The 55,305-nt window shown below is 60.5% G+C and carries 56 protein-coding genes and 1 other RNA gene (1 of these 57 only partly in view); 20 read left to right on the plus strand and 37 right to left on the minus strand.

Annotated features, from left to right (window positions below):
* The 3 genes from APH41_RS01160 to APH41_RS01170 form a co-directional block, all read right to left on the minus strand.
* A partial coding sequence (locus tag APH41_RS01160) for an SdiA-regulated domain-containing protein (RefSeq protein WP_177333540.1) occupies nt 1-337 on the minus strand: 337 nt, incomplete at its 3' end.
* Between the two features lie 247 nt (nt 338-584).
* A complete protein-coding gene (locus APH41_RS01165; RefSeq protein WP_034128983.1) occupies nt 585-1,250 on the minus strand; it encodes a fumarylacetoacetate hydrolase family protein in 666 nt (221 codons plus the stop codon).
* A 22-nt stretch (nt 1,251-1,272) separates the two neighbouring features.
* Nucleotides 1,273-2,667: an FAD-binding oxidoreductase gene (locus APH41_RS01170; RefSeq protein ID WP_005792341.1), complete on the minus strand. Its 1,395-nt coding sequence runs from the start codon at nt 2,665-2,667 to the stop codon at nt 1,273-1,275.
* A gap of 205 nt (nt 2,668-2,872) precedes the next feature.
* On the opposite strand from APH41_RS01170, the gene serA reads away from it, so the two are divergent.
* Nucleotides 2,873-4,102 carry a phosphoglycerate dehydrogenase gene (gene serA / locus APH41_RS01175; RefSeq protein ID WP_003195214.1) on the plus strand — a complete coding sequence of 410 codons (1,230 nt, stop codon included), beginning with the start codon at nt 2,873-2,875 and terminating at the stop codon, nt 4,100-4,102.
* A gap of 67 nt (nt 4,103-4,169) precedes the next feature.
* On the opposite strand, the gene APH41_RS01180 is transcribed toward serA, so the two are convergent.
* A complete protein-coding gene (locus tag APH41_RS01180) occupies nt 4,170-4,610 on the minus strand; it encodes a DUF4399 domain-containing protein (protein WP_054917047.1) in 441 nt (146 codons plus the stop codon).
* 134 nt (nt 4,611-4,744) lie between these two features.
* Here APH41_RS01180 and APH41_RS01185 point away from each other — a divergent pair, with 134 nt between their 5' ends.
* Entirely contained in the window at nt 4,745-5,218 is a 474-nt protein-coding gene (locus APH41_RS01185) for a transporter substrate-binding domain-containing protein (protein ID WP_054917049.1), read from the plus strand.
* Between the two features lie 48 nt (nt 5,219-5,266).
* Here the strand turns inward: APH41_RS01185 and APH41_RS01190 are convergent, their stop codons facing one another.
* Nucleotides 5,267-5,749, minus strand: a complete 483-nt coding sequence (locus APH41_RS01190) for a DUF523 domain-containing protein (RefSeq protein ID WP_054917050.1) — start codon at nt 5,747-5,749, stop codon at nt 5,267-5,269.
* 2 nt (nt 5,750-5,751) lie between these two features.
* Nucleotides 5,752-6,384 carry a 2OG-Fe(II) oxygenase gene (locus APH41_RS01195; RefSeq protein WP_054895976.1) on the minus strand — a complete coding sequence of 211 codons (633 nt, stop codon included), beginning with the start codon at nt 6,382-6,384 and terminating at the stop codon, nt 5,752-5,754.
* 131 nt (nt 6,385-6,515) lie between these two features.
* Here APH41_RS01195 and APH41_RS01200 point away from each other — a divergent pair, with 131 nt between their 5' ends.
* On the plus strand, nt 6,516-7,268 hold the full coding sequence (locus APH41_RS01200; protein ID WP_003195224.1) for a DUF2059 domain-containing protein: 753 nt from the start codon (nt 6,516-6,518) through the stop codon (nt 7,266-7,268).
* A gap of 86 nt (nt 7,269-7,354) precedes the next feature.
* Here APH41_RS01200 and APH41_RS01205 read toward each other — a convergent pair whose 3' ends face one another.
* Nucleotides 7,355-8,296, minus strand: a complete 942-nt coding sequence (locus APH41_RS01205; RefSeq protein WP_054896031.1) for an alpha/beta hydrolase — start codon at nt 8,294-8,296, stop codon at nt 7,355-7,357.
* 98 nt (nt 8,297-8,394) lie between these two features.
* Here APH41_RS01205 and APH41_RS01210 point away from each other — a divergent pair, with 98 nt between their 5' ends.
* A complete protein-coding gene (locus tag APH41_RS01210) occupies nt 8,395-8,970 on the plus strand; it encodes a DUF6436 domain-containing protein (RefSeq protein ID WP_054917051.1) in 576 nt (191 codons plus the stop codon).
* Nucleotides 8,971-8,996: 26 nt separating this feature from the next.
* Complete coding sequence (locus tag APH41_RS01215; protein ID WP_054917053.1) at nt 8,997-11,351, plus strand: penicillin acylase family protein; 2,355 nt, start codon at nt 8,997-8,999, stop codon at nt 11,349-11,351.
* A gap of 109 nt (nt 11,352-11,460) precedes the next feature.
* Here the strand turns inward: APH41_RS01215 and APH41_RS01220 are convergent, their stop codons facing one another.
* Nucleotides 11,461-12,369, minus strand: a complete 909-nt coding sequence (locus APH41_RS01220; protein WP_034128990.1) for an AraC family transcriptional regulator — start codon at nt 12,367-12,369, stop codon at nt 11,461-11,463.
* Nucleotides 12,370-12,468: 99 nt separating this feature from the next.
* Here APH41_RS01220 and APH41_RS01225 point away from each other — a divergent pair, with 99 nt between their 5' ends.
* Nucleotides 12,469-12,822, plus strand: coding sequence for a carboxymuconolactone decarboxylase family protein (locus tag APH41_RS01225; RefSeq protein ID WP_034128991.1), 354 nt, complete (start codon nt 12,469-12,471; stop codon nt 12,820-12,822).
* On the opposite strand, the gene APH41_RS01230 is transcribed toward APH41_RS01225, so the two are convergent.
* Entirely contained in the window at nt 12,800-13,765 is a 966-nt protein-coding gene (locus APH41_RS01230) for a GlxA family transcriptional regulator (RefSeq protein WP_034128992.1), read from the minus strand. The genes APH41_RS01225 and APH41_RS01230 overlap by 23 nt on opposite strands.
* Nucleotides 13,766-14,013: 248 nt before the next feature.
* On the opposite strand from APH41_RS01230, the gene APH41_RS01240 reads away from it, so the two are divergent.
* Nucleotides 14,014-14,655, plus strand: coding sequence for an HD domain-containing protein (locus APH41_RS01240; protein ID WP_054917059.1), 642 nt, complete (start codon nt 14,014-14,016; stop codon nt 14,653-14,655).
* Between the two features lie 128 nt (nt 14,656-14,783).
* Here the strand turns inward: APH41_RS01240 and APH41_RS01245 are convergent, their stop codons facing one another.
* The 7 genes from APH41_RS01245 to APH41_RS01275 all read right to left on the minus strand — a co-directional run bounded on the left by APH41_RS01245 (nt 14,784) and on the right by APH41_RS01275 (nt 23,184).
* On the minus strand, nt 14,784-15,668 hold the full coding sequence (locus APH41_RS01245; protein ID WP_003195236.1) for an ABC transporter permease subunit: 885 nt from the start codon (nt 15,666-15,668) through the stop codon (nt 14,784-14,786).
* Nucleotides 15,665-16,585 carry an ABC transporter permease subunit gene (locus tag APH41_RS01250; RefSeq protein ID WP_003195238.1) on the minus strand — a complete coding sequence of 307 codons (921 nt, stop codon included), beginning with the start codon at nt 16,583-16,585 and terminating at the stop codon, nt 15,665-15,667. Before APH41_RS01250 ends, APH41_RS01245 begins: the two co-directional genes overlap by 4 nt.
* Complete coding sequence (locus APH41_RS01255) at nt 16,582-17,724, minus strand: ABC transporter ATP-binding protein (RefSeq protein ID WP_003195240.1); 1,143 nt, start codon at nt 17,722-17,724, stop codon at nt 16,582-16,584. The genes APH41_RS01250 and APH41_RS01255 overlap by 4 nt, the downstream gene beginning before the upstream one ends.
* Nucleotides 17,725-17,790: 66 nt before the next feature.
* The gene (locus APH41_RS01260; RefSeq protein ID WP_054917088.1) at nt 17,791-18,885 is read right to left on the minus strand and encodes a polyamine ABC transporter substrate-binding protein; all 1,095 of its coding nucleotides are present in this window, start codon (nt 18,883-18,885) and stop codon (nt 17,791-17,793) included.
* A gap of 240 nt (nt 18,886-19,125) precedes the next feature.
* Nucleotides 19,126-20,220 carry a polyamine ABC transporter substrate-binding protein gene (locus APH41_RS01265; RefSeq protein WP_054917089.1) on the minus strand — a complete coding sequence of 365 codons (1,095 nt, stop codon included), beginning with the start codon at nt 20,218-20,220 and terminating at the stop codon, nt 19,126-19,128.
* A 183-nt stretch (nt 20,221-20,403) separates the two neighbouring features.
* Nucleotides 20,404-21,768, minus strand: a complete 1,365-nt coding sequence (locus tag APH41_RS01270) for an aspartate aminotransferase family protein (protein WP_054917061.1) — start codon at nt 21,766-21,768, stop codon at nt 20,404-20,406.
* 57 nt (nt 21,769-21,825) lie between these two features.
* On the minus strand, nt 21,826-23,184 hold the full coding sequence (locus tag APH41_RS01275; protein WP_003195249.1) for a glutamine synthetase family protein: 1,359 nt from the start codon (nt 23,182-23,184) through the stop codon (nt 21,826-21,828).
* 597 nt (nt 23,185-23,781) lie between these two features.
* Between APH41_RS01275 and APH41_RS01280 the strand changes: the two genes are divergently transcribed.
* Both APH41_RS01280 and APH41_RS01285 read left to right on the plus strand, forming a co-directional pair.
* On the plus strand, nt 23,782-25,158 hold the full coding sequence (locus tag APH41_RS01280) for a glutamine synthetase family protein (protein WP_003195252.1): 1,377 nt from the start codon (nt 23,782-23,784) through the stop codon (nt 25,156-25,158).
* Nucleotides 25,159-25,387: 229 nt separating this feature from the next.
* Complete coding sequence (locus tag APH41_RS01285) at nt 25,388-26,017, plus strand: TetR/AcrR family transcriptional regulator (RefSeq protein WP_054917063.1); 630 nt, start codon at nt 25,388-25,390, stop codon at nt 26,015-26,017.
* A gap of 122 nt (nt 26,018-26,139) precedes the next feature.
* On the opposite strand, the gene APH41_RS01290 is transcribed toward APH41_RS01285, so the two are convergent.
* From APH41_RS01290 to APH41_RS01325, 8 genes are all read right to left on the minus strand, one after another.
* Complete coding sequence (locus APH41_RS01290; protein WP_003176783.1) at nt 26,140-26,355, minus strand: molybdopterin-binding protein; 216 nt, start codon at nt 26,353-26,355, stop codon at nt 26,140-26,142.
* Between the two features lie 19 nt (nt 26,356-26,374).
* Nucleotides 26,375-27,181 (minus strand): aliphatic sulfonates ABC transporter ATP-binding protein, encoded by an 807-nt coding sequence (ssuB, locus tag APH41_RS01295; protein WP_032902254.1) that lies wholly within the window; start codon nt 27,179-27,181, stop codon nt 26,375-26,377.
* Nucleotides 27,178-27,963, minus strand: a complete 786-nt coding sequence (gene ssuC / locus APH41_RS01300; RefSeq protein WP_003195258.1) for an aliphatic sulfonate ABC transporter permease SsuC — start codon at nt 27,961-27,963, stop codon at nt 27,178-27,180. Before ssuC ends, ssuB begins: the two co-directional genes overlap by 4 nt.
* 9 nt (nt 27,964-27,972) lie before the next feature.
* Nucleotides 27,973-29,121, minus strand: a complete 1,149-nt coding sequence (ssuD, locus tag APH41_RS01305) for an FMNH2-dependent alkanesulfonate monooxygenase (protein ID WP_054917065.1) — start codon at nt 29,119-29,121, stop codon at nt 27,973-27,975.
* Between the two features lie 26 nt (nt 29,122-29,147).
* A complete protein-coding gene (locus APH41_RS01310) occupies nt 29,148-30,116 on the minus strand; it encodes a sulfonate ABC transporter substrate-binding protein (protein ID WP_054917067.1) in 969 nt (322 codons plus the stop codon).
* A gap of 97 nt (nt 30,117-30,213) precedes the next feature.
* Nucleotides 30,214-30,807, minus strand: a complete 594-nt coding sequence (ssuE, locus tag APH41_RS01315) for an NADPH-dependent FMN reductase (protein WP_014720392.1) — start codon at nt 30,805-30,807, stop codon at nt 30,214-30,216.
* A 328-nt stretch (nt 30,808-31,135) separates the two neighbouring features.
* Complete coding sequence (locus APH41_RS01320) at nt 31,136-31,774, minus strand: peroxiredoxin (protein ID WP_054917069.1); 639 nt, start codon at nt 31,772-31,774, stop codon at nt 31,136-31,138.
* A gap of 274 nt (nt 31,775-32,048) precedes the next feature.
* A complete protein-coding gene (locus APH41_RS01325) occupies nt 32,049-33,392 on the minus strand; it encodes an OprD family porin (protein WP_034128998.1) in 1,344 nt (447 codons plus the stop codon).
* Between the two features lie 370 nt (nt 33,393-33,762).
* Here APH41_RS01325 and tauA point away from each other — a divergent pair, with 370 nt between their 5' ends.
* Nucleotides 33,763-34,749 (plus strand): taurine ABC transporter substrate-binding protein, encoded by a 987-nt coding sequence (gene tauA, locus APH41_RS01330; protein WP_054917071.1) that lies wholly within the window; start codon nt 33,763-33,765, stop codon nt 34,747-34,749.
* 113 nt (nt 34,750-34,862) lie between these two features.
* On the opposite strand, the gene argA is transcribed toward tauA, so the two are convergent.
* The gene (argA, locus tag APH41_RS01335; protein ID WP_003195273.1) at nt 34,863-36,161 is read right to left on the minus strand and encodes an amino-acid N-acetyltransferase; all 1,299 of its coding nucleotides are present in this window, start codon (nt 36,159-36,161) and stop codon (nt 34,863-34,865) included.
* 133 nt (nt 36,162-36,294) lie between these two features.
* Nucleotides 36,295-37,443: an acetylornithine deacetylase gene (gene argE, locus APH41_RS01340; RefSeq protein WP_054917073.1), complete on the minus strand. Its 1,149-nt coding sequence runs from the start codon at nt 37,441-37,443 to the stop codon at nt 36,295-36,297.
* 158 nt (nt 37,444-37,601) lie between these two features.
* On the opposite strand from argE, the gene APH41_RS01345 reads away from it, so the two are divergent.
* A complete protein-coding gene (locus APH41_RS01345) occupies nt 37,602-38,969 on the plus strand; it encodes an inorganic triphosphatase (protein WP_020301821.1) in 1,368 nt (455 codons plus the stop codon).
* A gap of 127 nt (nt 38,970-39,096) precedes the next feature.
* On the opposite strand, the gene APH41_RS01350 is transcribed toward APH41_RS01345, so the two are convergent.
* Complete coding sequence (locus tag APH41_RS01350) at nt 39,097-39,567, minus strand: Lrp/AsnC family transcriptional regulator (protein WP_054896032.1); 471 nt, start codon at nt 39,565-39,567, stop codon at nt 39,097-39,099.
* A gap of 127 nt (nt 39,568-39,694) precedes the next feature.
* Between APH41_RS01350 and APH41_RS01355 the strand changes: the two genes are divergently transcribed.
* The 4 genes from APH41_RS01355 to APH41_RS01370 all read left to right on the plus strand — a co-directional run bounded on the left by APH41_RS01355 (nt 39,695) and on the right by APH41_RS01370 (nt 43,510).
* Entirely contained in the window at nt 39,695-40,033 is a 339-nt protein-coding gene (locus tag APH41_RS01355) for a hypothetical protein (protein ID WP_014720398.1), read from the plus strand.
* 79 nt (nt 40,034-40,112) lie between these two features.
* The gene (locus tag APH41_RS01360; protein ID WP_054917074.1) at nt 40,113-41,810 is read left to right on the plus strand and encodes a GspE/PulE family protein; all 1,698 of its coding nucleotides are present in this window, start codon (nt 40,113-40,115) and stop codon (nt 41,808-41,810) included.
* Between the two features lie 78 nt (nt 41,811-41,888).
* Nucleotides 41,889-42,203: a DUF2388 domain-containing protein gene (locus APH41_RS01365; protein ID WP_003176799.1), complete on the plus strand. Its 315-nt coding sequence runs from the start codon at nt 41,889-41,891 to the stop codon at nt 42,201-42,203.
* 164 nt (nt 42,204-42,367) lie between these two features.
* A complete protein-coding gene (locus tag APH41_RS01370) occupies nt 42,368-43,510 on the plus strand; it encodes a DegT/DnrJ/EryC1/StrS aminotransferase family protein (RefSeq protein WP_034129003.1) in 1,143 nt (380 codons plus the stop codon).
* A 144-nt stretch (nt 43,511-43,654) separates the two neighbouring features.
* Here the strand turns inward: APH41_RS01370 and gcvH are convergent, their stop codons facing one another.
* From gcvH to APH41_RS01415, 9 genes are all read right to left on the minus strand, one after another.
* Nucleotides 43,655-44,038 (minus strand): glycine cleavage system protein GcvH, encoded by a 384-nt coding sequence (gcvH, locus tag APH41_RS01375; protein WP_054895989.1) that lies wholly within the window; start codon nt 44,036-44,038, stop codon nt 43,655-43,657.
* A 52-nt stretch (nt 44,039-44,090) separates the two neighbouring features.
* Nucleotides 44,091-45,173 carry a glycine cleavage system aminomethyltransferase GcvT gene (gene gcvT, locus APH41_RS01380; RefSeq protein WP_034129004.1) on the minus strand — a complete coding sequence of 361 codons (1,083 nt, stop codon included), beginning with the start codon at nt 45,171-45,173 and terminating at the stop codon, nt 44,091-44,093.
* A gap of 156 nt (nt 45,174-45,329) precedes the next feature.
* Entirely contained in the window at nt 45,330-46,946 is a 1,617-nt protein-coding gene (locus APH41_RS01385) for an iron ABC transporter permease (RefSeq protein WP_020301817.1), read from the minus strand.
* Between the two features lie 202 nt (nt 46,947-47,148).
* Nucleotides 47,149-48,153 carry an extracellular solute-binding protein gene (locus APH41_RS01390; RefSeq protein WP_014720404.1) on the minus strand — a complete coding sequence of 335 codons (1,005 nt, stop codon included), beginning with the start codon at nt 48,151-48,153 and terminating at the stop codon, nt 47,149-47,151.
* 162 nt (nt 48,154-48,315) lie between these two features.
* Nucleotides 48,316-49,533, minus strand: a complete 1,218-nt coding sequence (locus tag APH41_RS01395; protein WP_177333541.1) for a 2-octaprenyl-3-methyl-6-methoxy-1,4-benzoquinol hydroxylase — start codon at nt 49,531-49,533, stop codon at nt 48,316-48,318.
* Nucleotides 49,534-49,541: 8 nt separating this feature from the next.
* Nucleotides 49,542-50,027 carry a DUF4442 domain-containing protein gene (locus APH41_RS01400; RefSeq protein ID WP_054917078.1) on the minus strand — a complete coding sequence of 162 codons (486 nt, stop codon included), beginning with the start codon at nt 50,025-50,027 and terminating at the stop codon, nt 49,542-49,544.
* On the minus strand, nt 50,020-51,207 hold the full coding sequence (ubiH, locus tag APH41_RS01405; RefSeq protein WP_054895992.1) for a 2-octaprenyl-6-methoxyphenyl hydroxylase: 1,188 nt from the start codon (nt 51,205-51,207) through the stop codon (nt 50,020-50,022). Before ubiH ends, APH41_RS01400 begins: the two co-directional genes overlap by 8 nt.
* Entirely contained in the window at nt 51,204-52,526 is a 1,323-nt protein-coding gene (gene pepP, locus APH41_RS01410) for a Xaa-Pro aminopeptidase (RefSeq protein ID WP_034129009.1), read from the minus strand. Before pepP ends, ubiH begins: the two co-directional genes overlap by 4 nt.
* Nucleotides 52,527-52,547: 21 nt before the next feature.
* Nucleotides 52,548-53,105 (minus strand): YecA family protein, encoded by a 558-nt coding sequence (locus APH41_RS01415; protein ID WP_054917081.1) that lies wholly within the window; start codon nt 53,103-53,105, stop codon nt 52,548-52,550.
* Nucleotides 53,106-53,243: 138 nt separating this feature from the next.
* On the opposite strand from APH41_RS01415, the gene APH41_RS01420 reads away from it, so the two are divergent.
* The 4 genes from APH41_RS01420 (at nt 53,244) to APH41_RS01430 (ending at nt 54,666) form a co-directional block, all read left to right on the plus strand.
* The gene (locus APH41_RS01420; RefSeq protein WP_003177365.1) at nt 53,244-53,453 is read left to right on the plus strand and encodes a TIGR02449 family protein; all 210 of its coding nucleotides are present in this window, start codon (nt 53,244-53,246) and stop codon (nt 53,451-53,453) included.
* Nucleotides 53,450-53,767, plus strand: coding sequence for a cell division protein ZapA (locus tag APH41_RS01425; protein WP_054895993.1), 318 nt, complete (start codon nt 53,450-53,452; stop codon nt 53,765-53,767). Before APH41_RS01420 ends, APH41_RS01425 begins: the two co-directional genes overlap by 4 nt.
* Nucleotides 53,768-53,797: 30 nt before the next feature.
* A non-coding RNA gene (gene ssrS, locus APH41_RS27755) (6S RNA) lies at nt 53,798-53,976 on the plus strand.
* Nucleotides 53,977-54,033: 57 nt separating this feature from the next.
* Nucleotides 54,034-54,666, plus strand: a complete 633-nt coding sequence (locus APH41_RS01430) for a 5-formyltetrahydrofolate cyclo-ligase (RefSeq protein ID WP_054917082.1) — start codon at nt 54,034-54,036, stop codon at nt 54,664-54,666.
* A 9-nt stretch (nt 54,667-54,675) separates the two neighbouring features.
* On the opposite strand, the gene APH41_RS28970 is transcribed toward APH41_RS01430, so the two are convergent.
* Nucleotides 54,676-54,825 carry a hypothetical protein gene (locus tag APH41_RS28970; protein ID WP_010207387.1) on the minus strand — a complete coding sequence of 50 codons (150 nt, stop codon included), beginning with the start codon at nt 54,823-54,825 and terminating at the stop codon, nt 54,676-54,678.
* Between the two features lie 195 nt (nt 54,826-55,020).
* Here APH41_RS28970 and APH41_RS01435 point away from each other — a divergent pair, with 195 nt between their 5' ends.
* Nucleotides 55,021-55,305, plus strand: the 5' portion of a protein-coding gene (locus APH41_RS01435) for an EVE domain-containing protein (RefSeq protein WP_054917084.1). It continues 165 nt past the right edge of the window; only the first 285 of its 450 coding nucleotides appear in the window; it begins with the start codon at nt 55,021-55,023; its stop codon lies beyond the right edge, outside the window.

Raw genomic sequence — 55,305 nt, forward strand, 5'->3', positions numbered from 1 at the left:
CTTGCAGGCTCAACTCGACCAGGAAGGGGTTCTTGCCCATCACCGAAAACAGGGTTTTGGTCTGAGGATTGTAGGACAGGTCCGAAGCCTCATCCTTCTCCATACCGGGCAGCAACTTGGCGTCGATCACCGCGTGATAGTCGGGCAGCCACACACTCTCCCGGCGCTCAGCCGAACTCTCGAAACGCTCCAGCACCCACAGCAGACCGCGATCGTCCCAGTGCATGGCCCAGGCCACGCCATACAAAATGGCACCGGCCAAGAACACCCAGGAATACCAGCGCATGGACAAGCGGGAGCGGAGCGAGGTTTTCGAAGTGGGCAGAGGCACGACCATTGAGCGCTTTTCCGGAAAGTCAGCTTTAGGGGATAGCACAGGATTCAAGGACCCGCGCGCAAGAGCAGGGAATTATCCGGATGGCGTGTGAAAAAAATGCAAAACGCCGGATCCTGCAGATGTACACAAACAACTGTGGGAGCGGGCTTGCCCGCGATTGAGGGTGTTCAGTCAACTATTCAGTGACTGTCACACTGCCATCGCGGGTAAGCCCGCTCCCACAGTTTAATTGCAGTTTGGCAGTGATTTAGCGCACAACGCTTTCGAAGCGATTGACACCCGCCAGCTCCAACACCACTTCATCCCCCACATTCAACGGGCCAACGCCCGCCGGGGTGCCGGTCAGGATCACGTCGCCCGCCTGCAGGGAGAAGCAACCCGCCATGTACTGAATCATCGGCACAATCGGGTTGAGCATCTGCGCGCTGTTGCCGTCCTGGCGCACTTCGCCGTTGATGCTCAGGCGAATGCCGATATCGGTCACGTCTGCAAAGGTACTGCTGACCACGAAGGGGGCAATCACCGCCGCGCCATCGAACGACTTGGCGATTTCCCACGGCAAGCCCTTGGCTTTGAGCTCGGCCTGCTTGTCGCGCAGGGTCAGGTCCAGGGCCGGAGCGAAGCCGGAGATGGCGTCCAGCACTTCTTCCCGGCTCGGTTTGGCGGACAAAGGCTTGCCGATCAATACGGCGATTTCCGCTTCGTAGTGCACCGAACCACGCTCGGTCGGAATGGCAAAACCGCCTTCCAACGGCACCACGCAGCTGCCCGGCTTGATGAACAGCAGTGGCTCGGTAGGCACCGGGTTGTCCAGTTCCTTGGCGTGTTCGGCGTAGTTACGCCCGATGCACACCACTTTACCCACCGGGAAGTGGATGTTGGTGCCGTCGACATACTTGTGCTGGTAGCTCATGGAACGACTCCTTCAGGTGCGATTAAACAGCGAAGATCTTGCCGGGGTTCATGATCCCGTTAGGGTCGAACACGGCTTTGACGGCCTTCATGTATTCGATTTCAACCGGTGAACGGCTGTAGGTCAGGTAATCGCGCTTGGTCATGCCCACGCCGTGCTCGGCGGAGATCGAGCCGTTGTACTTGGCGACGGTCTCGAATACCCACTTGTTAACGGTGGCGCACTTGGCAAAGAACTCGTCTTTGCTCAGGTTTTCCGGCTTGAGGATGTTCAGGTGCAGGTTGCCGTCACCGATATGGCCGAACCAGACGATTTCGAAGTCCGGGTAGTGTTCACCGACGATCGCGTCAATTTCGCTCAGGAACGCCGGCACTTTCGACACGGTCACCGAGATGTCGTTCTTGTACGGCGTCCAGTGGGAAATGGTTTCGGAGATGTACTCGCGCAGTTTCCACAGGTTGTGCAGTTGGGTTTCGCTCTGGCTCATCACGCCATCCAGCACCCAGCCCTGCTCCACGCAATGTTCGAAAGTTTCCAGAGCGTGGTTGGCGACTTCTTCGGTGGTGGCTTCAAATTCCAGCAACGCGTAGAACGGGCACTCGGTTTCGAACGGCGCCGGCACGTCGCCACGGCCAAGGACTTTGGCCAGGGCCTTGTCGGAGAAGAATTCGAAGGCGGTCAGGTCCAGCTTGCTCTGGAAAGCGTGCAGCACCGGCATGATCGAGTCGAAATCAGTCGTGCCGAGCACCATTGCCGTGAGGTTCTTTGGCGCACGGTCCAGGCGCATGGTGGCTTCGACCACAAAGCCCAGGGTGCCCTCGGCGCCGATAAACAGCTGGCGCATGTCGTAGCCGGTGGCGTTTTTGATCAGGTCGCGGTTCAGCTCCAGCACATCGCCTTTGCCGGTGACGACCTTCATGCCGGCCACCCAGTTGCGGGTCATACCGTAGCGAATTACCTTGATCCCGCCGGCATTGGTGCCGATATTGCCGCCAATCTGACTGGAACCGGACGAGGCGAAGTCCACCGGATAATACAGGCCGTTTTCTTCAGCGACGTTCTGCAGTTGCTTGGTGACCACACCCGGCTGGCACACGGCGGTGCGGTCGGTGAGGTTCACGTCGAGGATCTGGTTCATATAGTCGAACGACACCACCACTTCACCATTGGCGGCAACGGCAGCGGCCGACAGACCGGTGCGCCCGCCCGATGGCACCAGCGCCACCTTGTGCTCATTGGCCCACCGCACGATGGCCTGCACCTGCTCGGTGGTCTTGGGGAACACGATGGCGCTAGGTGCGGGAGCGAAGTGCTTGGTCCAATCCTTGCCGTAAGCCTCCAGGGAGTCGGCGTCGGTCAGCACTTTGCCGGGCTCAACCAGGGTCTTTAGCTCATCAATCAGGGCAGGATGGGTCATCGACAGAACTCTCGAACAATTCATGGTCATCCTGAGAACGCTTCACGTCGCAGGAATAGGTGTTTAGCGGGGTGCGTATGCTAGCATACCGCCCCCGCAGGACAGACCCAAAGGGCGTTTCTGCGGTGACGGCTTTCCTGCCGTCCGGGTCAGCTTGCGCTGCTCGACTCCCTGCCAATTTTCTCCGGGATACAGGTTTACGCAGATGAGCAAGACTTCTCTCGATAAGAGCAAGATCAAGTTCCTTCTTCTGGAAGGCGTCCACCCATCGGCTGTCGACGTTCTGAAAGCCGCCGGGTACACCAGCATTGAGTACATCACCAGTTCTCTGCCGGAAGCCCAGCTCAAGGAAAAGATCGCCGACGCGCACTTTATCGGCATTCGCTCCCGCACTCAGCTGACCGAAGAGATCTTCGACCACGCCAAGAAACTCGTGGCTGTCGGCTGTTTCTGCATCGGCACCAACCAGGTCGACCTCAATGCAGCGCGCGAGCGCGGCATCGCGGTGTTCAATGCACCGTACTCCAACACCCGTTCCGTAGCGGAGCTGGTGCTGGCCGAGGCCATCCTGCTGCTGCGCGGTATCCCTGAGAAGAACGCTTCCTGCCACCGTGGCGGCTGGATCAAGAGCGCGGCCAACTCCTTCGAAATCCGCGGCAAGAAGCTGGGCATCGTCGGCTACGGCTCGATCGGCACGCAACTGTCGGTGTTGGCTGAAGGCCTGGGTATGCAGGTGTTCTTCTACGACACCCTGACCAAGCTGCCATTGGGCAACGCCACCCAAGTGGCCAGCCTGACCGAGCTGCTGGGCATGTCCGACATCGTCACCCTGCACGTTCCGGAAACGGCCGAGACCCAGTGGATGATCGGTGAGAAGGAAATCCGCGCGATCAAGAAAGGCGGGATTCTGATCAACGCCGCTCGCGGCACCGTGGTCGAGCTGGATGCCCTGGCCGACGCGATCAAGGACAAGCACCTGATCGGCGCTGCCATCGACGTGTTCCCGGTGGAGCCACGCTCCAACGATGACATCTTCGAAAGCCCGCTGCGTGGCCTGGACAACGTGATCCTGACCCCGCACATCGGCGGCTCCACCGCTGAAGCCCAAGCCAACATCGGCCTGGAAGTCTCGGAAAAACTGGTCAAGTACAGCGACAACGGTACCTCGGTATCGTCGGTCAACTTCCCGGAAGTGGCCCTGCCGGCTCACCCGGGCAAGCACCGTCTGCTGCACATCCACCAGAACATCCCTGGCGTGATGATGGAGATCAACAAGGTCTTCGCGGAAAACGGCATCAACATCTCCGGTCAGTTCCTGCAGACCAACGAGAAGGTCGGCTACGTGGTGATCGACGTCGACGCCGAGTACTCGGACCTGGCGCAAGAGAAGCTGCAGCACATCAACGGCACTATTCGTAGCCGCGTGTTGTTCTAAGGCTTCAAGCGCTGGATAAAAAATGGGAGACCCGCAGGGGTCTCCCATTTTTTTGCCCGAATAACGCTTATTTGACGTTAACGGTGATCACTTTCGAGGCGACTGTGGGTTCGAACTGGCGATGCACGTTGTCGCCGGCCACCAGTTGCAGGGTGTGCTTGCCTGGCGTCAGGGTCAGCTCGGTTTCGGTCTGCGCCTTGCCGAAGTGAATCGAGGTAGGCGTGGCCGGGATCGCCTCATTGGCGTTGAGCGACTCCACCTTCTGGTCTACCAACAGGTGGTGGTGCCCGGCGTTAGGCACTTGCTTGTCGATCGGTTCCAGGTCCAGCTTCTTGACGCCGAATTTGACGGTGAAGGTTTTATCAACGGTGGCGCCATCTTTCGGCGAGACGATGAACACATCGGCACCTTCAGGCGCAGGCGTACGAGGAAGGTCTGCGGCACTGGCCAACATCGAGGTACCCAGCAAAAGGCTGGCAATCGTTGCACGGGACAAAAGGGCTTTCATTCGCTTCTCCAGTTTTTCTGTGAAATCTGTAGGGTTATGACAACTTCGCGATAAATTGCGGTCCAAGGCACCCGACACCATAACAAAACGTTGCTGAGCGGCGCCTCGCCTGTACGAATTCTTTAGGAGTGACCATGCGCTTTTCGCCTGGCCTGTTGCTGTTGCTTCCTCTTCTGAGCCCCTTGGCTCATGCCGAACTGATTGACGACGTCAACGATCGCGGTGAACTGCGCATAGCCCTGGAAGCCAATACCCCGACGTACAATTTCAAAGAGGGCGACAAACTCGCCGGCTTTGAAGTGGAGCTGGGTGAACTGCTGGCCAAGGAAATGGAGGTGCGCTCCTCGTTTATCACCACCGATAACGCGGACCTGCTTTCCGGTGTGGAAACCGGCAAGTACGACGTGGCCATTAACCATATGGCTATGACTGCCGAGCTTGAGGATCGTTTCGATTTCAGTGAGCCTTATCACCAGAAGCCGGCATTGGCGATCCCGTTCCAGAAGGGCAACCCGGCGTTCAAGACCAGTTTGAACGGGGCGTTGAAGCGGGTTAAGGACGATGGCCGGTTGAAGGCGCTGTCGCAGAAATGGCTCAAGGCGCAATAAATGTGGGAGCTGGCTTGCCTGCTCCCACATTTGATCTGTTTAAGCTTCTTAAAGCTGCGTGAGGGCAATCGTCGCCTCTGGCAACTGCAACTCACTGAACACCTGCACACCATGGCGTTTGAGCAGCGCAGCCGTGACGCCTTCGCCACTGACCTTCACCCCGCTGAAGGTGCCGTCATAGGTCAACAGATTGCCGCAGGATGGGCTGTTGGCCTTGAGAATGGCGATGCGGATGTGATGCCGTTGCACCAGCGCCAAGGCCTGGCGGGCACCGTCGAGAAAGGCGCTGGTGAAGTCTTCGCCCTCGGCCGTCAGCACCTGGGCGCGGCCTTCCCACACGTCGATGCCCTGCCCGCCTGGGATTTCGGCCGAGGGCCGCGGTGTGGGCAAGCCGCCCGCCACTTCCGGGCAGATGGCAACCACGCGACCTTCAGCTTGCCACGCCGCCAGTTGATCGAACGGGCCGCTGGCCCCGCCGTCGTAGCGCACCTTGTGCCCGAGCAGGCAGCGACTGACCAGAATCTTTTCCATGTTTAAAACGGCTCGTTGCCCCGCCGGCGAAACCAGCCCGTCAAGGACAGGCGTTCGCGCGTAGCGGGCAGGACTTCGTGAGGCACCTCGCCCGACAGGAATACCACCAGGCAGCCCCCGGTGGGCACCACGTCGTATTCGACACCGCCCTTGAGGTACATGCGCAGTTGGCCGCCATGCTCGGGCAGCCAGGCGTCGTTCAAGTAGATCACCGCCGAGACCATGCGCCGGTCATCGTCGCGAAAACGGTCTACATGTTTGAGGTAAAACGCGCCCGGCGGATACATCGCGAAGTGGCTTTCGAAATCTTCCAGGCCCAGGAACAGGCTGCGATTCATCGCCAGGCGCAGGCCGTCCATCACGCCCATGTAGGTATCGCAGATAGGCGCGTCCCCCTCCTCCAACCACTGGATATGGTCACCGCGAATGCCCTCGCGAATCTCCTGGGCCGGCCCACGACCTACTGCTGCGGGTGCCAGTTCACCTTGCGCCGCACGTTTACGGCACTCAGCCGCCAGCTCCAGGGTCAGAGCCTGGGGCAGGAAGCCATTTTGCTGCGACCAGCCTTTTTCGGCCAAGTCGTCGACGATGCGTTGCAGCAGCGGGTGTTCGAGGGGTATTTGCATGGCGCGCATAGTATCCATACGCCTGAAAATCCGACAGCGCCGTTGAGCGTCTGAATACACTTTAGTCAGGTGACTGATAGGACTTCTCGACAAATCCTACGCCCGACACGGACAATAGTGGCCGACTGACAGGAGTCCTTATGCGTCGTTTGTTTTTTTCTGTGTTGATGTTCTGCGTTTTGCCCGCCTGGGCAGACGGCCATGACCAGTTGTACAAGGTCGCCGGCTGGGCTGAACAACGTGCGCACTTCAATGACGCCCTCAGTGCCGCCCAGCAGCGCTACCGCAATAGCCTGCCGCCGGTGGTGTACCAGGCGCTGGTGGACAACAGCAATAAACGCTTTGCCGCCCAGGCCATGGACCAGCGTGCCGAGGCGCAATTGCGCAAGCACTTGCCCGACCCGAAACCTGCCCTGGCGTTTTTCCAATCGCCCCTGGGCCGCAAGATCGTCGCCGCCGAGTTGCTGGCCACGCGCCGCGACCAACTGGCAAAAAACGCCCAGGGTCTGCCTAAACTTGAAGCCGATGCCACCCGCAGCCTGATCATCGGCCACTTGGCCCAGGCCCTGCCCGCCCGCGAGGCCGGCGCCGAGGTCAGCCTGGCGATTGCGGGCGTGGCGGCCGACAGCTTGAGCCAGATGATCCCAGGCCTGCTCGGCGGCGGTCAGGCGCAAGGAATGTTGAATGGCCAGCGTGAGCGGTTGATGCAGCAGATCGACAAGGATTTGAACAATACCTTGCTGTATGTCTATCGGGATTTGTCCGACCCGGAGCTGGAAGAGTTCGCCACCTTTGCCGAGTCGCCGGAGGGCAAGGCGTATTACCAGGCCGCCCTTGCAGCCATTCGCGCAGGGCTTGCCGTTGGTCAAAGCACCTCAAGCCTGACACAGTAAACCCTGTCGGAGCTGGCTTGCCTGCGATTGCGATGTGTCAGTGACACCGCTATCGCAGGCAAGCCAGCTCCCACATTTGGACTGCGTTATTTCAGGTGATCCGTGAGGAAGTTAAAATATGCTTCGCGAATCTGCGGAATTTCATTGGCCAAGTGATGCCGCCCCTGCTTGAGCATCAACACCTCAGGCCGGTCGAACTTACCCCGCAACACCTGCAAATTGTGCTGCCAGTCCACCGTCATATCTTCCTCACCCTGCACGATCACCGGGCGCCGGGGGCTGCGTGGTGCGGCTTCGATGCGTTTGATCCAGCGCGCCAGCGAACCCACCCAGGCGGTAGGCAGTTGGCGAGGCTGTAGCGGGTCGGCTTCCAGGAACGGCTTGAACGCAGGGTCGTTGGAGTTATCGCTGAAACGCCGGGCGATGCCTTTGACGAACGGGCGCAGCAGGTAATAGCTGACCTGCGACCAACCCCAGGCACGCGGCCGCACCAACGGCGACAACAGGAAGGTCTTGCCCTGGGCCGGGCTTTGGGCGCCGTGGTTGAGCAGATGGTCCACCACGATGGCGCCGCCGGTGCTTTGCCCGAACAGGTGCCAGGGTTGCGGCAATTGCAGCGCCTTGGCCTCGACGAACAAGGCCTGCACCACGCTCTGGTACACCGCAAAGTCATCGATGCTGGCGCGTGCGCCGCTGGACAAGCCATGGCCAGGCAGGTCGCAGGCGATCACCACGAAGCCCTGGTCCAACGCCCAATCCACCACATGGCGATACAGCCCCATGTGATCGTAGAAACCGTGGAACAGGAACATCGTCGCCACTGGCGCTGGCGGCCACCAGACCTGGGCCACCACCTCGAACCCATCCACCTGCAAGCGCCCCAGGCGGCTCACCGCCGGCACCTGGCGTGCGGCCAGGTCGAGCCCGTAGAAACGCTGGTAAACCCTCGCCTCGGCTGACAGCGGCTGCGCATCCACCAGGGGGCGCAAGCTTTCGCGCAGATGATCAGGGTCAAAGGTGACGGGCATAAAGGCTTCCAGACTTGCGGTGAAGATGAATATCGAGCTGCGATATTCATCTGTCAGGACAAGCATGGCAAGCTACGCGACCTGCGAGGATACATCCAATGCGACCGCCCTACCGTAACGCCCTGTTCGCCAGCCTGATCCTGGTTATCTGCGCCGGGGTGCTGTGGGCGGCCTATGACTGGTTCCAAGGCCGCTACCTGCGCGCCTTCAGCGAACACACCGCGGTATTTTCCGGGGATGCGCTGCAACTGCCCGCCGCTCTCAGCGGCCCTGGCCCGATTCGCCTGGTGCACTTCTGGGACCCGGCGTGCCCGTGCAATGTCGGTAACCAGCAACACCTGGGCGAGTTGATCGAGCAGTACGCGCCCCAAGGGGTGGAGTTCTATGCCCTGCAAAAACCCGGCAGCCACGGCCAGTTGCCCGAGAACCTGCGCCATCTGAAAGTCCTCGATGCCCTGCCCGGCGCGGACCAGATCCCCGCCAGCCCTGCCGTGGGCATTTGGGACCCCACCGGCAAGCTGGCGTATTTCGGCCCCTACAGCGAAGGCCTGACGTGCAACGCCAGCAACAGTTTTATCGAGCCAATTCTCAAGGCCCTCGGAGCCGGACGCGAAGTGAATGCCACTCACACCCTCGCGGTAGGCTGCTATTGTTCGTGGCCTAAGGATCTGTAGTCCGTCCACTTTGGTAAGGAATGTTCATGAAGCGCGTCTTGCAGGTTTTTGCGGTGCTGATTGTGCTGGTCGCCCTGGGCGTCGGTTGGTACGTCTACAGCAAACAACCCACGCGCCAGGGCACGGTGACGCTGGCGCACCTGCAAGGCTCGGTCACGGTGCGCTACGACGACCGTGGCGTACCGCATATCCGCGCCGAAAACGAAGCCGACCTGTACCGCGCCCTGGGCTATGTGCATGCCCAGGACCGCCTGTTCCAGATGGAGATCATGCGGCGCCTGGCCCGTGGCGAACTGGCCGAGGTGCTGGGGCCCAAGCTGCTGGAGACCGACAAACTGTTTCGCAGCCTGCGCATTCGCGAGCGTGCCTTGAGCTATGTGGAGCACATGGACCCTGGCTCAGCCTCGTCCAAGGCCCTGCAAGCCTACCTGGACGGGATCAACCAGTATCAGGACAGCCACGCCAGCCCCATGGAATTCGATGTGCTGGGCATCGCCAAGCGCCCGTTTACCGCCGAAGACAGCATCAGCGTCGCCGGGTACATGGCCTACAGCTTTGCCGCAGCCTTTCGTACCGAGCCGGTACTGACCTACGTGCGCGACCGGCTGGGCAGCGCCTACTTGAACGTCTTCGATCTCGACTGGCAACCCAAGGGCGCCCTCAACCTGGCGGCCAGCGATTGGCAGACCCTTGGCGCCATCGCCGCCCTGAGCGAACAGGCCCTGGCCGACAACGGCCTGCCGCAGTTCGAAGGCAGCAATGCCTGGGCCGTCAGCGGCAGCCATACTCAAAGCGGCAAACCGTTGCTGGCGGGTGACCCTCATATCCGTTTCTCGGTGCCTTCGGTCTGGTACGAGGCGCAGCTGTCGGCGCCAGGCTTCGAGTTGTACGGCTACCACAACGCGCTGGTACCGGTGGCGTTCCTGGGGCACAACCTGGACTTCGGCTGGAGCCTGACCATGTTCCAGAACGACGACCTCGACCTGGTCGCCGAGAAGGTCAACCCGGACAACCCCAACCAGGTTTGGTATCACGGCCAATGGGTGGACATGAGCAGCAGCGAGCAGCAGATCCAGGTCAAGGGCCAGGCGCCGGTAACCCTCACCCTGCGCCGTTCGCCCCACGGCCCGATCATCAACGACGTGCTCGGTGAGAACGCCGGCAGCACACCGATTGCCATGTGGTGGGCGTTCCTGGACAGTGAAAACCCGATCCTCGATGGCTTCTATCAGCTCAACCGTGCCGACACCCTGGCCAAGGCACGTGCCGCAGCCGCCAAGGTGTCGGCGCCAGGCCTGAACATCGTGTGGGCCAATGCCAAAGGCGATATCGGCTGGTGGGCGGCAGCGCAGTTGCCGATCCGTCCGGCCGGCGTCAACCCGGCGTTCATCCTCGACGGTAGCACTGCCCAGGCCGACAAGCTGGGTTTCTACCCCTTCAGTGCCAACCCCCAGGAAGAAAACCCACCGCGCGGCTATGTGGTGTCCGCCAATGCCCAGCCGGCATCGCCCACCGGCATGCCGATCCCCGGTTATTACAACTTGGCTGACCGCGGCCAGCAGTTGAACGCGCAGTTGAGCGACACAAGCGTGAAGTGGGATGTGACCAACAGCCAGGCCCTGCAACTGGGCACCACCACCGCCTACGGCCCACGCCTGCTGGCACCGCTGTTGCCGGTGCTGCGCGAGGTGGTCAAGGACCCGGCGCAACTCAAACTGGTGGAGCAGCTTGCCAACTGGAAGGGTGACTACCCGCTGGACTCCACCAAAGCCACGCTGTTCAACCAGTTGCTGTTCAACCTCAGCGACGCAACCTTTCACCCCAAACTCGGCGAAGCCTTGTTCAAGACCCTGCTCGGCACCCGCGTGATCGACGCCGCATTGCCCCGCCTGGCCGCGTCGGCAGACTCGCCCTGGTGGAACGGCAATCGGGCCGACACCGTCAAGCTCGCCTGGGACAATAGCCTGGCCCACCTCAAGGCTACGTTCGGCGATGACCCGGCACAGTGGCAGTGGGGCAAGGCGCACACCCTGACCCACGGCCACCCGCTGGGCCTGCAAAAACCGCTGGATAAAATCTTCAACGTCGGCCCCTTCCCGGCACCGGGCAGCCACGAAGTGCCGAACAACCAGACCGCCCCGATTGGTCCGGCGCCGTGGCCTGTGACCTACGGCCCGTCGACACGGCGCCTGATCGACTTCGCCGACCCGGCCCACGCCCTCACCATCAACCCGGTCGGGCAAAGCGGTGTGCCCTTTGATACGCACTATGGCGACCAGGCGCAGAGCTATATCGAGGGCAGGTATGAGCAGGCGCACTTCAGTGAGGAGGAAGTGACGGCCAATACCCGCGGCACCTTGAAACTGCTACCCGCCCGATGATCGTTCCCACGCTCCGCGTGGGAATGCAGCCATGGACGCTCCGCGTCCGCCCTTAGAAGCGGGACGCAGAGTGTCCCAAGAGGCGTTACCACGCAGAGCGTGGGAATGATCATCGGGTGTGAGCCCGCATGCGCCCTGGCGCTTGGCCGTAGGTGTCCTTGAATTTCTTGCTGAACGCCGCCTGGGACTGATAACCCACCTGGGCGGCGATATCGATCAGGCTCAGGCGTGACTGGCGCAGCAGGTTGAACGCCATCTCCATGCGCAATTGGGTGAGCAACACCCAGGGCGATACACCTGCCACTTTGACGAACGCACGCATAAAAGTCGCACGGGACATGCTGGCCGCCGACGCCAGACCATCGATGGTCCATTCATGCCCAGGTTCGGCCAGCATGGCTTGCCAGGCCTTGCTCAAGCGCTTGTCAGCGAGCAAGGCGAAGGTTCCCGCCCCTGGCGCCTGGTCGCTCAGCCAACTGCGCAGGATCAAGGTGAACAGGGCTGACGACAGCGCATTGATAAACGAACGGGCACCCACTTGCTGCCCGTCCGCTTCACTGCGCAGCAACGCTATCAACGCCGCCAGTTGCCCATCGCCTTGCCACTGGCGGCTGGACACCACCAGGTAGTCCGGCAACGCATCGAACAACAGCGATTGGCGGTTGTAGTGAAAGCTGCCACACAGCATATCCACATCCGGCTGTTCACCGCCCAAACGGTGCACGGTCAGCGCACCCCCTTCGATAACGCGAGGCTGCATCGGGCGGATCCGCGCGCCCTGGCTGCGCAGCAAGTGGGTACCGCCACCGGGCATCAGCAGGATATCGCCCTCCTCCAACGTTACATATTGCCCGCCAGACAACTCGGCGCGGCAGGTGCCGCTAAGCACGATGTGATAAGGCGCCACGCCGAGGTTTTCCGGCGCATGGTCCAACGCCCAGTCCCCTTGGAACTGGCAACGCAAATCCAGGCTGCCGCGCAGGTTGGCCAGCGCGATAAGGGTGTCGATGGCATTCATTTGCGAGCATCGGTCAAAAAAATGAGCGGATTGAACAATAGCCGTAGCCTTCAACGCTACAGACTGGCTTCACACCCAACCTGTTCAGGAGTTACCGCAATGTTCAATAACTGGTCCGACTTGCTGCCTACCGTGAAGAAAGCCTTTGGCTCACTGGGCAAGAGCAACCCGAAGATGGTCAAAGCCTACATGGCGCTGGGGGAAGCTGCCGAGGAAAACAATGTACTCGACGCCAAGACCCGTGAACTGATTTCCATCGCGGTGGCGATCACCACCCGCTGCGACGGTTGTATCGGCGTGCATGCCGATGCCGCGATCAAGGCCGGGGCAACCCGCGAAGAAGTGGCGGCCACGCTGGCCACCGCGATCTCGCTGAATGCAGGCGCGGCCTACATCTACTCGTTGCGCGCCCTGGAAGCCTACGACACGCTCAAACCGGCGCCGCAAAGTTAAGCCTGAACTGTTGCGGCGTGACGCCCAGCCGGCGGTTGAACACACTGCGCATGTGCTGGGCGTCGCGAAAGCCGCATTGATAGGCCACGGTTTTAAGCGGTGCGTGGCTGCTTTCAAGCATCACCCGCGCCGCATCCACGCGCGCCCTCTCGACAAATTCCGCCGGCGTAATCCGCGCTTCACGGGCGAACACCCGGGAGAAATTACGCGCACTCATATTGGCCGCCTTGGCCAGGTCGGCAATGGTCAAGTCTCCCGTCAGGTTGGCCAGCACGTACAACTGCACCAGCGCCACCGCCGAGGTGGTTTCGGCATGGGGCGTGAGGAACGGGCTGAACTGCGATTGCCCGCCCGAGCGCTGGGTGAACACCACCAGGCGCTTGGCCACGCTCAGGGCCACTTCCGGGCCGTGATCCTGGGCCAGCAAGTACAACGACAGGTCGATACCTGCCGTGACCCCGGCGGAGGTGTAGAGCTTGCCGTCCTGCACATAGAGACGGTCGGCTTCGACCTGGGCCGAGGGACACAGGCGCGCCAGGCTGGCGGCATCGTTCCAATGGGTAGTGACGGTCTTGCCGTCCAGCAGACCTGCACGGGCCAGCATGAAGGCGCCATTGCAGATCGAGCCGAAGCGCTGCGCCTTCGCGGCGGCCGCGCGCAGCCAAGCGTCAAACTCGAAGCCGAAATCCTCGAAGGGTAACTGCGGGCCACCGGCGACCAGCAACAGGTCATAGGGTTGCCGGGCTTCGCTGTAGTGCTTGTGCGCCTGCAGTGACAAACCGTTGGAGGCCGCCATGGCGCCGTGGCCAAAGCCGAGTACTTCCAGCCGATAGTGATCCTCGGGCGCCAGGAAGCGGTTGGCCTCGCAGAACACATCCATCGGCCCGCTCACGTCCAGCGACTGGACACCGGGGAAGATCAGGATGGCGACGGTTTTGCCCATGGTCACAAACACCTTTTTCCAACTGGATAAATGCGCCCCCCTTGTGGGAGCTGGCTTGCCTGCGATGCAGACGACTCGGTACCTCAGGTACACCGAGGTGATGCTATCGCAGGCAAGCCAGCTCCCACAGGGGATCGCCTACATGCTTGGCACGATGTGGCGGCACATTGGCCGGGATCGCCTCCCTGTCGCAATAGCCGCTTCAGGGTCATGGGACCAGACTGAAGTCTTTCCAGAGGAGATCCACCATGAGCATCACCATAGCCGGTATTCAGATCCCTGATAGCGCCTTGGCCAGGGCCACCACCGAATACATCCGCGACGTCGAATCGGACCTGCTCTACCACCATTCGCGCCGGGTCTTCCTGTTCGGCGCCTTGAGCGGTGAGCGCAAGCAATTGGCCTACAACCCGGAGTTGCTTTACGTCGGCGCGATGTTCCATGACCTGGGCCTGGTGGAAGGCCACCGCAGTGACGACGAGCGTTTTGAAGTGGACGGCGCCAACGCCGCCGCCGCATTTCTCAAGCCCTATGGGCTGAGCGATGACGATATCGAACAAGTGTGGCTGTCCATCGCCCTGCACACCACGCCGGGTGTGCCGCAACACCTGCGCCCCACCGTAGCACTGGTAACCGCCGGGGTGGAAATGGACGTGTTGGGCATGGACTACGCCGCGTTCAGCAGCACGCAGCGCGAAGCGGTGGTGCACGCGCATCCACGAGGTGAAGGGTTCAAGGAGTGCATTATCTGCGCGTTCGCCGACGGCTTGCGCCATCGCCCGCAGACCACGTTTGGCAATGTTAAGACCGACGTGCTGGTGGACCAGGAGCCGGGGTTCAAGCCGATGAATTTTGTGCAGGTGATCCGCACGTCGCCGTGGGCTGCATAGCTAAACCCCACTGTAGGAGCGAGCTTGCTCGCGAAAAACCTGAGAGCGCCGCTGGGTGTCAGGTACCCAGCGTCATCGTTAACGTTCTTCGCGAGCAAGCTCGCTCCTACAGTGGATCGCGTCGGCAGTCAGACCGGCGCTGGCGCCCGGCGCTTGTCCGGCTGCTGCCAGCCATCCGCTGCGGCTTCTTCAATCGCTTGCTGAATAGCCTTCTTGCGATGCTCTTCGGCCCGACGGCTGAAGAACCACACCAGGAAGGTCACCAGCGACACCGCCAACAGAATCAGGCTCGCCACGGCGTTGATCTCGGGTTTAACCCCCAGACGCACCGCCGAGAACACTTCCATCGGCAAGGTGGTGGAACCGGGGCCCGACACGAAGCTGGCCAGTACCAGGTCGTCCAGCGATAGCGCGAACGACATCATGCCGCCCGCTGCCAGCGATGGCGCGATCATCGGGATGGTGATCAGGAAGAACACCTTCCACGGCCGCGCGCCCAGGTCCATCGCCGCTTCTTCGATCGACAGGTCCAGCTCACGCAAGCGCGCCGACACCACCACCGCCACATACGCCGCACAGAAGGTGGTGTGGGCGATCCAGATGGTGACGATGCCACGCTCCTGGGGCCAGCCGATCATCTGCGCCATGGCCACGAACAGCAGCAACAGCGACAGGCCGGTGATCACTTCCGGCATCACCAACGGCGCCGTCACCAGGCCACCGAACAGCGTGCGGCCCTTGAACTGGCTGATGCGCGTCAGCACGAAGGCGGCCAGGGTACCCAACGCCACCGCCGCCACCGCCGTGTAGCAGGCGATCTCCAGGGAGCGGGCCACCGAGCCCATCAACTGGGTGTTGTCCAACAGGCCCACGTACCACTTGATCGACCAACCGCCCCACACTGTCACCAGCTTGGATTCGTTGAACGAGTAGATCACCAGGATCAACATCGGCAGGTAGATGAACAACAAGCCTGCGACCAGCATGAAGCTGGAGAAACGAAAGCGCTTCATATCTTGCCCTCCAGCTCTTTGGCTTGGCTGCGGTTGAACAGGATGATCGGCACGATCAGGATCGCCAGCATCACCACCGCCAGGGCAGACGCCACCGGCCAGTCACGGTTGTTGAAGAACTCTTGCCACAACACCTTACCGATCATCAGGGTTTCCGGGCCGCCGAGCAGTTCAGGAATCACGAACTCGCCCACCACCGGGATAAACACCAGCATGCAACCGGCGATGATGCCGTTCTTGGACAGCGGCACGGTGATTTTCCAGAAGCTGTTGAAGGTGCTCGAACCGAGGTCCGAAGCGGCTTCCAGCAGGCTCTGGTCGTGCTTCACCAGGTTGGCGTACAGGGGCAGGATCATGAACGGCAGGTACGAATAGACCACGCCGATGTACACCGCGATGTTGGTGTTGAGGATCTGCAGCGGCTCGTTGATCAAGCCCATGGACATCAGGAAGCCATTGAGCAGGCCGTTGTTGCTGAGGATGCCCATCCACGCATACACCCGGATCAGGATCGCGGTCCAGGTGGGCATCATGATCAGCAGCACCAGCACGGTCTGCATCTCTTTGCGCGCGGTGGCAATGGCGTAGGCCATCGGGTAGCCGATCAGCAGGCACAGCAGCGTGCTGAAAAACGCCATCTTCAGCGAGCCCAGGTAGGCGGCGATGTACAACTCGTCGCCCGCCAGCAAGCTGTAGTTGGCCAGGTTCAGCACCACCTCCAGCTTTTGCTCAACGTAGGTATAGATCTCGGTATAGGGCGGGATCGCCACATCGGCTTCGGCAAAGCTGATTTTCAGCACGATGAAAAACGGCAGTGCGAAAAACAGGAACAGCCAGAGGAAGGGAATCCCGATGACCACCTGCTTGCCATTGGGCACGATGCGATCCAAGCGCCGCTTGAATTTCTTCATGTTCATGAGCGAAGTACCACGCCGCTGTCGTCTTCCCACCACACGTACACCTGGTCACCCCAGGTTGGGCGCTGGCCACGGCGTTCGGCGTTGGCGACGAAAGACTGCACCAGCTTGCCGCTCGGCAGCTCCACGTAGAACACCGAGTGGCCGCCCAGGTAGGCGATGTCGTGCACCTTGCCGCTGGACCAGTTGTGTTCGCAGGTCGGCATTTCGGTGGTCACCAACAGCTTTTCCGGGCGAATGGCGTAGGTCACCGACTTGTCTTCCACCGAGGTGGCGATGCCGTAGCCTACGTAGATGTCGCGGTCCAGGTCCGGGCACTTGAGCACTGCGTGGCCTTCGGCGTCGTCCACCACCTGGGTGTCGAAAATGTTGACGTTGCCGATGAACTCGCACACCAGGCGGCTGGTGGGAGTTTCGTAGATATCGATGGGGCTGCCGATCTGGGCGATCCAGCCCAGGTGCATGATCGCGATGCGTTCGGCCATGGTCATGGCCTCTTCCTGGTCGTGGGTCACCATCACGCAGGTCACGCCGACGCGCTCGATGATTTCCACCAACTCCAGTTGCATCTGCGAGCGCAGCTTCTTGTCCAGTGCGCCCATCGGCTCATCGAGCAGCAGCAGCTTCGGGCGCTTGGCCAAGGAGCGGGCCAAGGCCACACGCTGGCGCTGGCCGCCGGACAATTGGTGCGGCTTGCGCTTGGCATATTGGCTCATCTGTACCAGCTTGAGCATCTCGGCCACGCGTGCGTCGACTTCAGCCTTGGGGATCTTGTCCTGTTGCAGGCCGAAGGCGATGTTCTGCGCCACGGTCATGTGCGGGAACAAGGCGTAGGACTGGAACATCATGTTGATCGGCCGCTCGTAGGGCGGCATGTCGGTGATGTCCACACCGTCGAGGTAGATGCGACCTTCGGTTGGGCGCTCGAAACCTGCAAGCATGCGCAGCAAGGTGGATTTGCCCGAACCCGAACCGCCGAGCAAGGCGAAGATCTCGCCTTTCTTGATTTCCAGGGACACATCGTCCACGGCAATCGTCTCGTCGAACTTCTTCGTGACCCGGTCGATTTTGACCAACACCTTTTTCGGTGTCTGGTCGCCCTCGAGGGCTTTCTTATAGGCGCCGGAGGCAACTGCCATTTACGAAACTCCCAAAAAAAACTGTGCAGCCGGCCCAATGCGGGCCAGCCTTGGATAGTTTTAGCCTTACTTGCCCGTCTTGACCTTGGTCCAGCTACGGGTCATTAAACGCTGCACTTTCGGGGGTAGCTCAAAGTTGACGAATGTCCGCTCGAGAACCGCCTGCGGTGGGTAAACCGCTGCGTCGGTGCGTATCGATTGCTCCATCAGTTTGTCCGCCCCTGGGTTAGGGTTGGCGTAACCGACTTGATCGCTGACCTGAGCGATCACCTCAGGCTGCAGCAAATAGTTGATGAAGGCGTGGGCTTCCTTGACGTTGCTGGCATCCTTGGGAATCGCCAGCACGTCGAACCACAGGTTGCCGCCTTCTTTGGGAATCGTGTAGGCGATGTTCACGCCTTTGCCCGCCTCCGCCGCACGGGCCTTGGCCTGGAACACATCGCCGGAGAAACCGGCCGCCACGCAGATGTTGCCGTTGGCCAGGTCCGAGATGTATTTGGAGGAATGGAAGTAGGTCACGTAGGGCCGCACTTTCAGCAGTTTTTCCTCGGCTTTCTTGTAGTCGGCCGGGTTGGTGCTGTTGGGGTCCAGGCCAATATAGTTGAGTACCGCCGGTAGCATTTCATCGGCCGAGTCCATGAACGACACGCCGCAAGTGGCCAACTTCTTCATGTTTTCCGGTTCGAACAACACCGCCCAGGAGTCGATCTTGTCGACACCCAGCACTTCCTTGACCTTGTCGACGTTGTAGCCAATGCCGTTGGTGCCCCACAGGTACGGCACCGCGTACTGGTTGCCCGGGTCGTTCTTTTCCAGGCGCTTGAGCAGCACCGGGTCGAGGTTGGCGTAGTTTGTCAGCAGTGACTTGTCGAGCTTCTGGAATGCCCCGGCCTTGATCTGCTTGCCCAGGAAATGGTTGGACGGCACCACCACGTCGTAGCCGGTGCGCCCGGCGAGCAACTTGCCTTCCAGGGTTTCGTTGGAGTCAAACACGTCATACACAGGCTTGATACCGCTGGCCTTTTCGAAGTTGGCCAGGGTGTCGGGGCCGATGTAGTCCGACCAGTTATAAATATGCACCGTCGGTGCGGCCTGTACGCTGGCAGCCAGCGTGATACCTGCACCCACCAGCATGGCTTTGCGAAATAAAGAAATTGGCAAGTGGAGGTCCTCTTGAATAGTTGGGGCCTTGAAGTTGTTGCCCGGCAACAAAACCGGCGCGCAACTTACCGTCGATAAACCGATCCGGCAAAACTTTCTGTCATTTATTTTCTGTACGGCTGCCACTGTTTGTAGGAGCGAGCTTGCTCGCGAAGAACTCACAGGCAACGCGGGCTATCAGAGGCCCCGCGTTATCGTTGACGATTTTAGCGAGCGAGCTCGCTCCTACAGGTTTGTGCGTTATTTACCGGACTTGATCTTGGTCCAGCTACGGGTCATTTCACGCTGAGTTGCCGCCGGCATGTCGGCAATGGCGTAGAGCTTGGATTGCACTTCGCCCGACGGATAAATACCCGGGTCGCTGGTGATGTCTTTATCGACCAGGGCAGTGGCTTTCTCGTTACCGTTCGGGAAACGCACACTGTTGGTGATCGCGGCCATGACGTCTGGCTTGAGCAGGTAGTTCATGAATGCGTAGGCAGCCTCGACGTTTTCAGCATCCTTGGGAATGGCGACCATGTCGAAGAAGCTGCCAGCACCTTCCTTGGGAATGTCATAGGCGATCTTGACCTTGCCGCCGGCTTCAGCCGCGCGGGTTTTGGCCTGTTCGATGTCACCCGAGTAGCCCACAGCCACGCAGATGTTGCCGTTGGCCAGGTCGGAGATGTACTTGGAGGAGTGGAAGTAGCCGATCGAAGGACGGATTTTCATGAACAGGTCTTCGGCCTGTTTCAGATCAGCCTTCTTCGTAGTGTCGGTCGGCAGGCCCAGGTAATGCAGCGCTACCGGCAGCATTTCGGTTGGCGAATCGAGGAAGCTCACGCCGCAGCTTTTCAGCTTGGCGATGTTTTCCGGCTTCATCAGTACGTCCCACGAGTCGATCTTGTCCACGCCCAGTGCGGCCTTGACCTTCTCCGGGTTGTAGCCGATGCCCATCGAGCCCCACATGTACGGGAAGGCGTGCTTGTTGTCCGGGTCGCTGACCGATACGGCTTTGAGCAGGGATTTGTTCAGGTTGCCGTAGTTGGACAGCTTGGACTTGTCCAGCTCCTGGTAGACACCGGCCTTGATCTGCTTGGCGAGGAAGCTGTTCGACGGCACGACGATGTCGTAGCCGGACTTGCCTGCCAGCAACTTGGCTTCCAGGGTTTCGTTGCTGTCAAAAACGTCGTACACCACTTTGATGCCCGACTCTTTTTCAAAGTTGGCGATGGTGTCCGGTGCAATGTAGTCGGACCAGTTGTAGACATGCAGCACTTTATTGTCTGCCTGGGCCGCGCCCGCCATTGCACCCATCAGGGACAAGGCGAGGAGGGTCTTGCCAGCGTTCTTCAAACCTAATGCCTTCATTTGGTGATGCTCCAATTTTTTCTTTTTTGGGCCACAAGCGTTGTATGTTTTACGGCCCAACCGAAGGGCAACAAAACAGGGCGACAGTCTGGCAAGTTCAGGGGCCGGCTTTCAACCAAAGCCCCTGCATTTTTAACTGCCCGGTGCACCGCGCACTGAGCCTAGCACTTAGCCCTGCAAGGCTGCCAAAGTCAGGTCCAGGCAATGGCGGGCCTTGGTTACCAGCTCGTCGATTTCAGCCTTGCTGATGACCAGTGGCGGCGAAATGATCATGGTGTCGCCCACGGCGCGCATGATCAGGCCATTTTCAAAGCAGAAGGTTCGGCAGATCATGCCCGCGCCTTTGCCTTCATGACGCTTGCGCGTCGCCTTGTCCTGCACCAGCTCGATCGCACCGAGCATACCGACGCCGCGGACTTCACCCACCAGCGGATGATCGCCCAGTTCCCTCAGACGTTTCTGCAAATACGGTGCCGTTTCGTCGTGCACACGGTTAACGATGTTTTCATCGCGCAGGATTCGGATGTTTTCCAGCGCCACGGCCGCGGCCACCGGGTGGCCGGAGTAGGTAAAGCCGTGGTTGAAATCGCCCCCTTCGTTGAGCACCGCCACCACTTCGTCACGCACGATCAGGCCGCCCATGGGCACGTAGCCCGAGGTCAGGCCCTTGGCGATGGTCATCATGTGCGGCTTGAGGTCGTAGAAATCGCTACCGAACCACTCACCGGTACGGCCGAAGCCGCAGATTACTTCGTCGGCGACAAACAGGATGTCGTACTTGGCGAGGATTTCCTTGATGCGCGGCCAGTACGTGGCAGGCGGCACGATCACGCCACCGGCACCCTGGATCGGCTCGGCAATAAAGGCGCCGACGTTGTCCACGCCCAGCTCCAGGATTTTCTCTTCCAACTGGTTGGCGGCCCACACACCGAATTCCTCGGGGCTCATGTCGCCGCCTTCGCCAAACCAGTAGGGCTGCGCGATGTGAGTAATGCCCGGGATCGGCAAGTCGCCCTGCTCGTGCATATAGGTCATGCCGCCCAGGCTGGCGCCGGCCACGGTAGAGCCGTGGTAGCCATTCTTGCGGGCAATGATGGTTTTCTTGTTGGGCTGGCCCTTGATCGCCCAGTAGTGGCGGACCATGCGCAACATGGTGTCGTTGCCTTCGGAGCCAGAGCCGGTGAAGAACACGTGGTTCATGCCAGCCGGCGCGACATCGGAAATGACCTTGGCCAACTCCAATACCGGCGGGTGTGCGGTCTGGAAGAACAGGTTGTAGTACGGCAGTTCTTTCATCTGCTTGGCGGCGGCATCGGCCAGTTCATCGCGACCGTAACCGATCGCCACGCACCACAGGCCGGCCATACCGTCGAGGATCTTGTTGCCTTCGCTGTCCCACAGGTAAACGCCGTGGGCTTTGGTGATGATCCTTGGGCCTTTCTCTTTCAATTGCTTGAAGTCGCTGAACGGAGCCAGGTGGTGATCATTGCTCAAGGCTTGCCATTCACGGGTTTGCGGGTTGTTGCTGGACATACCAATCTCCTAGACTTTTCAGTGAAGGCGCGCCGTTTGAAGGGCGCGCCCGGCGCATCAGACGGCGAAGAGCAGGAATTCCCGCTCCCACGAACTGATCACGCGCTTGAAGTTTTCATGCTCGGCCCGCTTGACCGCGACGTAGCCTGTGATGAATTTTTGCCCCAGATATTTCTCGATGGTCTTGCTGTTTTCCATGCGTTCCAGGGCGTCTTCGATGGTCAACGGCAGGCGCAGGTTGCGTCGCTCGTAACCGCGGCCCACCACCGGCGCGCTCGGGTTATGGCCTTCGACCATGCCGATGTAGCCGCACAACAGGCTGGCGGCAATCGCCAGGTACGGGTTGGCGTCGGCGCCCGGCAGGCGGTTTTCCACGCGGCGATTCTGCGGGCCGGCATCCGGTACGCGCAGGCCGACGGTGCGGTTTTCTTCGCCCCATTCCACGTTCACCGGCGCCGAGGTGTCGGGCAGGAAGCGGCGGAACGAGTTCACGTTGGGGGCGAATAAAGGCAGCAATTCAGGGATGAATTTCTGCAGGCCGCCAATATGGTTGAGGAACAGCTGGCTCATGGTCCCGTCTTCATTGGAGAAGACGTTCTTGCCGGTGGCGATGTCGATAATGCTCTGGTGCAGGTGCATCGCGCTGCCGGGCTCGCCGGTCATGGGCTTGGCCATGAAGGTGGCGGCCACGTCGTGCTTGAGCGCGGCTTCGCGCATGGTGCGCTTGAACACCAGGATCTGGTCGGCCAGGGACAGGGCATCGCCGTGACGGAAGTTGATTTCCATCTGCGCGGTGCCGTCCTCGTGGATCAGGGTGTCGAGGTCCAGTTCCTGCAGTTCGCACCAGTCGTAGACGTCTTCGAACAGCGGGTCGAATTCGTTGGCTGCTTCTATAGAGAAGGACTGGCGACCGGTTTCCGGGCGGCCGGAGCGGCCAATCGGCGGTTGCAGCGGGAAGTCCGGGTCTTCGCAGCGCTTGGTCAGGTAGAACTCCATCTCCGGCGCCACGATGGGCTGCCAGCCGCGGTCGGAGTAGAGCTTGAGGACTTTCTTGAGCACGTTGCGCGGCGACAGCTCGATCGGGTTGCCTTGCTTGTCGTAGGTGTCGTGGATCACCTGGGCAGTCGGCTCGATGGCCCAGGGCACCAGGAATACCGCGTTCTGGTCGGGGCGGCAGATCATGTCGATGTCGGCCGGGTCGAGCAATTCGTAATAGATGTCGTCTTCGACATAGTCGCCGGTCACGGTCTGCAACAGAACACTCTCGGGCAGGCGCATGCCTTTTTCGGCAATGAACTTGTTGGTCGGCGAGATCTTGCCCCGGGTAATACCGGTGAGGTCGCCAATCATGCATTCGACTTCTGTGATCTTGTGGTCTTTCAACCAATCGGTGAGCTGGTCGAGGTTGTTACTCATAAATGCCTCTGGGCTGGGTTTCCTGGCATCCATTAAAGGCCAGGCGTTGGTTGACGCAGCATCCGCGTCGTTTTTTCATTCAGGTTAGGAGCTTACCTGCCATTTGCCCATGGGTTGCATTCCTCAGGCCAAAGTTGTGCGCAATTATGATCGGCACGGCGGATGAGGGTCGCTCAGTGGCGTCGGAGATGGCAAAAAGGAGATCGGCCGGGCCGTCAAGAATATTGGCCGGTGCCTGGGCATTCACACGGGGCGAACGAGCTGCGGACAACGCCTGGCTGGAGCAGGCAGAGACGCCGATTGGCGGCAGGTGAAACATGAAGCACCCCGGTATTATTGCTGTTATGGGTTTGAATCGAGCTTAGCCTTGTTCATTTTTTTACACAACACCCCCGTAAAAAATCCTACACGGCCCGCTCAAGCCTGCAGGTCCCAAGCCCTTAAAACCCAAAAAACCGCCCCAAAACCCCGCAAAAAAGGCTTCATGGCGCTTTTTTAGGGCAAAAAATGCCTCGCTTGACTTCGGCAGGCCGTTCGGGTTGACTGAAACCAGAAAAGATCAATGATTGATATTTTTAACAACAAAGGTGTTGCATCATGTCGGTACCCCCGCGTGCCGTTCAGCTTAACGAAGCGAACGCGTTCCTTAAGGATCATCCTGAGGTTCTGTACGTAGACCTTCTAATTGCGGATATGAATGGTGTGGTGCGCGGTAAGCGCATCGAACGCACCAGCCTCCACAAGGTTTACGAGAAGGGCATTAACCTGCCTGCCTCTTTATTTGCCCTGGATATCAACGGCTCTACGGTGGAAAGCACCGGCCTGGGCCTGGACATCGGTGATGCTGACCGAATCTGTTATCCAATCCCCGACACCCTGTGCAATGAACCCTGGCAAAAGCGCCCCACCGCGCAACTGCTGATGACCATGCACGAACTTGAAGGTGAACCTTTCTTCGCCGATCCGCGCGAAGTGCTCCGCCAAGTTGTCACCAAGTTTGACGACCTCGGTCTGACCATCTGCGCCGCTTTCGAGCTTGAGTTCTACCTGATCGACCAGGAGAACGTGAACGGCCGCCCACAACCGCCCCGCTCGCCGATCTCCGGCAAACGCCCGCACTCGACACAGGTCTACCTGATCGACGACCTCGACGAATACGTCGACTGCCTCCAGGACATTCTGGAAGGTGCCAAGGAGCAAGGCATTCCGGCCGATGCCATCGTCAAGGAAAGTGCCCCGGCGCAGTTCGAAGTGAACCTGCACCACGTCGCCGACCCGATCAAGGCCTGCGACTACGCGGTACTGCTCAAGCGCCTGATCAAGAACATCGCCTACGACCATGAGATGGACACCACGTTCATGGCCAAGCCTTACCCAGGCCAGGCAGGCAACGGGCTGCACGTACACATTTCCATTCTGGACAAGGACGGCAAGAACATCTTTGCCAGCGAGGATCCCGAGCAGAACGCCGCATTGCGTCACGCGATCGGCGGTGTGCTGGAGACCCTACCCGCCCAAATGGCGTTCCTGTGCCCCAACGTCAACTCCTACCGTCGTTTCGGCGCACAGTTCTACGTGCCGAACTCGCCGTGCTGGGGCCTGGATAACCGCACCGTGGCGATTCGCGTACCCACCGGCTCGTCCGATGCCGTGCGTATCGAACACCGTGTGGCTGGCGCCGATGCCAACCCTTACCTGCTGATGGCCTCGGTATTGGCGGGCGTACACCACGGCCTGACCAACAAGATCGAGCCGAACGCTCCAGTGGAAGGCAACAGCTACGAGCAGAACGAGCAGAGCCTGCCGAACAACCTGCGCGATGCGCTGCGTGAGTTGGACGACAGCGAGGTGATGGCCAAGTACATCGATCCTAAATACATCGATATCTTCGTCGCCTGTAAGGAAAGTGAGTTGGAGGAGTTTGAACACTCCATCTCCGACCTTGAGTACAACTGGTACCTGCATACCGTGTAAGCGGTTGCTGCAATAAAAGAACGCCGCTGATTTTGGTCAGTGGCGTTTTTTTATGGGTTTCTACCGGTAGACCGAGTTGGCCTCTTCGCGAGCAAGCCCGCTCCCACAGGGGTCGGGTTTCAACTTTGGAATGCAGTTAAATGTGGGAGCGGGCTTGCTCGCGAAGGCGGCTTGGCAGACAACACAGATTCCTGCTCATACAATGCCTGCTGCCTTGTAGGAGACATCCATGACCACCCGCCCCGCCACTGTTCGCAAACCCCGCGCCCGCAGCCAGGCCCGGATCGATGCGATCCTCGACGCCGCCCGCACCTTGCTGGCCGCCGAAGGTGTGGCCAGCTTGTCGATCTACAGCGTGGCCGAACGAGCACAGATTCCACCGTCATCGGTGTACCACTTTTTCGCCAGTGTGCCGGCGTTGCTTGAGGCGTTGACCGCTGACGTTCACGCAGCCTTTCGCGCTGCCATCCAGGCGCCCATCGAGCATGAATCTCTCAAGCATTGGCGCGACCTGTCCTACATCGTTGAACAACGCATGCTCAGCATCTACAGCAACGATGCCGCGGCGCGCCAGTTGATCCTGGCCCAGCATGGGTTGACCGAAGTGACCCAGGCCGATCGCCAGCATGATCTGGAATTGGGCGACTTGATGCTGGCGGTGTTCAATCGCCACTTTGAAGTGCCAACGCTACCGGGCGATGTGGACGTGTTTGCCCTGGCATTGGAGTTGAGCGACCGCGTGTACGCGCGCTCGGTGCATCAGCATGGGCTGATTACGCCGCGCATGGCGGAGGAAGGGATGCGGGTGTTTGATGCGTATGTGGGGCTTTATTTGCCGGCCTATCTGCCCAAGCGCTGATCGTTCCCACGCTCTGCGTGGGAATACATCCCGTGACGCTCTGCGTCACCTTTGGCACAGCGGGACGCGGAGCGCCCCAGGCGGCATTCCCACGCAGAGCGTGGGAACGATCAGTGGGGTTATCACAACTTGGCAATCGACACCTCAGTGGATTTCACAAAGGCAATCACTTCACTGCCGATCACCAGCTCCAACTCCTTGACCGAACGCGTGGTGATCACCGAGGTGACAATGCCGGACGCGGTCTGCACGTCAATTTCCGACAGCACGTCGCCGACCACGATTTCCTTGATGGTGCCTTTGAACTGGTTACGCACGTTGATGGCTTTAATAGTCATGGTGTTTTTCCTGTGTGAGTTATTGAGCCCAACGCAATTGCGTCGGCAGCGGTGAAACAGGTTCGGGTTCCGGTGGGGAGCCGGGTAGCGACAGCACGCGGTTGAGCACTTCGGCTTCCAGCGCGGCCAGGCGGTGTGAGCCACGGGCCCGTGGGCGTGGCAGGTCGATGTTCAGGTCGAGGCCGATTTCGCCGTTTTCAATCAGAATTACGCGGTCGGCAATCGCCACGGCTTCGCTGACGTCGTGGGTCACCAGCAACACCGTGAAACCGTGCTTGCGCCACAGGTTTTCGATCAGTTGCTGCATCTCGATGCGGGTCAGGGCATCCAGTGCGCCCAGCGGCTCATCGAGCAGTAACAGGCGCGGCTGATGGATCAACGCCCGTGCGAGTGCCACGCGCTGTTTCTGGCCACCGGACAACGCCGCCGGCCATTCATTGGCGCGCTCGGCCAGGCCAACCGCTTCCAGCGCATCCAGCGCTTTGGGCCGCCAGTCGCCCTTGAGGCCCAGGCCGACGTTATCGATGATCTTCTTCCATGGCAGCAAGCGCGCTTCCTGGAACATCAACCGCGTATCTTCAATCGCTTCGTGCAGTGGCGCGGAGCCGGCCAGCAGCTCGCCGCCACTGGCTTTGTCCAGCCCCGCCAACAGGCGCAGCAAGGTACTTTTGCCGCAACCGCTGCGGCCGACCACAGCCACGAACTGCCCCGCAGGAATATGCAGGTCGATCTCTTTGAGCACTTCGCGGGTACCAAAGGCCTTGCGCAATTTGCGCACCGCCAGTGGGATACCCTTCAACAGACGCGGAGGTTGTTGGGCCGTCATGCTGCACCTCCTTTGACTTGATACGCCGGGTGCCAGCGCAGCCACACACGTTCCAGCCCACGGGCTGCCAGGTCGGCCAGTTTGCCGAGGATGGCGTACATGACGATGGCCAGTACCACCACGTCGGTTTGCAGGAATTCACGGGCATTCATCGCGAGGTAACCGATGCCGGAACTTGCCGAAATGGTTTCCGCCACGATCAGCGTCAGCCACATGAAGCCCAGGGCGAAGCGCACCCCCACCAGGATCGACGGCAGCGCGCCCGGCAGAATCACTTGCCAGAACAGGCTGAAACCGGACAAGCCATAGCTGCGCGACATTTCCACCAGTGCCGGGTCGACATTGCGGATGCCGTGGTAAGTGTTCAGGTAGATCGGGAACAAGGTACCCAGGGCCACCAGGAAAATTTTCGCGGTCTCATCAATGCCGAACCACAGGATCACCAGCGGAATCAGCGCCAGGTGCGGCACGTTGCGGATCATCTGCACGGAGCTGTCGAGCAAGCGCTCGCCCCACTTCGACAAGCCGGTGATAAAGCCCAAGGCCAGACCGATGCTGCCTCCGATCACAAAGCCCAGGCCGGCGCGCCAGCCGCTGATGGCCAGGTGCGTCCAGATTTCGCCGCTGACCACCAGGTTCACCCCGGCTTCGATCACTGCACTCGGCGCTGGCAGAATGCGCGTCGACAACCAACCCGCCGACACCGACAACTGCCACACCGCCAGCAATAAGATCGGCAGCACCCAGGGCGCCACGCGATGGCTGATTTTTTCTAAGTCCATAACGGCGCCTCAGCTCTGTGACGCAGCTTTGGGAAGGATGTCGTTGGCCACCATCTCGCCAAACGGACTGACGTAGCCGGCGCTTTTTGGCAGCTCGGGACGTTCGATATCCAGGTGCGGGAACAACAGCTCGGCGACCCGATACGACTCTTCCAGGTGTGGATAACCGGAGAAGATAAAGGTATCGATACCCAGGTCCGCGTACTCCTTGACCCGCGCCGCAACCGTTGGGCCATCGCCCACCAGCGCCGTCCCTGCGCCGCCACGTACCAGGCCGACGCCGGCCCACAGGTTGGGGCTGACTTCCAGGTTGTCACGGCTACCGCCGTGCAAGGCTGCCATGCGTTGCTGGCCCACCGAATCGAAGCGCGCCAAGGACGCCTGGGCGCGGGCGATGGTCTCGTCGTCCAGGTGGGAGATCAGTTTGTCGGCGGCTTTCCAGGCTTCGTCGTTGGTTTCGCGCACGATCACATGCAAGCGAATGCCAAAGCGCACCGTGCGTCCCAGTTTTGCAGCCTTGGCGCGTACCTGCGCGATCTTTTCCGCAACGGCTGCCGGCGGCTCGCCCCAGGTCAGCACCATCTCGACCTGTTCGGCCGCAAGGTCCTGGGCGGCTTCGGAGGAACCCCCGAAATACAGCGGCGGGCGTGGTTGTTGAATCGGTGGGTAGAGCAATTTGGCGCCTTTGACGCTGACGTGCTCGCCGTCGTAGTCCACGGTCTCGCCTTCCAGCACACGGCGCCAGATGCGGGTGAATTCCACCGACGCCTGGTAGCGCTCTTCATGGCTCAAGAACAATCCATCGCCAGCCAGTTCTTCCGGATCGCCACCGGTGACCAGGTTGAACAGCGCACGGCCACCAGACAGGCGATCCAGGGTCGCGGCCTGACGCGCGGCCACGGTCGGGGAGATGATCCCAGGGCGCAGGGCAACCAGGAATTTCAAGCGCTGGGTCACGGGGATCAGCGAGGCGGCCACCAACCACGAGTCTTCGCAAGAGCGGCCCGTAGGGATCAACACCCCGCCAAAACCCAGGCGGTCGGCAGCCTGGGCCACTTGTTGCAGGTAACCGTGGTCGACAGCGCGGGCGCCTTCGGCGGTGCCAAGGTAATGACCGTCGCCGTGGGTGGGCAGGAACCAGAAAATATTGAGGCTCATGGAGTTGTCTCCTGAATGAAGTCGGATTACGGCGCTTTGGCAACCGCGGCGGGTGGCGTCCAGATCACGTCCTTGATGCTCAAGGGCTTGGGGATCAATTTGAGTTGGTAGAAGGTGTCTGCGATTTTCTGCTGGGCGGCGACCACTTCCGGGGTCAGGAACAGCGCGCCGTAGCCCTGGCGTTTCACCGATGTGAGGGTGATATCTGCCGGCAGGCCGAGCAGTGGGGCGACCTGCTCAGTCACTTCCTGCGGGTTGGCCTTGGACCATTCGCCTACCGCACGCACCTCTTCCACCAACGCCTTGATCACTTGCGGGTGCTGTTCGGCGTAGGGTTTGGTGGCCAGGTAAAACTGATGGTTGTCGGCAATCCCGGTGCCGTCTCGCAGGGTGCGCGCTTGTAGTTGCTTCTCGGCGGCGGCCTGGTACGGGTCCCAGATCACCCAGGCGTCCACGCTGCCACGCTCGAACGCAGCACGGGCATCGGCGGGGGGCAGGAACACGGTCTTTACGTCGGTGTAGTTGAGGCCGGCATCTTCCAGGGCACGCACTAGCAGGTAGTGCACGTTGGAGCCTTTGTTGAGCACGACCTTTTTACCGTTGAGCTCGGCCACCGATTTGATCGGCGAGTCCTTGGGCACCAGGATCGCTTCGCTGGTAGGCGCGGGTGGTTCGTAGGCGACGTAGAGCAAATCGGCGCCGGCCGCCTGGGCGAACACCGGTGGGGTTTCGCCGGTAACGCCGAAGTCGATGGAGCCAACGTTCAGGCCCTCGAGCAATTGCGGGCCACCGGGAAACTCGGTCCACTGCACCTGCACGCCTTGGTCGGCCAGGCGTTTTTCCAGGGTGCCCTTGGCCTTGAGCAGCACCAGGGTGCCGTACTTCTGATAACCGATCCGCAAGGTCTCGGCGGCTTGGGCTTGAACGATGGCGCCGAGGGACACAGCCGCAGCAAAGAGTGCGACCAGACCACGACGCAAGATGACAGTGCGCATGGCGCTCTCTCCAACTGTGCGATTAGGGTTTTGGCTGCACCTGCTTGGCCGTTGTCGGCTGAGTAAGGTGAGTGTTTCCAGCTTTTCGGGGTGAGGCTCAGATGCTCCAGCGAGCACTCAACAAACGTTCATTCAATACGTCAGGGTCCAAAGGTTTTGGCCGTCGCGCCATGGCGCTGTAGAGCTGCTCCAGGGCTTCGTGCAGACGCTGTTCAAGTACCGGCACCAGTTGCGCCTGAACACTGCCTTCGCCATAGGCGATCTGGCTGTCTTCGGCAAAAATACCGTGGAGCAATTCCTGGGCCTTGAGGGCCGACAGCACCGGCTTCAGGGCGTAGTCCACCGCCAGCATGTGGGCGATGCTGCCGCCGGTCGCCATCGGCAACACCACCTTATGGGCCAGCGCACGCTCCGGCAGCAGGTCCAGTACGGTTTTCAACGCCCCGGAAAACGACGCCTTGTACACCGGCGTGGCGATCACCAGGCCGTCGGCATTGGCGACTTGTTGCAGCAGGTCAATGACCTTGGGGCTGTCGAAGCGTGCGTGCAGCAAGTCTTCAGCCGGGAAGTCCCGTACCTGGTAACTCACTACTTCCACGCCCTGCTGTTGCAGCCACTGACGGGTTTTATCCAGCAAGACCCCGGAGCGGGAACGCTGGCTGGGACTGCCTCCAAGTGTTACGACCAGCATGCAGGAGATTCCTTGAGCAAGTGTCGGCGGTTCGCTGTACGGCGATGGCGCCAAGATGGGATAGACCTTATCAGCAGATTTATATATCTATAAATCTTATTTATTCATTTGTTTATTCCATAAAAACATAAGCGATTGATCAATCCCCAGGCGAAAAAAAAGGCCGTGGAAACGGCCTGAAAACCCCTGCTGTGAGTCAGTGCTTTTTGGTAGGAGCGAGCTTGCTCGCGAAAAACTCACAGGCGCCGCGTTCATTCAGGAAGCACGCGTTATCGTTGACGTTTTTCGCGAGCAAGCTCGCTCCTACAGAGGCATGGTCCATGATGCCTTAACGATTGGGTTGTGGGGTAAGACGCAGGTACGGCTTCACCGCGCGATAGCCCTTGGGAAAGCGTTTCTTGATTTCTTCCTCGTCCTTGAGTGACGGCACGATGACCACCTCATCCCCATCCTGCCAGTTGGCCGGTGTTGCCACCTTGTGGTTGTCGGTCAGCTGCAGCGAGTCGATCACCCGCAGGATTTCATGGAAATTACGCCCGGTGCTCGCCGGGTAGGTGATGGTCAGGCGGATCTTCTTGTTCGGGTCGATCACAAACAAGGAGCGCACGGTGAGGGTATCGCTGGCATTCGGGTGGATCAGGTCGTAGAGGTCCGAGACCTTGCGGTCGGCGTCGGCCAGGATCGGGAAGTTGACCACGGTGTTCTGGGTCTCGTTGATGTCTTCGATCCACTTGTGGTGCGAGTCCACCGGATCTACCGACAGGGCGATGGCCTTGATGCCACGCTTGGCGAATTCATCCTTGAGCTTGGCGGTAAAACCCAGCTCGGTGGTGCACACCGGCGTGAAGTCCGCAGGGTGGGAAAACAGCACACCCCAGCTGTCGCCCAGCCATTCGTGGAAGCGAATCTTGCCGGCGCTGGAATCCTGTTCAAAGTCGGGGGCGATATCGCCCAGTCTTAGGCTCATGGTGTGGCTCCTGATGAGTGCTTATGGAGCCCACTGTGCATGGATTTTTGGTGATTTAAAAAGAATAAATATCGATTTATCTAGACGATAAAAGAATATTAAAAATCAGTTCATTGGACTTGGGAACGGCCTGAGGCCAACATCGCCTTCAAGGTTCGAGAAGGCCTTGAGACGCTGCAAAAAAGAGGGATTCAGGAAGGGCTTGCGGGGGTTGAGCCCGACTTGAATAGCAAGACACCTTGCCCGGCATTGCGCCGGGCAAGGTTTTACAGTCTTACAACAGCGGGATCGAGTAGCTGACGATCAAGCGGTTTTCGTCCTGGTTACGCGCGTTGGCGATGTCGCTGCGCCACATAGCGTTTTTCCACGCCACGCCGACGTTCTTCAGCGGACCTTCCGGTACGACGTAGGCAACAGTGATGTCACGCTCCCACTCGGACTGGCCGGTGAACTCGGTACGGTTGCTGGCGACGGTGTCGATATGATCACCTTTCAGGTAAACCACACCGGCGGTCAGGCCAGGCACGCCGACTTTGGCGAAGTCGTAGGAGTAGCGAGCTTGCCAGGTACGCTCGCCGGCACGGGCGAACTTCTGGATTTGCATGTCGGTGGTGATGTAAGCCGACGAGCCGTCACCCTGGTTCAGCCAAGGGAAGTCGCTGCTGCCGTTGCTGACCTGGTAACCGCCACCGAAGGTGTGACCGGCCACCGAGTACAGGAACAGGCCGCTGTACAGGTTGTTGTCGACTTTGCCACGGCCGGAGTTCACGCCGCTGTAGTTGCCCGTCGAGAAGTAAGCGGACTGGTTGCCGTTGTTGCCATCGTCGGAGCTGTTGAAGTAACGCAGGTCAGACTTCAGCACGCCAGGACCGATGGCCCAGTTGTGGGTCAGGCCCAGGAAGTGTTGCTTGTAGAAATCTTCCAGGTTGCCGTAGTAGTACTGGGCGGTCAGATCCTTGGTGATCTTGTAGTCGCCACCGGCGTAGTAGAACTTGTTGCTCGAACGCCAGTTCACACCGCGGCTGTTGGCGCCGGAAATGGACAGGCTTTCGTTGTTGCTGGAGTTACGGCCCTTGGCCTTTTCGATCTGGCCAGCAACCAGAGTCAGGTCCTTGATGTCGCTGGAGGTGATCTGGCCACCTTGGAAGGTTTGCGGCAGCATACGACCATCGTTGGTGACGATGACCGGCAGCTTGGGCTGCAAGGTACCCAACTTCAGTTCGGTTTGAGAGATCTTGGCCTTGGCAGTCAGGCCCAGGCTGGAGTAGTTATCAACGGCTTCGCCATTGGACTTGCTCGGGAAGATCGTGCCACCGTAGGAGCTGGCAGTCGCGCCGTTGGTGCCACCGCCGGAATCCAGGCGAACACCCAGCAGGCCGATAGCGTCCAGACCGAAGCCGACGGTGCCTTGGGTGTAACCGGAGATGAAACGCAGATCGAAGCCTTGGCCCCATTCTTCGTTGCGGCTCGGGTTGGCCGTGCCTTCGCGGTTATCGGTGTTGATGTAGAAGTTACGCAGGCCCAGTGTGGCCTTGCTGTCTTCGATGAAACCGGCAGCGCCTGCTTGCTGGGCGATTGCGCCCAACGTTACAGCCACAGCCAAAGTGGACTTCTTCATGTACCGCTCCTCTCATTTCTAATTTTTGTATTTCTTTGGTCTCGGGTCTGACGCCCTCGATCCACAGATGCGCGATTAGCGCCAGATAGTGACCACCAAGTCAATCGTAACCTTGTGTGTCTACTACCTTCGTCTAATCGCAGTTGATTTGGTCCCTGCAGGGTAATGAGTTTTTCATACACCCAAAAAGAATTATTTCATTCTTTTTCATACGATCCAGGAATAAGACTTTCCGTGAAGCTGGCCGGTCAGGATAGACGCGCCGCTCCATAAGCTAATTCCTAAAGGGTATTTACTGGTGCTTTTTTAGATCGATTAGTGTTGCCGTACGGTTGCATACGTCACTCACGATCAAAAAGGCGACGCCATCATGGCCAAACGCACATCCTCCCGTCAATTTGTTACAGTTTTTGTATCGCTATTACTTTCTTTTGGTGTCAACGCCACCGACCTGACGGTGGGCTACCAGACCGGCATCGATCCCAGCAAGGTTCCCCAGGCCGACGGCCTGTATGAAAAAGCCATCGGCGAAAAAATCGCCTGGCGCCGCTTCAACAGCGGGCCAGAGGTAGTCGCGGCCATCGCTTCGGGTGATGTACAAATCGGCAACCTCGGCTCCAGCCCACTCGCGGCGGCGGCCTCGCGCAACCTGCCGATTGTGGCGTTTATCGTATCGGCACAGATCAACGCTTCTGAAGCCCTGGTGGTGCGCAACGGCAGTGGCATCGACAACCCCCAGGACTTGATCGGTAAAACCATCGCCACGCCCTTCGTCTCAACCTCCCATTACAGCCTGCTCGGCGCGCTGAAACACTGGGGGCTGGACACCAAACAAGTCAAAGTGGTGAACCTGCAACCGGCCGAAATCGCCGCCGCCTGGAAGCGTGGCGATATTGATGGGGCTTTTGTGTGGTCCCCGGCCTTGGGCGAAATCCGCAAGAGCGGCAAGACCCTGACAGACGCGGCGCAGGTGGGCCAATGGGGTGCACCCACATTTGAGGTGTGGGTGGCGCGCAAGGATTTTGCGCAAAAACATCCTGAGGTAGTGGCCAAGTTCGCCAAAGTTACCCTGGATGCCTTTGCCGACTATGCCGCCCACAAAGGCAGCTGGACGGTGGATTCCGAGCCAGTGCAGAAAATCGCCAGATTGACAGGTTCAAATGCGGATGACATTCCGGAACTCTTGGCCGGTACGACGTTTCCGGATGCGCAGGCACAGCAAACCGCTGCGCTGCTCAAGGGCGGCACGGCGAAGGCGATTGAGGAGACGGCGAAGTTCTTGAAGGAACAGGGGAAGGTGGAGACGGTGCTGCCGGATTATTCGGCCTATGTGACCGACAAATTCATCACACAATAAATACAGTCTTCGGTGGGAGCTGGCTTACCTGCGATACCAGCAACTCGGTCCTTCAGATAAACCGAGGCGCCACTATCGCAGGCAAGCCAGCTCCCACACAGAGCCGTACTCTTTTACAGGGCCTTTTCAAAGATCTTGGAGTTGCGCTGATAGTTGTACAGCGACGCTCGCGCCGACGGCAGGCGGTCCACGCTGCTGGGTACAAAGCCGCGTTCGCGGAACCAATGGGCCGTGCGCGTGGTGAGTACAAAGAGGGTTTTCAAGCCTTGGGCGCGTGCCCGGGTCTGGATGCGTTCGAGCAACACATCGCCTCGCGCGCCGTGGCGGTACTCCGGGTTCACTGCCAGGCACGCCAACTCCCCCGCATCCGAATCCGCGATCTGATACAGCGCCGCGCAGGCGATGATCATGCCTTCGCGCTCGACCACGCTGAACTGCTCGATCTCACGCTCCAGCACTTCCCGCGAACGGCGCACCAGAATGCCCTGCTCTTCCAGCGGGCTGATCAGGTCCAGCAAGCCGCCGACGTCTTCAATCGCCGCTTCGCGCACCAGTTCGAATTGTTCCTGGGCCACCAGCGTACCGCCACCATCGCGGGTGAACAGTTCGGTAAGCAAAGCGCCATCTTCGGCGTAGCTGACGATATGGCTGCGCCCTACTCCACCCCGGCAGGCTTCGGCAGCGGCATCGAGCAGTTCGGCTTGATAGTTGCTGCCCAGGCGTTGCAGGTGCGCGGGTACTTGTTGTGGGCGCAATTCACGCACCAGGCGGCCGTTCTCATCGATCAGACCGGGATCGGCGCCGAACAGCAGCAACTTGTCGGCGCCCAGGTCGATGGCGGCGCGGGTGGCGACGTCTTCGCAGGCCAGGTTGAAGATCTCGCCGGTGGGCGAATACCCCAGGGGCGAGAGCAGCACGATAGAGCGCTCATCCAACAGGCGGTTGATGCCCTTGCGGTCGACCCGGCGCACTTCGCCGGTGTGGTGGTAGTCCACGCCTTCAAGCACGCCGATTGGCCGTGCGGTGACCAGGTTGCCGCTGGCCACACGCAGGCGCGAGCCCTGCATCGGCGATGACGCCATGTCCATGGACAAGCGCGCCTCGATGGCAATGCGCAAATGACCCACCGCGTCGATCACACACTCCAGCGTCGCAGCATCGGTGATGCGCAAGCCTTCGTGGTAAGCCGGGGTAAGGCCGCGTGCTTCAAGGCGGGTTTCGATTTGCGGGCGCGAGCCGTGCACCAGCACCAGGCGCACACCCAGGCTGTGAAGCAGCACCAGGTCGTGGACGATATTGCCGAAGTTGGGGTGGTCTACACCATCGCCGGGCAGCATGACCACAAAAGTGCAGTCGCGGTGGGCATTGATGTAGGGCGAAGCGTGACGAAGCCAGTTGACGTATTCGGGCATAACACCTGGGCCTGTAATAAAAAGCAGCCAAATAAAGGATCAATCGTGAAAGCGCACAGCGGCTGATGGTTATCGTCGGAACAGGCTTGGCGACACGCTCACTCTCCTTATGTACGAATGGGCAGGGGTTAATTTATGCAGGTTTCAGGCAGTAGTGTTCGATCAGTTCCCGCAATAGACGCACTGTAGGCGTCAAGCGTGACATTTCAAGGTACTCGCCAGGCTGGTGGGCGCAGGCAATGTCGCCAGGGCCGAGCACCAGGGTTTCGCAACCAAGGCGCTGAAGATAAGGCGCTTCGGTGCCGAACGCTACTGCTTCGGCACGATGACCGGTCAAACGTTCCGCCACCCGCACCAACTCGGCGTCTTCGGGCTGCTCAAAGGGTGGCACTTCGGGGAACAACGGCGCGTAGTCGATCTTGACCTTATGCCGCTCGGCCAGGGGTTCGAGCTTCTGGCGGATCGCGGCGCGCAGCACCTCGGGGTCCATGCCCGGCAGGGGTCGCAGGTCGAACTCCAGGGAGCACTGGCCGCAGATGCGGTTGGGGTTGTCGCCGCCGTGAATGCAGCCGAAGTTCATCGTCGGCTGCGGCACGCTGAATTGCGCGTTGCGGTACTCGCGCTGCCAGGCCAAGCGCAGGCCGCGCAGTTCGCCGATGGCGTCATGCATGGCTTCCAGGGCGCTGTGGCCCAGGCTGGGGTCCGACGAGTGGCCACTGCGCCCGAGGATCTCGATGCGTTCCATCATCACGCCCTTGTGCAGGCGGATCGGCTTGAGCCCGGTCGGCTCGCCGATCACCGCTGCACGACCTAATGGGCGCCCCGCCTCGGCCAGCGCACGGGCACCGGACATGGAGCTTTCCTCGTCACAAGTGGCAAGGATCAACAGCGGTTGCTTGAAGGGTTGGTCCAGCAGCGGCAACACCGCGTCGATAACCAGTGCGAAAAACCCCTTCATGTCACAACTGCCCAGCCCTACCCAGCGGCCGTCGACTTCCGTCAGCTTGAGCGGGTCGGTGCTCCACAGCGCCGCGTCATACGGCACGGTATCGCTATGCCCCGCCAACACCAAGCCACCGGGGCCGCTGCCGAAACTGGCCAACAGGTTGAACTTGCCGGGGCTGACTTGTTGGATATCGATGGCAAAGCCCAGGTCGCCCAGCCAAGCGGCGAGCAGGTCAATCACCGGGCGGTTGCTCTGGTCGAGAGACGCCTGGGTGCAGCTCACCGACGGCGCGGCGATCAAGGCGGCGAACTGCTCTTTCATGGACGGTAACGGCATGCGCGGTCTCCCAACTTCCCGGATGAACCTCACTATAGAGGCATCTGCGCAACACAATAAACCGTTGCGGCACGTTGCCGGGCTCAGTCCTGTACACTGCACGACCTTGGCAGCCACACTTTTCCCCGGCTGCGCTCCCGATCCTGGATTTTCCGGCCATGCAGAAAGAAACCGAAATCAAGCTACGCGTCAGCCGCGAAACACTCGCCGCGCTGCGTGAGCACCCGTTACTGAAAAAACGCAACAAAAGTGGCTGGGAACGCCGTGAGTTGATGAACCAGTACTTCGACACCCCCGAGCGTGACCTGGCCCAGGCCAAGGTTGCCCTGCGCCTGCGCAAGGACGGTGACGACATCATCCAGACCCTCAAGACCCGCGGCCAAAGCGTCGCCGGCTTGTCGGAACGCAACGAATACAACTGGGACCTGCCCAAAGCCAAGCTCGACGTGAAGAAACTCGATGGCGAGTGCTGGCCCGAGCAACTGGCCGAGCTGGACAAAAAGACTCTCAAGCCGATCTTCACCACCGACTTCGTGCGTGAACGCGCCGAGATCGCCTGGGGCCGTGGCAAGGCCAAGGTGGTGATCGAAGCCGCCCTGGACCTGGGCCATGTGGTGGTCGGCAAGCAGAAAGAAGAAATCTGCGAGCTGGAACTGGAACTGCGCGAAGGCGAACCGGCGGCCCTGCTGGAACTGGCCGCCGAGCTGGCCGCAACCCTGGCCCTGATGCCGTGCGACATCAGCAAGGCCGAACGCGGCTATCGCCTGTATGACGCCAGTAGCTATTCCCTGAGCCTGCCGGCGCCACAGATCCACGCCGAAATGCCATTGGACGACGCCTTCGCCGCGATCCTGTGGCACCTGCTGGGCAGCAGCCAGCGCCTGGCTGAGCAATACCGCTTCAATGGCCACTGGCGCCTGTTGCAGGACTGGGTCGAGAACCTCGGCGAGTTGCGCGCCCTGATCGGCAGCCTCGGCCAGGCCGCGCCACGCCAATCCACCAGCGAACTGCGCAGCGCCCTGGATGCGTTGCTGGAAGACTGGCGCCCGCTGGTCCAGGCCGGTGACGACGATGAAGACATTCGCAAAGCCGCGCCGGAACAGTTCATCGAAGAGCTGCAAGACGTGCGCTGGGGCCTGTTCTCACTCAACCTCTCGCGCTGGCTGCTGGCTCGCACCTGGACGGCCGAACGTAACGTGCGCGGCAACCGCCAGGGCGCTGCGCAAATTACCAACTGGCTGCCACGCCTGTTGGCCGACGACGCTGTCGCCCTGCAACTGCAGCGCTACCAGCAACAGCCGGAAGACCTGGCCGAGCAACTGCCGCGCATCGAACGCATCCAGGCCTGGCTGCACCATGCGCGCCATGTGGTGGACATTCCTGAGCTGGACCGTTTGTACGGCGAGCTGAACAAGCTGGCGCACCTGGCCAACCAGCCGATTACCGATGAATCGCTGGATGCGCGTATGCACCAGGCGATTGCGGTTTATCAGAATCGTGCCTGGAAGACCCTTCTGCGCCTGTAAGTCACTCTACCTGTAGGAGCGAGCTTGCTCGCGAAAAACCCGAGAGCGATGTGGGGAGCCAGGCTTCCCGCGTTATCGTTAACGATCTTCGCGAGCAAGCTCGCTCCTACAGTCAATGGCATGCCTGTCAGCGCAATACTGGCAGGCTGGTGGTGGACTTGATCTCCGACAGCGCCACAATCGAGTTGACCTCCTGAATCCCTGGCACCATCGACAACTTCTCGAAGAAAAACCGCTCGTACGCCTCGATATCCGAGGTGACGATACGCAGCAGAAAGTCCACCGCCCCCATCAGCACATAGCACTCCAACACTTCCGGAAACCCGCGAATCGCCTCGGTGAACTCGGTGAAATTGGAGCGACCGTGGGCGTTGAGTTTGACCTCGGCGAAAATCTGCGTGTTGAGCCCGATTTTCTTGCGGTCCAGCAGGGTGACCTGGCCGCGGATCACGCCCTCCTCCTTGAGCCGCTGAATACGCCGCCAGCATGGCGACTGCGACAGGCCGACCTGCTCGGCAATCTGTGCACTGGAGAGCGAGGCATCCTCTTGCAGCAAGGCCAGGATGCGGCGGTCGTAGGCGTCCAACTCATTGTGCATAAAAGTACCCATGAATAGGCTTATCTTGAATTGTTCTGGTCGATTTATCGCCAAACAGGCTTATTTTAGATAAGAAATCTCCCCAGGCGAATGTAAAAATTTCTCCAGTCTAAACTGGAGAGTCAGCATGCATGCCGTCGAAACCGCCTACCCCGCCACCCGCGTCGATGCGTGGGCCGCCAATAGCAGCCACTGCCAGGCGCACTATCGCATCGTCGCCGAGGCTGAACCGGACGTGCTGTGCCGGGTGCTGAACTACTTCGCGCTGCAATTGCTCACGCCCACCCAGGTCAGCATGAACCGGGAAGCCGACCTGCTGAGCATCGATATCGTGATGACCGGCCTGAGCTGGCACCGCGCCCAGGTGATCGGTGAAAAGATTCGAAACCTGATCAGCGTCTGCACCCTGGAACTGTGGTCCGCTGATTCCGAGCGGCCTCAAGCGCTGGCGGCGATGGCGCAGTAAAAACCGGCAATACAAGCGCCAGCAGGATCTTCAGCGGCTGGCTAGCCTGGGATTACCCCCACGCCCCAGGAAAACCTGCATGCCCGTCGCCACTCACGATCACCCCTTGGAACTGCAGCAATTATTGCCGGCGTTGGTCGAGCAAGGGCTGATCACGGCGCAGGCGGCGCAAAAGGTGGCGCCAGCGTCCGGCAGCCAGCATCCCTTGGAATGCATCGCAGCCCAGGGCCCTTGCGTGGAGACCTTGACCCAATGGCTGGCCCGGCAGGTAGGCCAACCTTACCTGCGCATCGACCCGTTGAAGATTGATGTGGCAGCCGTGGTGCCGTTGATGTCCCACGCCTTTGCCCAGCGCCACGGCATTCTCGCAGTCGCCGTCGATACTCACAGCGTGACGATCGCCAGTGCCCAACCCCATGTCACCACCTGGGAAGCCGGGCTGTCCCAGGTGCTCAGACGCACGATCAAGCGCGTGGTTGCCAACCCCAGCGATATCCAGCGCTGTATCAACGAGTTTTACCGTTTAGCCAAGTCCGTCAGCGGTGCGGATGAAAAGATGACGACGCCTGGCAATCTCGACTTGCTCAGCCTCGGCGCCAGCGACAAGGAGCCGGATGCCAACGACGCGCATATCGTCAACATCGTCGACTGGCTGCTGCAGTACGCCTTTGGCCAACGAGCCAGCGATATCCATATCGAGCCCTGCCGCGACCAGGGTCGGGTGCGCTTTCGCATTGATGGGCTGCTGCATGACGTCTATCAATTTCCCCCACAGGTCACCATGGCCGTGGTCAGCCGCCTGAAAAGCCTGGGGCGAATGAACGTGGCCGAAAAACGCAAACCCCAGGATGGCCGCGTCAAGACCCGGAACCCTGCGGGTGTCGAAGTGGAATTGCGGCTTTCGACCCTGCCCACGGCATTCGGCGAAAAACTGGTGATGCGAATTTTCGACCCACAAGTGCTGCTCAAGGACTTTGACCAGTTGGGTTTGTCCAGCGCCGACCAGCAGCGCTGGCACGCCATGACGCGACGCAGCCACGGCATCATCCTCGTCACCGGCCCCACCGGCTCAGGCAAGACCAGCACCCTCTACACCACCCTCAGGCAGCTGGCGACCCGCGAGGTCAACCTGTGCACGGTGGAAGACCCGATTGAAATGGTCGAGCCGGCCTTCAACCAGATGCAGGTCCAGCACAACATCGACCTCACGTTCGCCAGCGGCATCCGCGCCCTGCTGCGCCAGGACCCGGACATCATCATGATCGGCGAAATCCGCGACCAGGAAACCGCAGAGATGGCTATCCAGGCCGCGCTGACCGGGCACCTGGTTTTCTCGACCTTGCACACCAACGATGCACCCAGCGCCATCAGCCGCCTGCAGGAACTGGGCGTTGCTCACTATTTGATCAAAGCTACGCTCATAGGTGTGATGGCGCAGCGCCTGGTGCGGCTGCTGTGCAGCCATTGCAAGCGCCCGCTGGGCCAGGAGGACGCTGACGGCTGCGAAGCCGTCGGCTGTGCGCAATGCCGTGACAGCGGTTATCGAGGCAGGGCCGGGCTGTATGAAATCATGCTCATGGACCCGGCACTCCAAGCGCTGGTCACCCCGGGCGCGGACGTACAAGCGCTGCGCCGTGAGGCACTGGCGCAGGGCATGAGCAGCCTGCGCATGGCCGGTGTCGAGAAAGTGAAGGCCGGCCTGACCACGATGACGGAGGTATTGCGGGTCACGCCAGGGGATTCAGAAACAAATTCTTCGGGTTTGATCGAGTACTGAAACTGTTTAGTCAGTGATGGAACTGGATCGGGTTAACTACAATCAAAACGTACAGATAACCCACCGGAGTCACCCATCATGCGTCTCAAATATGCTGTCGCAACCCTCGCTGTGCTTTCCCTACCTGTCGGCTCAGCCATGGCCGATAGCTTCTGGCGTAATGTCATCTCGTCGGGCGCCACCACTGGCTCGACTTACCTGACCTTCAAGGACCACAAGCTGGTGGTCGCCGCCCAGGACGACGCGGGCAGCTTCGTCGCCAGCGACGGCGGCATTCGCGGCCCGTATCTGGAAGCGGCCATGCAGAAGGTCCGCGCCGATAACCCTGGCCTCCAAGCCACGGACATGGAACTGGCTAACGCCATCCTGGCGAAGAATGCTGTAACCGAGTAACAACTGCCCTCATAAAAAATGCCGCTTTCTCAAGCGGCATTTTTTTGCCTGCTGCATGACGAATCGTTCATGGATGACAGGCTATATTCAGTCTCAGCGTGCAACCATGCCCTACTGACTCGTCTATCTTTCATTGCCTACCTGAAACGGATGCCTTCTTCGTCATGAGCCAACAGCCCTTCCTGCCGTTTTCCAAACCGACCATTGATGAAGCCACCATTTCGGCGGTCGGCGATGTTCTGCGTTCCGGCTGGATCACCAGCGGACCAAAGGTGCAGGCGTTCGAAGCACAGCTGTCGGACTATTTTGGCGGCCGTCCGGTGCGCACCTTCAACTCGGGCACCTGCACCATGGAGATCGCCTTGCGCATCGCCGGGATCGGGCCTGGGGATGAAGTCATCACCACCCCAATCTCCTGGGTTGCCACGGCCAACGTGATTCTCGAAGTCGGCGCCACTCCGGTCTTTGCCGACATCGACCCGGTGACACGCAATATCGACCTGGCCCAGGTAGAAGCGGCCATTACTCCGCGCACCAAGGCGATAATCCCGGTCTACCTGGCCGGCTTGCCTGTGGATATGCCGATGCTCTACGCGCTGGCCAACAAGTACAACCTGCGTATTGTCGAAGATGCTGCCCAGGCCCTGGGGTCCAGCTGGGATGGAGAACGCATCGGCGCAACCGGCGACTTCGTGTCCTTCAGCTTCCAGGCGAACAAGAACATCACGTCGTCCGAAGGCGGCTGCCTGGTGTTGAACAATGCCGAGGAGGCCCGTCTGGCAGAGAAGTACCGACTGCAAGGCGTCACCCGCAGCGGCTTCGATGGCCTGGATGTGGATGTGCTGGGTGGCAAGTTCAACATGACCGACATTGCCGCCGCCATAGGCCTGGGGCAATTTGCGCACATCGAGAAGATCACCGCCCATCGTCAGAACCTGGCACGACACTACTTCAAATGCTTTGGCAGCGATTTCGAAGCCCAATACGGCGCGCAACTGCCGCCGGCCGACTTCGAAAACAGCAACTGGCACCTGTTCCAACTGGTATTGCCGGAGCGCCAGGATGGCCTGCCAGCCCGCGCCACGTTCATGGAACAGATGCAGGCCCACGGCGTGGGTATCGGCTATCACTACCCGCCGATCCACCTGCTGAGCCTGTATCGGGCACAGGGTTTCAAGGAAGGCATGTTCCCGGTGGCGGAGCGTGTTGGGCGTTTGATTGTGTCGTTGCCGATGTTCACGGCGATGACAGAGGCGGATGTGGAACGGGCTGTAGCGGCCGTTAAAGCCGTATTGAAAAGAGACTGATCACAACCGGCAGACACACCCCAATCAACTGTGGGAGCTGGCTTGCCTGCGATGCTGGCACCTCGGTGTATCGGTGATACCCGGGTGATCCAATCGCAGGCAAGCCAGCTCCCACATTGATTTGTGTCGTTGTAACTATGGCGTTTATTCGCCGATGGCGGCTTTGTAGCCCGCGGCATCCAGCAGCTTGTCCAGCTCGGCCTTGTCGCTTGGCTTGAGCTTGAAGATCCACGCGCCGTAAGGGTCAGAGTTCAACAGCTCAGGACTGCCACTCAAGTCCTCGTTGACAGCAATCACTTCGCCCGCAATCGGCGAGTAGATGTCCGAAGCGGCCTTGACCGACTCCACCACACCCGCTTGATCTTCAGCGGCAAACACCTTGCCCACTTCGGTCAGTTCAACAAACACCACATCACCCAAAGCTTCCTGTGCATGGTCGGAGATCCCGACGGTCACGGTGCCGTCAGCTTCCAGACGGGCCCATTCGTGACTTTCGGCAAAACGCAGGTCGGCAGGGATATTGCTCATAGTCTGTGTCCTCAAGATGAAATGTCAGCGGCCTTTGGCCTGCCGGAATTGGTTAGATCAGGGTTTTGCCATGACGCACGAAGGTCGGCTTGACCACTCGAACCGGATACCACTTGCCGCGGATTTCCACTTCGGCCCGGTCGGCAGTCGCCGTCGGCACACGCGCCAGCGCAATGGATTTGCTTAGCGTAGGCGAGAAACTACCACTGGTGATCTCTCCTTCGCCAACATTGGCGATACGAACCACCTGATGAGCACGCAGCACGCCACGCTCTTCGAGAACGAGCCCCACCAGTTTGAACTGCACGCCGGCCGCTTTTTCTGCTTCCAGCGCAGCGCGGCCAATGAAGTTACGCTCGACCGGTTCCCAGGCGATGCTCCAGGCCATGTTGGCCGCCAGGGGCGAGACGGCCTGGTGAATATCCTGGCCATAGAGGTTCATGCCAGCCTCAAGGCGCAAGGTGTCGCGCGCACCGAGACCGATGGGGGAAATGCCCGCGCCCACCAGATCGTTGAAAAAGCCCGGTGCCTGATCAGCCGGCAGCACGATTTCGAGGCCGTCTTCGCCGGTATAGCCGGTGCGGGCGATAAACCAGTCACCGTCGGCCCGGCCTTCGAACGGCTTGAGCTGGTGGATCAGGGTGCCACGGGACTGGGTCACCAGTTCGGCGATTTTCTGCCGGGCGTGGGGGCCTTGGATGGCGAGCATGGCCAACTCTGACCGCTCATGCAGCTGCACTGAGTAGGTGCCCAGTTGCGCCTGCATCCAGGCCATGTCCTGATCGCGGGTGGCGGCGTTGACCACCAGGCGGTAACCGGTTTCGGTGCGGTAGACGATCATGTCGTCCACCACCCCGCCCTGCTCGTTGAGCATGGCGCTGTATAACGCACGGCCACAGCCATGCAGTCGGTCGACATCATTGGCCAGCAGGTACTGGAGCCATTCCTTGGCCTGGGGGCCGGTGACATCGATCACGGTCATATGAGATACATCGAAGACCCCGCAGTCACGTCGCACCTGGTGGTGCTCTTCAACTTGCGAGCCGTAATGCAAAGGCATATCCCAACCGCCAAAATCGACCATTTTCGCGCCGAGGGCGAGATGCAGGTCATACAGAGGCGTACGCTGTCCCATGGGTTTCTCCTTCCGGGCTTGGCGAAGGCGCGCAGAGCTGCCACTTGCGCTGAACACCTCGTACTACAAGGCCCGCAGCCACATACAGCAGGTCGATCCGAAAGACGGAGCGCACCGAATGCCGCGCATTGTAGCCTCAAGCCGTAGGACTGGCACCTAACCGATTTGCCGAGCCGAGCGACGAATCAGCCCGATGACCGGCAACAAGCCAACCAGCACAAGGGTCAGCGCCGGCAAAGACGCCCGCGCCCATTCGCCTTCACTGGTCATTTCAAAGATGCGGACCGCCAGGGTGTCCCAACCAAACGGGCGCATCAGCAAGGTGGCGGGCATTTCCTTGAGCACATCCACAAACACCAGCAGCGCTGCGCTCAACGTGCCCGGCAGCAATAACGGCAGATACACTTTGCAAAACAGCCGTGGGCCGCTCACGCCAAGGCTGCGTGCCGCTTCGGGCAGTGACGGACGGATTCGCGCCAGGCTGTTTTCCAGCGGCCCGTAGGCCACCGCCAGGAACCGCACCAGGTACGCCAGCACCAGTGCCGACAGGCTGCCCAGCAGCAAAGGCTTGCCCGCCCCGCCCAGCCATCCGGAGAGCGGCACCACCAACTCGCGGTCCAGGTAACTGAACGCCAGCATGATGGACACCGCCAGCACCGAGCCTGGCAAGGCATAGCCGACATTGGCCAGGCTGATACCGGAGCGAATCGCCCGGGTGGGCGCCAGACGGTTGGCAAAGGCCAGTATCAGCGCCACGCTGACAGTGATCAGCGCTGCGATACCGCCCAGGTAAAGGGTATGCACGATCAGCCCGGTGTAACGTTCATCCAGGTCGAAGCGGCCACGCTGCCAGAACCACGCCACCAGTTGCAGCATCGGAATCACGAACGCACAGGCGAAGACCAGGCTGCACCACGCGCTGGCCGCCACGGCTTTGAACCCGCGCAGGTGGTACAACGCCTTGCCCCGTGGGCGCTCATTGCTCGGTCGGCTGGCCCCGCGCGCACGTCGCTCGCCATACAGCACCAGCATCACTACCAGCAGCAGCAGGCTGGCCAGTTGCGCGGCACTGGACAGGCTGAAAAAGCCGTACCAGGTTTTATAGATTGCGGTGGTAAAGGTGTCGAAATTGAACACCGAGACCGCACCAAAATCCGCGAGCGTCTCCATCAGCGCCAAGGCCACACCGGCACCAATCGCTGGCCGCGCCATTGGCAATGCCACGCGCCAGAACGCTTGCCATGGCGATTGCCCCAGCACCCGCGCCGCTTCCATCAAGCCTTTGCCCTGGGCCAGGAACGCGCTGCGCGCCAGCAGGTAGACATAGGGGTAGAACACCAGCACCAACACAATGACCACGCCGCTGGTAGAGCGTACCCGCGGCAAACGCAGCCCGGTGCCGAACCACTCGCGCAGCAGGGTTTGCACCGGACCGGCGAAATCCAGCAGGCCCACGAACACAAAGGCCAGCACATAGGCAGGGATTGCAAAGGGCAACATCAGTGCCCAATCGAGCCAGCGCCGCCCGGGGAACTCGCACAGGCTGGTCAGCCAGGCCAGGCTGACGCCGAGCAGCGTCACGCCCAGGCCGACACCGAGCACCAGGGTCAAGGTGTTGCCCAGCAAGCGGGGCATCTGAGTGTCCCAGAGGTGCGACCAGATCTGCGGGTCGATGCTTTGCCAGGACAGCAGCAGCACGCTCAGCGGCAACAGCACCAGGGCGGCGACGCTGAAAACCGGCAGGTACCAGCGACGTTGGGCGGGGTGGGCCAAGAGCAAACTCTCTGTAAACAGGCTATCTGAAGGCAGACAAAAACAGTGTGGGAGGGGGAGGCCCTGATGCCTGTAGGAGCGAGCTTGCTCGCGAAAAACTCACAGACGCCGCGTTTATTCAGAAAACACGCGTTATCGTTGACGTTTTTCGCGAGCAAGCTCGCTCCTACAGATATTAGGGCTTGCCTCCTACAAATTGTACTCAGTTCCAGCCAGCGCGATCCATCAGGCGAATCGCTTCGGCCTGGCGCTTGCCTGCCACTTCCACCGGCAAGGTATCGGCCACGAACTTGCCCCAGGTCGCCACTTCCGCCGATGGCGGTACCGCCGGGTTGGCCGGGAATTCCTGGTTGACGTCGGCGAAGATCTTCTGCGCCTCAGGCGTGGTCATCCACTCCACCAGCGCCTTGGCCGCTTCCGGGTGCGGTGCGTGCTGGGTCAGGCCGATGCCAGAGAGGTTCACATGCACGCCGCGGTCGCCCTGGTTCGGCCAGAACAACTTCACTGCCAGGTCTGGCTTCTGCTTGTGCAGGCGACCGTAGTAATAGGTGTTGACGATACCCACGTCGCACTGCCCGGCGTTGATCGCCTCCAGCACGGCGATGTCATCGGAGAACACGTCGGTGGAGAGGTTATTCACCCAACCCTTGATGATTTCTTCGGTCTTGGCCGCGCCATGGGTCTCGATCAACGTGGCGGTCAGCGACTGGTTATAGACTTTTTTCGCCGTGCGCAGGCACAGGCGGCCTTCCCACTGCTTGTCGGCCAGGGCTTCGTAGGTGGTCAGGTCGCCCGGCTTTACCCGGTCGGTGGAATAGGCGATCGTTCGCGCACGCAGGCTCAAACCGGTCCAGGCGTGGGCCGATGAGCGATATTGCAGAGGAATGTTCTTGTCGATGACAGGAGAGGTGAACGGTTGCAGGATGCCCATCTGCTCGGCCTGCCAGAGGTTACCGGCGTCAACGGTGAGCAGCAGGTCGGCGGTGGCGTTCTCGCCCTCGGCCTTGATGCGCTGCATCAACGGGGCTTCCTTGTCGGTGATGAACTTGACCTGTACGCCGGTCTTTTTGGTGTAGGCGTCGAACACGGGCTTGATCAGTTCGTCGATACGCGAGGAGTAGACCACGACTTCGTCGGCCGCCTGCACGGTGGTGCTGCCGATCAGGGTGAGTGCCAGGGCAGTCAGGAGGCGCTTGGGTGCCAACATGGGTGCGGTCTCTCATTTGCAAATGGAGGGCAAATGATAAGGACTCACATTTGGTAACGCTTGGTGGAGGCGTTACCAGATGTTGCACAGCCAGAATATGCGCTGGAGCTGATGGCCTCATCGCGGGCAAGCCCGGCTCCCACAGAGGGTTGTATTGTCAGTTCAGGGTTTGGCGAGTTCGGGGAGATCGCCAGTCAATCCCAGTGCCTGGCGCACAAACACGGCTTTGGCTTCGGGCATCTGGTCGACGATTTTCAAACCCGCGTTGCGCAACCAGCGCAGCGGCAGTTGATCGGCCTGGAACAAGCGCTCAAAGCCTTCCATCGCCGCCATCAGCGCCAGGTTATGGGGCATGCGGCGCCGCTCGTAACGGCTCAGCACTTTCACATCGGCCAGGCGCTCGCTGCGCTCGGTCGCCGCCAACAGCACTTCGGCCAGCACGGCTGCATCGAGGAACCCCAGGTTGACGCCCTGCCCCGCCAACGGGTGAATGACGTGGGCGGCGTCGCCGATCAACGCCAGGCCTTCGGCCACATAACGTTTGGCATGGCGCTGGCGCAACGGTACGCACACACGCGGGTCGGCACTAACCACAGTGCCCAAGCGCCCCTCGAAGGCACGCTCCAGTTCCCGACAGAAGCGTTCATCATCCAGCGCCATCAAGCGCTCAGCCTCCGCGGGCGTGGTCGACCAGACAATCGAGCACCAGTCTTCCTGCCCATCGCGCACCAGCGGCAGGAACGCCAACGGGCCGGTGTCGGTGAAACGTTGCCACGCGGTGCGCTGGTGCGGCTGACTGCTGCGCACGCTGGTGACGATGGCGTTGTGCAGGTAATCCCATTCGCGGGTAGGTGTACCGGTCAGGCGGCGTACGGCGGAGTTGGCACCGTCGGCGGCCACCACCAGCGGCGCGCGCAGCTTGCGGCCGTCGGCCAGGGTCAACAACCAGTCATCGCCGGATCGGCGCATCTGTTCCAGGCGCGCATTGGCCAGCAGGCCGAGGTCGCAGTCATGCAGGCGATCGAGCAAGGCATCCTGCACCACGCGGTTCTCGACGATATGCCCAAGCACCTCCGCATGCACGCTGGCCGCCGAGAAGTGGATCTGCCCAGTGCCGCTGCCGTCCCATACCTGCATTTCGCCATAGGGGCTGGCACGCCGCTCTACGATGCCGTCCCACACGCCCAGGCGCTCAAGAATGCGCTGGCTGGCCGCCGACAGCGCGCTTACCCGTGGTTCAAACGCCGCAGCCGGTTCAAACGGCTTGACGCTCAACGGGCTGCCGTCGAGCAGCAGCACCTGCAGGCCACTGCCCTGCAACGCCAGCGCCAGGGCGCTTCCGACCATTCCGGCCCCGACAATCAGCACATCTGCGCGCATGTCCATATTCAAACCTGTCTCGCTGGCGGCTTGCGCCGCACATAAAGGGTTTTGTCGACCCGCGCCACCAGGGTGCCGGAGCCGTCATGAATCTCGACCTTGAGGTGGGGCAGATATTTCTCGCCACCTGCGGTCTGGCGCCGGATTTCATCGAGCAAAGTGTCGTCGATGGAGAATTCGGCATACACCGGGCCTTTGCCCGGCGAGATGAAGTCGATACTCGCAGCCTTGTCCCACACGATGTAGTCGCGGCCCAGGTTTTCCATCAACAGCAACATGTAGAACGGATCGACCATCGAATACAGGCTGCCGCCAAATTGCGTACCGACGTAATTGCGGTTGTACCAACCCAGGCCCATGCGCACCTTGGCATGCCGGAAGTCGGCACTCAGTGCCTGCACCCGCACCCCGGCGCCGAGGTACGGCGGGTACAGGGTGAGGAACCAGCGCAACAGCCGCGCCTTACCCACGCGTTGGGTTAGCCACTTACGCATCGGAACGCGTACCCAGGCCCATGGCCTGGCGGGCGAACCAGCGTTTGGCTGGTGGCAACAGGTCGAGGCCGAGCAAGCCCATATTGCGGCCCAGCGCCACCAACGGTTGGGCACTGCCAAACAGGCGCGTGACCTGGTCGGAGAAGCCTACGGTGAGTTGCTGGTCCAGGCGCTGGCGCTCGCGATAGCTTTGCAAAGTCGCCAGGTCACCCGGCACAGCAGGCCCGGCCAGCAGCGCTTCGGCCAAGGCATTGGCATCGCGCAGAGACAGATTGAACCCCTGCCCGGCAATCGGGTGCAGGCTATGGGCGGCATTGCCGAGGACCGCCAGGTGCGAACGCACTTGCTCTTCGGCTTCCACCAGGGTCAACGGGTACAGGTGGCGGGCACCCACTTGCTTGAGGGTGCCCAGGCGATACCCGAACACACCCTGCAGTTCGCTCAGGAAGCTACGCTCGTCGAGGCTGGCCAAGCGCTGGGCGTCCATGCCGATGCGGGTCCAGACCAGCGCGCAACGGTTGTCCGGCAGCGGCAGCAAGGCCATGGGGCCTTCATCGGTAAAGCGCTCGAACGCCTCGCCATTGTGCGCTTCGCTCGGGGTGATGTTGGCGATCAGCGCGCTCTGGTTGTAGGGCCGGGTTTTCACGCCAATGCCCAGTTGCTCTCGCAGGCCGGAACGGCCGCCATCGGCCAGTACCGCAAGGTCGCATTCCAGCACGGTTTCATCGTTGAGGGTCAGGCGATAGCCATCGGGCAGAGGCTCCATGCGCGTGACTTCCGCCGGGCAGCGCCAGCTCACCACGTCCTTGTCCAAGCCTTGCCACAGGCATTGGCCGAGCCAGGCGTTTTCCACCACATAACCCAGGGCTGGCACGCCCTCCTCCATCGCGGACAAACGCGCGGTGGAGAAGCGCCCACGGTCCGATACATGGATCTGCTTGATCGGCTCCGCACGTCGGGAAATGGCATGCCACAGGCCCAGCCGCTGGTAAATCTGGCGCGCGCCAAACGACAGCGCGGAAGAGCGCGCATCGTAGCTCGGTTGGTAACTGTCGCCCGGTGCAAAGGGCTCGATCAGCACGATCTTCCAACCCCGCGCCTTGGCCCCCGCTTGCAACGCCAGGGCCAGGCTGGCGCCCACCAGGCCACCGCCGATAATCGCCAGGTTGACCCGGCTCATCGGGCAGCCGCCATCAACGCCTCGATCTCGGCAACGGTCTTGGGCACGCCGCCAGTCAGGATTTCACAGCCTTGCTTGGTCACTACCACGTCGTCCTCGATGCGCACGCCAATGCCACGCCATTTTTTTGCCACGTTCTGGTTGTCCGGGGAAATATAGATGCCCGGCTCCACGGTCAAGGCCATGCCCACTTCCAGCACGCGCCATTCACCGCCCACTTTGTACTCGCCCACATCATGCACATCCATGCCCAGCCAGTGGCCGGCACGGTGCATGTAGAAGGCGCGGTAGGCTTCGCTGGCGATCAACTCGTCAACGTCACCTTGCAACAACCCCAGCTTCACCAGGCCGGCGGTGATGACCTGCACGGTCGCCTCATGGGCCTGGTTCCAATGTTTGTTCGGCGCGATCTGCTTGAAGGCGGCTTCCTGGGAGGCCAGCACAATCTCGTAGATCGCCTTCTGCTCCGGCGAAAACTTGCCGTTGACCGGCCAGGTACGGGTGATGTCGCTGGCGTAGCAATCGATCTCACACCCGGCGTCGATCAGCACCAGGTCGCCGTCCTTGAGCACCGCGTCATTCTGCTGGTAATGCAGGATGCAGCTGTTGCGCCCGGCGGCGACGATGGAGCCATAGGCCGGCATCTTCGCGCCGCCTTTGCGAAACTCGTAATCCAGCTCGGCTTCCAGGCTGAACTCATGCAGGCCGGCACGGCTGGCCTGCATCGCCCGCACATGGGCCGCACAGGAAATTCGCGCTGCCTCGCGCATCACCTTCACTTCTGCCGCCGATTTATACAGGCGCATATCGTGGAGCAAATGATCCAGGGCAACGAATTCGTTCGGCGGCTGGGCGCCCAGGTGTGCTTTTGAACGGATCACGTTGATCCACTCCATCACGTGCCGGTCGAACTCGGCATTGCTGCCCATGGCCGAGTACACACGGTCGCGACCTTCGATCAGGCCGGGCAGGATGTCGTCGATATCGGTAATGGGGAAGGCGTCATCCGCGCCAAAGTCGCGAATCGCGCCCTCGGTGCCCGCACGCAGGCCGTCCCACAATTCGCGCTCGGCATTGCGCTCGCGGCAGAACAGCACGTACTCGCCGTGTTGGCGACCGGGCATCAGCACGATCACCGCTTCGGGCTCGGGGAAACCGCTCAGGTACTGGAAATCGCTGTCCTGGCGGTAAACATGCTCGACATCGCGGTTGCGGATGGCCACGGCGGCGGCCGGCAGGATCGCGATGCTGTTGGGTTCCATCTGCGCCATGAGCGCCTTGCGGCGACGGGTGTATTCCGCTTTGGGGATATGAATCATGGGCAGATGGGCTTCCTTTCTTTAGTGCAACGACGGCTTGGCAGCGACCGGCTCAGCGGACTTCTTGGTCTCGGTGAACAGCAGCAACGGCGCGACGCGCAGGTATTCCATGACTTCCATGTAGTCGCCTTCGCCATCTTCGGACTCTTCCAGGGCATCTTGCACCTGTGAGATCGCCGCCAGGTCCTGCAGCACTTCCTTGGCGTCGGTGCTCAGCTCCAGGCCGCCGGCATTCACGCCGAAACCGTGGAGGAAACCCTGGCACCATTGGCCCAGGGCAGCAGCGCGCTCGGTAAGCGGCGCGTCATCGGTCGGCAGCAGCAGGACCACGGTGACGTCGTCACCGGTCAACTCGCCCTTGACCATCTCTTGCAGGCCGATCAACGCATTGCGCACGTTCTCGGTGGGTTCGGTTTCCAGCAACTCGGCCACATCGGCCAGCCAGTTGTCGGCATCAAAGCCCACACCGGTGCAACTGCGGCCCAACAGCACGCCGTGCAGTTCGGCAGGCGAGCAAGGGTGGCCGCTGGTGCTCAGCAGTTTGGAAAAAGCGTCGTACGGGGAATTTTGAATGGGCATGGTGAGCTAGGCGCCAGACGGCGCAATGTCTAGAATGGAGCGCTGTATCCTAGCACCGGCAGACGTACCAAGACTATCGAGGGCGTCAGATCGTTTATCCTGCAGTTGCCATTCATCAGACAAATCCAGTGGAACCCAATGGAAGACACCGACCTGCAAGCGCTGATGGCCAGACTCGAACTGCTAATTGATCGGGTCGAGCAACTTAAGAGTCAAAACGGACTCCTATTAGCTCAGGAAAAGACCTGGCGCGAGGAACGCGCTCACCTCATTGAAAAAAACGAAATCGCCCGGCGTAAGGTCGAATCGATGATTTCGCGCCTGAAGGCCCTGGAGCAAGACTCATGAGTTCAAGCAATAGCGTTACCGTGCAGATCCTCGACAAAGAATATTCGATCATCTGCCCCCAGGAAGAACGCAGCAACCTGGTGAGCGCTGCCCGCTACCTGGACGGCAAGATGCGCGAAATCCGCAGCAGCGGCAAAGTGATTGGCGCCGACCGCATCGCTGTGATGGCCGCGCTGAATATCACCCACGACCTGCTGCATAAGCAGGAGCGCCCTGACGTACAGGCCAGTGGTTCGACGCGCGAGCAGGTGCGTGACCTGCTTGATCGCGTGGATCTGGCGCTTTCCACCGATTCAGACACACCCAAGGGCTGATTGCCGAGCGGGTTTAAGGTATACTCGCCCCACTCCCTGGCGTGTTTGCCAGTCGGCGATGTCCCTGAGCCGATTCGCACTACCCTGGAAGTTGCACGTTGGGCTGGTGTGCATGTCCGCTAGACGGAAAGCCTTAAAGCCTACTGCTTCTTCCACCTTGAACTTTCGGGTTCAAGGGCTAAGTCGACAGCGGCTCTGTCGGGGAGCCTGAATTCCCAAACTCAATGCCAGTCCCCGGACTGGCATTGTTTTATGAGCCGAAAATCATGACCGAACCTGCGCCGCTATCTCGTCCGCAACTTCGACGCATGTTGCGCAAGGCCCGCCGCGCCCTCACGCCAAGCGAGCAGCGCCAGGCCGCTCAGGGTGTGTACCGGCAACTGGCACAGCACCCGCTGTTTCGCCGGGCCAAACATATCTCTTTATATCTGCCCACGGACGGTGAAATCGATCCGCGCCTGCTGCTGCGTGCGGCCCAGCGCCGCGGCAAAGCCACTTACCTGCCGGTGCTCAGCGCCTGGCCGCGCACCAAGATGGTGTTCCAGCGCGTACGGCCTGGGGATAAGTTGCTGCCCAACCGCTTTCGCATCCTTGAACCACGGGTCAATGCCCATCGTCAGCGCCAAGTCTGGGCGCTGGACCTGGTGTTATTGCCGTTGGTGGGGTTCGACGATGTGGGTGGGCGCCTGGGCATGGGCGGCGGGTTCTACGATCGCAGCCTGGCCTATCTTGCCCGCCGCCAGAGCTGGCGCAAGCCAACGCTGCTGGGGCTGGCCCATGAATGCCAGAAAGTCGAACGCCTGGCGCAGGCGAGTTGGGATGTGCCGTTGGCGGGGACGGTGACTGATACGCAGTGGTATGACGCACAAACGCCGCTGGAAACAGCGGCGCCTTGGTGAATGCTTGAGTTAACGCTTGAACGGTTGTGGCTGCTGCTGAGCCAGTTCAACCGGTGCATCGGTCTTGTTCGACCACAGGCTCTGGGCATAACCGGTGGTCACGACGCCCAGACCAAACAAAATAACCAAAATCCATAGTAAATCCGGCTTACGTTGCATCGATTGCCCCCCTTTCAGGCACCTCGTACACGATGACAACAACGTTCCAAAGTAGTCCGTTGCAGCTGCGTCAAGCTTAAAAGCGCGCATTCTGCGGTAACGTGAACCAACACGCAAACCTTGACGCCAACCGACTGTCGGTTTGTCATGCAATTGCCCGACAACTTGCCCAATGCCTTTTTCAGGAGCCCAACAATGGCCTACTGGCTGATGAAATCCGAGCCCGACGAACTCTCTATCAACGGCCTGGAGAAGCTCGGCGAAGCGCGCTGGGACGGGGTACGCAACTATCAGGCCCGCAACTTTTTGCGCGCCATGGCCGTGGGCGACGAGTTTTTCTTCTACCATTCCAGTTGCCCGGAGCCAGGGATTGCCGGCATCGGCAAAATCACTCGGGCCGCCTATCCGGACCCCACTGCGCTGGAACCAGAAAGCCACTATTTCGACGCCAAGGCCACCCCGGAGAAAAACCCGTGGAGC

The organism is Pseudomonas sp. NBRC 111138, assembly GCF_001320835.1.
GTDB lineage: Bacteria > Pseudomonadota > Gammaproteobacteria > Pseudomonadales > Pseudomonadaceae > Aquipseudomonas > Aquipseudomonas paracarnis.

Excerpts from the sequence above, each read along its gene's own strand:
- APH41_RS01290 (WP_003176783.1), bottom strand. The coding sequence starts at position 26,355 with ATGACTATTAAAGCCATCAACGTGCGTAACCAGTTCAAAGGCACCATC.
- APH41_RS01270 (WP_054917061.1), bottom strand. The coding sequence starts at position 21,768 with ATGTCCAGCAACAACCCGCAAACCCGTGAATGGCAAGCCTTGAGCAAT.
- APH41_RS01325 (WP_034128998.1), bottom strand. The coding sequence starts at position 33,392 with ATGAAGAAGTCCACTTTGGCTGTGGCTGTAACGTTGGGCGCAATCGCC.
- APH41_RS01170 (WP_005792341.1), bottom strand. The coding sequence starts at position 2,667 with ATGACCCATCCTGCCCTGATTGATGAGCTAAAGACCCTGGTTGAGCCC.
- APH41_RS01180 (WP_054917047.1), bottom strand. The coding sequence starts at position 4,610 with ATGAAAGCCCTTTTGTCCCGTGCAACGATTGCCAGCCTTTTGCTGGGT.
- APH41_RS01415 (WP_054917081.1), bottom strand. The coding sequence starts at position 53,105 with ATGCCCATTCAAAATTCCCCGTACGACGCTTTTTCCAAACTGCTGAGC.
- APH41_RS01200 (WP_003195224.1), top strand. The coding sequence starts at position 6,516 with ATGCGTCGTTTGTTTTTTTCTGTGTTGATGTTCTGCGTTTTGCCCGCC.
- APH41_RS01420 (WP_003177365.1), top strand. The coding sequence starts at position 53,244 with ATGGAAGACACCGACCTGCAAGCGCTGATGGCCAGACTCGAACTGCTA.
- tauA (WP_054917071.1), top strand. The coding sequence starts at position 33,763 with ATGGCCAAACGCACATCCTCCCGTCAATTTGTTACAGTTTTTGTATCG.
- APH41_RS01310 (WP_054917067.1), bottom strand. The coding sequence starts at position 30,116 with ATGCGCACTGTCATCTTGCGTCGTGGTCTGGTCGCACTCTTTGCTGCG.
- APH41_RS01395 (WP_177333541.1), bottom strand. The coding sequence starts at position 49,533 with ATGCGCGCAGATGTGCTGATTGTCGGGGCCGGAATGGTCGGAAGCGCC.
- gcvH (WP_054895989.1), bottom strand. The coding sequence starts at position 44,038 with ATGAGCAATATCCCTGCCGACCTGCGTTTTGCCGAAAGTCACGAATGG.
- ssuE (WP_014720392.1), bottom strand. The coding sequence starts at position 30,807 with ATGCTGGTCGTAACACTTGGAGGCAGTCCCAGCCAGCGTTCCCGCTCC.
- APH41_RS01425 (WP_054895993.1), top strand. The coding sequence starts at position 53,450 with ATGAGTTCAAGCAATAGCGTTACCGTGCAGATCCTCGACAAAGAATAT.
- APH41_RS01215 (WP_054917053.1), top strand. The coding sequence starts at position 8,997 with ATGAAGCGCGTCTTGCAGGTTTTTGCGGTGCTGATTGTGCTGGTCGCC.
- ssuC (WP_003195258.1), bottom strand. The coding sequence starts at position 27,963 with ATGGACTTAGAAAAAATCAGCCATCGCGTGGCGCCCTGGGTGCTGCCG.
- APH41_RS01390 (WP_014720404.1), bottom strand. The coding sequence starts at position 48,153 with ATGTTGGCACCCAAGCGCCTCCTGACTGCCCTGGCACTCACCCTGATC.
- APH41_RS01250 (WP_003195238.1), bottom strand. The coding sequence starts at position 16,585 with ATGAACATGAAGAAATTCAAGCGGCGCTTGGATCGCATCGTGCCCAAT.
- argA (WP_003195273.1), bottom strand. The coding sequence starts at position 36,161 with ATGCCCGAATACGTCAACTGGCTTCGTCACGCTTCGCCCTACATCAAT.
- APH41_RS01185 (WP_054917049.1), top strand. The coding sequence starts at position 4,745 with ATGCGCTTTTCGCCTGGCCTGTTGCTGTTGCTTCCTCTTCTGAGCCCC.
- pepP (WP_034129009.1), bottom strand. The coding sequence starts at position 52,526 with ATGATTCATATCCCCAAAGCGGAATACACCCGTCGCCGCAAGGCGCTC.
- APH41_RS01220 (WP_034128990.1), bottom strand. The coding sequence starts at position 12,369 with ATGAATGCCATCGACACCCTTATCGCGCTGGCCAACCTGCGCGGCAGC.
- APH41_RS01190 (WP_054917050.1), bottom strand. The coding sequence starts at position 5,749 with ATGGAAAAGATTCTGGTCAGTCGCTGCCTGCTCGGGCACAAGGTGCGC.
- APH41_RS01275 (WP_003195249.1), bottom strand. The coding sequence starts at position 23,184 with ATGAGTAACAACCTCGACCAGCTCACCGATTGGTTGAAAGACCACAAG.
- APH41_RS01345 (WP_020301821.1), top strand. The coding sequence starts at position 37,602 with ATGCAGAAAGAAACCGAAATCAAGCTACGCGTCAGCCGCGAAACACTC.
- APH41_RS01430 (WP_054917082.1), top strand. The coding sequence starts at position 54,034 with ATGACCGAACCTGCGCCGCTATCTCGTCCGCAACTTCGACGCATGTTG.
- argE (WP_054917073.1), bottom strand. The coding sequence starts at position 37,443 with ATGCCGTTACCGTCCATGAAAGAGCAGTTCGCCGCCTTGATCGCCGCG.
- APH41_RS01245 (WP_003195236.1), bottom strand. The coding sequence starts at position 15,668 with ATGAAGCGCTTTCGTTTCTCCAGCTTCATGCTGGTCGCAGGCTTGTTG.
- APH41_RS01320 (WP_054917069.1), bottom strand. The coding sequence starts at position 31,774 with ATGAGCCTAAGACTGGGCGATATCGCCCCCGACTTTGAACAGGATTCC.
- APH41_RS01210 (WP_054917051.1), top strand. The coding sequence starts at position 8,395 with ATGCGACCGCCCTACCGTAACGCCCTGTTCGCCAGCCTGATCCTGGTT.
- serA (WP_003195214.1), top strand. The coding sequence starts at position 2,873 with ATGAGCAAGACTTCTCTCGATAAGAGCAAGATCAAGTTCCTTCTTCTG.
- gcvT (WP_034129004.1), bottom strand. The coding sequence starts at position 45,173 with ATGGGACAGCGTACGCCTCTGTATGACCTGCATCTCGCCCTCGGCGCG.
- APH41_RS01360 (WP_054917074.1), top strand. The coding sequence starts at position 40,113 with ATGCCCGTCGCCACTCACGATCACCCCTTGGAACTGCAGCAATTATTG.
- APH41_RS01205 (WP_054896031.1), bottom strand. The coding sequence starts at position 8,296 with ATGCCCGTCACCTTTGACCCTGATCATCTGCGCGAAAGCTTGCGCCCC.
- APH41_RS01280 (WP_003195252.1), top strand. The coding sequence starts at position 23,782 with ATGTCGGTACCCCCGCGTGCCGTTCAGCTTAACGAAGCGAACGCGTTC.
- ssuD (WP_054917065.1), bottom strand. The coding sequence starts at position 29,121 with ATGAGCCTCAATATTTTCTGGTTCCTGCCCACCCACGGCGACGGTCAT.
- APH41_RS01165 (WP_034128983.1), bottom strand. The coding sequence starts at position 1,250 with ATGAGCTACCAGCACAAGTATGTCGACGGCACCAACATCCACTTCCCG.
- APH41_RS01285 (WP_054917063.1), top strand. The coding sequence starts at position 25,388 with ATGACCACCCGCCCCGCCACTGTTCGCAAACCCCGCGCCCGCAGCCAG.
- APH41_RS01195 (WP_054895976.1), bottom strand. The coding sequence starts at position 6,384 with ATGCGCGCCATGCAAATACCCCTCGAACACCCGCTGCTGCAACGCATC.
- APH41_RS01230 (WP_034128992.1), bottom strand. The coding sequence starts at position 13,765 with ATGGGCAAAACCGTCGCCATCCTGATCTTCCCCGGTGTCCAGTCGCTG.
- APH41_RS28970 (WP_010207387.1), bottom strand. The coding sequence starts at position 54,825 with ATGCAACGTAAGCCGGATTTACTATGGATTTTGGTTATTTTGTTTGGT.
- ssuB (WP_032902254.1), bottom strand. The coding sequence starts at position 27,181 with ATGACGGCCCAACAACCTCCGCGTCTGTTGAAGGGTATCCCACTGGCG.
- APH41_RS01400 (WP_054917078.1), bottom strand. The coding sequence starts at position 50,027 with ATGCGTAAGTGGCTAACCCAACGCGTGGGTAAGGCGCGGCTGTTGCGC.
- APH41_RS01350 (WP_054896032.1), bottom strand. The coding sequence starts at position 39,567 with ATGCACAATGAGTTGGACGCCTACGACCGCCGCATCCTGGCCTTGCTG.
- APH41_RS01365 (WP_003176799.1), top strand. The coding sequence starts at position 41,889 with ATGCGTCTCAAATATGCTGTCGCAACCCTCGCTGTGCTTTCCCTACCT.
- ubiH (WP_054895992.1), bottom strand. The coding sequence starts at position 51,207 with ATGAGCCGGGTCAACCTGGCGATTATCGGCGGTGGCCTGGTGGGCGCC.
- APH41_RS01240 (WP_054917059.1), top strand. The coding sequence starts at position 14,014 with ATGAGCATCACCATAGCCGGTATTCAGATCCCTGATAGCGCCTTGGCC.
- APH41_RS01370 (WP_034129003.1), top strand. The coding sequence starts at position 42,368 with ATGAGCCAACAGCCCTTCCTGCCGTTTTCCAAACCGACCATTGATGAA.
- APH41_RS01355 (WP_014720398.1), top strand. The coding sequence starts at position 39,695 with ATGCATGCCGTCGAAACCGCCTACCCCGCCACCCGCGTCGATGCGTGG.
- APH41_RS01255 (WP_003195240.1), bottom strand. The coding sequence starts at position 17,724 with ATGGCAGTTGCCTCCGGCGCCTATAAGAAAGCCCTCGAGGGCGACCAG.
- APH41_RS01225 (WP_034128991.1), top strand. The coding sequence starts at position 12,469 with ATGTTCAATAACTGGTCCGACTTGCTGCCTACCGTGAAGAAAGCCTTT.